At 65.9% G+C, this 57,671-nt stretch carries 46 protein-coding genes and 2 tRNA genes; 20 read left to right on the plus strand and 28 right to left on the minus strand.

The window, feature by feature from the left end:
• Window positions 1-6: 6 nt before the first annotated feature.
• Complete coding sequence (locus tag EDF56_RS18015; protein ID WP_132389984.1) at window positions 7-1,542, minus strand: tryptophan halogenase family protein; 1,536 nt, start codon at window positions 1,540-1,542, stop codon at window positions 7-9.
• 97 nt (window positions 1,543-1,639) lie between these two features.
• Window positions 1,640-4,765 carry a TonB-dependent receptor gene (locus tag EDF56_RS18020; protein WP_132389986.1) on the minus strand — a complete coding sequence of 1,042 codons (3,126 nt, stop codon included), beginning with the start codon at window positions 4,763-4,765 and terminating at the stop codon, window positions 1,640-1,642.
• 213 nt (window positions 4,766-4,978) lie between these two features.
• Between EDF56_RS18020 and EDF56_RS18025 the strand changes: the two genes are divergently transcribed.
• Both EDF56_RS18025 and EDF56_RS18030 read left to right on the plus strand, forming a co-directional pair.
• Entirely contained in the window at window positions 4,979-6,304 is a 1,326-nt protein-coding gene (locus tag EDF56_RS18025; protein ID WP_132389988.1) for an ROK family transcriptional regulator, read from the plus strand.
• Between the two features lie 138 nt (window positions 6,305-6,442).
• Window positions 6,443-7,366: an ROK family protein gene (locus tag EDF56_RS18030; RefSeq protein ID WP_132389990.1), complete on the plus strand. Its 924-nt coding sequence runs from the start codon at window positions 6,443-6,445 to the stop codon at window positions 7,364-7,366.
• A 202-nt stretch (window positions 7,367-7,568) separates the two neighbouring features.
• Here the strand turns inward: EDF56_RS18030 and EDF56_RS18035 are convergent, their stop codons facing one another.
• From EDF56_RS18035 to accD, 7 genes are all read right to left on the minus strand, one after another.
• Window positions 7,569-9,032 (minus strand): carboxylesterase family protein, encoded by a 1,464-nt coding sequence (locus tag EDF56_RS18035; RefSeq protein WP_243652673.1) that lies wholly within the window; start codon window positions 9,030-9,032, stop codon window positions 7,569-7,571.
• Entirely contained in the window at window positions 9,029-9,808 is a 780-nt protein-coding gene (locus EDF56_RS18040) for a GDSL-type esterase/lipase family protein (RefSeq protein WP_243652674.1), read from the minus strand. The genes EDF56_RS18035 and EDF56_RS18040 overlap by 4 nt, the downstream gene beginning before the upstream one ends.
• Window positions 9,809-9,810: 2 nt before the next feature.
• Window positions 9,811-13,215: a sugar-binding domain-containing protein gene (locus EDF56_RS18045; RefSeq protein ID WP_132389992.1), complete on the minus strand. Its 3,405-nt coding sequence runs from the start codon at window positions 13,213-13,215 to the stop codon at window positions 9,811-9,813.
• Between the two features lie 426 nt (window positions 13,216-13,641).
• Entirely contained in the window at window positions 13,642-14,589 is a 948-nt protein-coding gene (locus EDF56_RS18050) for an acetyl-CoA carboxylase carboxyltransferase subunit alpha (RefSeq protein ID WP_132389994.1), read from the minus strand.
• Between the two features lie 32 nt (window positions 14,590-14,621).
• Window positions 14,622-15,971 carry an acetyl-CoA carboxylase biotin carboxylase subunit gene (accC, locus tag EDF56_RS18055; protein ID WP_132389996.1) on the minus strand — a complete coding sequence of 450 codons (1,350 nt, stop codon included), beginning with the start codon at window positions 15,969-15,971 and terminating at the stop codon, window positions 14,622-14,624.
• A gap of 13 nt (window positions 15,972-15,984) precedes the next feature.
• Window positions 15,985-16,437, minus strand: a complete 453-nt coding sequence (accB, locus tag EDF56_RS18060; RefSeq protein ID WP_132389998.1) for an acetyl-CoA carboxylase biotin carboxyl carrier protein — start codon at window positions 16,435-16,437, stop codon at window positions 15,985-15,987.
• Window positions 16,434-17,282: an acetyl-CoA carboxylase, carboxyltransferase subunit beta gene (gene accD, locus EDF56_RS18065; protein ID WP_132390000.1), complete on the minus strand. Its 849-nt coding sequence runs from the start codon at window positions 17,280-17,282 to the stop codon at window positions 16,434-16,436. The genes accB and accD overlap by 4 nt, the downstream gene beginning before the upstream one ends.
• 478 nt (window positions 17,283-17,760) lie before the next feature.
• Between accD and EDF56_RS18070 the strand changes: the two genes are divergently transcribed.
• From EDF56_RS18070 to EDF56_RS18085, 4 genes are all read left to right on the plus strand, one after another.
• A complete protein-coding gene (locus tag EDF56_RS18070) occupies window positions 17,761-18,177 on the plus strand; it encodes a secondary thiamine-phosphate synthase enzyme YjbQ (RefSeq protein WP_132390002.1) in 417 nt (138 codons plus the stop codon).
• A 59-nt stretch (window positions 18,178-18,236) separates the two neighbouring features.
• Window positions 18,237-19,106 (plus strand): cytochrome b/b6 domain-containing protein, encoded by an 870-nt coding sequence (locus EDF56_RS18075; protein ID WP_132390004.1) that lies wholly within the window; start codon window positions 18,237-18,239, stop codon window positions 19,104-19,106.
• On the plus strand, window positions 19,103-19,867 hold the full coding sequence (locus EDF56_RS18080; RefSeq protein ID WP_132390006.1) for a molybdopterin-dependent oxidoreductase: 765 nt from the start codon (window positions 19,103-19,105) through the stop codon (window positions 19,865-19,867). Before EDF56_RS18075 ends, EDF56_RS18080 begins: the two co-directional genes overlap by 4 nt.
• 110 nt (window positions 19,868-19,977) lie before the next feature.
• Window positions 19,978-21,357 carry an L-serine ammonia-lyase gene (locus EDF56_RS18085; protein WP_132390008.1) on the plus strand — a complete coding sequence of 460 codons (1,380 nt, stop codon included), beginning with the start codon at window positions 19,978-19,980 and terminating at the stop codon, window positions 21,355-21,357.
• A 192-nt stretch (window positions 21,358-21,549) separates the two neighbouring features.
• On the opposite strand, the gene EDF56_RS18090 is transcribed toward EDF56_RS18085, so the two are convergent.
• Window positions 21,550-22,176, minus strand: coding sequence for an LON peptidase substrate-binding domain-containing protein (locus tag EDF56_RS18090; protein ID WP_132390588.1), 627 nt, complete (start codon window positions 22,174-22,176; stop codon window positions 21,550-21,552).
• Entirely contained in the window at window positions 22,176-23,078 is a 903-nt protein-coding gene (locus tag EDF56_RS18095; protein WP_132390590.1) for a tetratricopeptide repeat protein, read from the minus strand. The genes EDF56_RS18090 and EDF56_RS18095 overlap by 1 nt, the downstream gene beginning before the upstream one ends.
• Window positions 23,079-23,292: 214 nt before the next feature.
• On the opposite strand from EDF56_RS18095, the gene EDF56_RS18100 reads away from it, so the two are divergent.
• Window positions 23,293-23,367: transfer RNA gene (locus EDF56_RS18100), tRNA-Gly, on the plus strand.
• 48 nt (window positions 23,368-23,415) lie between these two features.
• Window positions 23,416-23,490, plus strand: a tRNA-Gly gene (locus tag EDF56_RS18105).
• A 165-nt stretch (window positions 23,491-23,655) separates the two neighbouring features.
• On the opposite strand, the gene EDF56_RS18110 is transcribed toward EDF56_RS18105, so the two are convergent.
• The 5 genes from EDF56_RS18110 to EDF56_RS18130 all read right to left on the minus strand — a co-directional run bounded on the left by EDF56_RS18110 (window position 23,656) and on the right by EDF56_RS18130 (window position 27,913).
• Window positions 23,656-24,312: a DUF1109 domain-containing protein gene (locus EDF56_RS18110; RefSeq protein WP_132390010.1), complete on the minus strand. Its 657-nt coding sequence runs from the start codon at window positions 24,310-24,312 to the stop codon at window positions 23,656-23,658.
• Complete coding sequence (locus EDF56_RS18115; RefSeq protein WP_132390012.1) at window positions 24,309-24,848, minus strand: sigma-70 family RNA polymerase sigma factor; 540 nt, start codon at window positions 24,846-24,848, stop codon at window positions 24,309-24,311. The genes EDF56_RS18110 and EDF56_RS18115 overlap by 4 nt, the downstream gene beginning before the upstream one ends.
• A 67-nt stretch (window positions 24,849-24,915) precedes the next feature.
• Entirely contained in the window at window positions 24,916-26,475 is a 1,560-nt protein-coding gene (locus EDF56_RS18120; protein WP_132390014.1) for a hypothetical protein, read from the minus strand.
• The gene (locus tag EDF56_RS18125) at window positions 26,472-26,855 is read right to left on the minus strand and encodes a GtrA family protein (protein WP_132390016.1); all 384 of its coding nucleotides are present in this window, start codon (window positions 26,853-26,855) and stop codon (window positions 26,472-26,474) included. The genes EDF56_RS18120 and EDF56_RS18125 overlap by 4 nt, the downstream gene beginning before the upstream one ends.
• A gap of 5 nt (window positions 26,856-26,860) precedes the next feature.
• Entirely contained in the window at window positions 26,861-27,913 is a 1,053-nt protein-coding gene (locus EDF56_RS18130) for a glycosyltransferase family 2 protein (RefSeq protein WP_132390018.1), read from the minus strand.
• A 185-nt stretch (window positions 27,914-28,098) separates the two neighbouring features.
• Here EDF56_RS18130 and EDF56_RS18135 point away from each other — a divergent pair, with 185 nt between their 5' ends.
• The 3 genes from EDF56_RS18135 to EDF56_RS26010 all read left to right on the plus strand — a co-directional run bounded on the left by EDF56_RS18135 (window position 28,099) and on the right by EDF56_RS26010 (window position 31,536).
• Window positions 28,099-30,336, plus strand: a complete 2,238-nt coding sequence (locus tag EDF56_RS18135; RefSeq protein WP_132390020.1) for a glycosyltransferase family 41 protein — start codon at window positions 28,099-28,101, stop codon at window positions 30,334-30,336.
• Window positions 30,337-30,423: 87 nt separating this feature from the next.
• Window positions 30,424-30,825, plus strand: a complete 402-nt coding sequence (locus tag EDF56_RS18140; protein ID WP_165912242.1) for a hypothetical protein — start codon at window positions 30,424-30,426, stop codon at window positions 30,823-30,825.
• Between the two features lie 207 nt (window positions 30,826-31,032).
• Complete coding sequence (locus EDF56_RS26010; RefSeq protein ID WP_165912243.1) at window positions 31,033-31,536, plus strand: hypothetical protein; 504 nt, start codon at window positions 31,033-31,035, stop codon at window positions 31,534-31,536.
• 53 nt (window positions 31,537-31,589) lie between these two features.
• Here EDF56_RS26010 and EDF56_RS18150 read toward each other — a convergent pair whose 3' ends face one another.
• From EDF56_RS18150 to lptB, 4 genes are all read right to left on the minus strand, one after another.
• On the minus strand, window positions 31,590-32,900 hold the full coding sequence (locus tag EDF56_RS18150) for a glycosyltransferase (RefSeq protein ID WP_132390026.1): 1,311 nt from the start codon (window positions 32,898-32,900) through the stop codon (window positions 31,590-31,592).
• Between the two features lie 282 nt (window positions 32,901-33,182).
• Entirely contained in the window at window positions 33,183-33,863 is a 681-nt protein-coding gene (locus tag EDF56_RS18155) for an energy transducer TonB (RefSeq protein ID WP_132390028.1), read from the minus strand.
• A 158-nt stretch (window positions 33,864-34,021) separates the two neighbouring features.
• Window positions 34,022-35,581, minus strand: coding sequence for an RNA polymerase factor sigma-54 (gene rpoN, locus EDF56_RS18160; protein ID WP_132390030.1), 1,560 nt, complete (start codon window positions 35,579-35,581; stop codon window positions 34,022-34,024).
• A gap of 62 nt (window positions 35,582-35,643) precedes the next feature.
• Window positions 35,644-36,405 (minus strand): LPS export ABC transporter ATP-binding protein, encoded by a 762-nt coding sequence (gene lptB / locus EDF56_RS18165; RefSeq protein ID WP_243652705.1) that lies wholly within the window; start codon window positions 36,403-36,405, stop codon window positions 35,644-35,646.
• 318 nt (window positions 36,406-36,723) lie between these two features.
• Between lptB and EDF56_RS18170 the strand changes: the two genes are divergently transcribed.
• Window positions 36,724-37,182 carry a hypothetical protein gene (locus tag EDF56_RS18170; protein ID WP_243652675.1) on the plus strand — a complete coding sequence of 153 codons (459 nt, stop codon included), beginning with the start codon at window positions 36,724-36,726 and terminating at the stop codon, window positions 37,180-37,182.
• A 2-nt stretch (window positions 37,183-37,184) separates the two neighbouring features.
• On the opposite strand, the gene EDF56_RS18175 is transcribed toward EDF56_RS18170, so the two are convergent.
• Entirely contained in the window at window positions 37,185-37,502 is a 318-nt protein-coding gene (locus EDF56_RS18175) for a hypothetical protein (protein ID WP_132390034.1), read from the minus strand.
• Between the two features lie 149 nt (window positions 37,503-37,651).
• On the opposite strand from EDF56_RS18175, the gene EDF56_RS18180 reads away from it, so the two are divergent.
• Window positions 37,652-38,998, plus strand: coding sequence for a TldD/PmbA family protein (locus EDF56_RS18180; RefSeq protein ID WP_132390040.1), 1,347 nt, complete (start codon window positions 37,652-37,654; stop codon window positions 38,996-38,998).
• Between the two features lie 5 nt (window positions 38,999-39,003).
• Here EDF56_RS18180 and EDF56_RS18185 read toward each other — a convergent pair whose 3' ends face one another.
• Together EDF56_RS18185 and EDF56_RS18190 are read right to left on the minus strand one after the other, a co-directional pair.
• Entirely contained in the window at window positions 39,004-41,556 is a 2,553-nt protein-coding gene (locus EDF56_RS18185; protein WP_132390042.1) for a DUF3772 domain-containing protein, read from the minus strand.
• Window positions 41,557-41,615: 59 nt separating this feature from the next.
• Window positions 41,616-42,101 carry an META domain-containing protein gene (locus EDF56_RS18190; RefSeq protein WP_165912244.1) on the minus strand — a complete coding sequence of 162 codons (486 nt, stop codon included), beginning with the start codon at window positions 42,099-42,101 and terminating at the stop codon, window positions 41,616-41,618.
• 221 nt (window positions 42,102-42,322) lie between these two features.
• Here EDF56_RS18190 and EDF56_RS18195 point away from each other — a divergent pair, with 221 nt between their 5' ends.
• Window positions 42,323-43,429 carry a TauD/TfdA family dioxygenase gene (locus EDF56_RS18195; protein WP_132390046.1) on the plus strand — a complete coding sequence of 369 codons (1,107 nt, stop codon included), beginning with the start codon at window positions 42,323-42,325 and terminating at the stop codon, window positions 43,427-43,429.
• A 317-nt stretch (window positions 43,430-43,746) separates the two neighbouring features.
• Here the strand turns inward: EDF56_RS18195 and EDF56_RS18200 are convergent, their stop codons facing one another.
• Together EDF56_RS18200 and EDF56_RS18205 are read right to left on the minus strand one after the other, a co-directional pair.
• A complete protein-coding gene (locus EDF56_RS18200) occupies window positions 43,747-44,466 on the minus strand; it encodes a cysteine hydrolase (RefSeq protein ID WP_243652676.1) in 720 nt (239 codons plus the stop codon).
• Complete coding sequence (locus EDF56_RS18205; RefSeq protein ID WP_132390048.1) at window positions 44,424-45,254, minus strand: oxidoreductase; 831 nt, start codon at window positions 45,252-45,254, stop codon at window positions 44,424-44,426. Before EDF56_RS18205 ends, EDF56_RS18200 begins: the two co-directional genes overlap by 43 nt.
• 219 nt (window positions 45,255-45,473) lie before the next feature.
• Between EDF56_RS18205 and EDF56_RS18210 the strand changes: the two genes are divergently transcribed.
• From EDF56_RS18210 to EDF56_RS18235, 6 genes are all read left to right on the plus strand, one after another.
• Complete coding sequence (locus EDF56_RS18210) at window positions 45,474-46,412, plus strand: ribokinase (RefSeq protein WP_132390050.1); 939 nt, start codon at window positions 45,474-45,476, stop codon at window positions 46,410-46,412.
• A gap of 40 nt (window positions 46,413-46,452) precedes the next feature.
• Complete coding sequence (locus tag EDF56_RS18215) at window positions 46,453-47,577, plus strand: LLM class flavin-dependent oxidoreductase (protein WP_132390053.1); 1,125 nt, start codon at window positions 46,453-46,455, stop codon at window positions 47,575-47,577.
• Window positions 47,578-47,581: 4 nt separating this feature from the next.
• Window positions 47,582-48,238: an isochorismatase family cysteine hydrolase gene (locus tag EDF56_RS18220; protein WP_132390055.1), complete on the plus strand. Its 657-nt coding sequence runs from the start codon at window positions 47,582-47,584 to the stop codon at window positions 48,236-48,238.
• Between the two features lie 2 nt (window positions 48,239-48,240).
• The gene (locus EDF56_RS18225; protein WP_243652677.1) at window positions 48,241-49,473 is read left to right on the plus strand and encodes an MFS transporter; all 1,233 of its coding nucleotides are present in this window, start codon (window positions 48,241-48,243) and stop codon (window positions 49,471-49,473) included.
• A gap of 28 nt (window positions 49,474-49,501) precedes the next feature.
• A complete protein-coding gene (locus EDF56_RS18230) occupies window positions 49,502-50,887 on the plus strand; it encodes a peptidase M20 (protein WP_132390598.1) in 1,386 nt (461 codons plus the stop codon).
• A 136-nt stretch (window positions 50,888-51,023) separates the two neighbouring features.
• Window positions 51,024-53,366: an acetamidase/formamidase family protein gene (locus EDF56_RS18235; protein ID WP_132390058.1), complete on the plus strand. Its 2,343-nt coding sequence runs from the start codon at window positions 51,024-51,026 to the stop codon at window positions 53,364-53,366.
• 314 nt (window positions 53,367-53,680) lie between these two features.
• On the opposite strand, the gene EDF56_RS18240 is transcribed toward EDF56_RS18235, so the two are convergent.
• The 3 genes from EDF56_RS18240 to EDF56_RS18250 all read right to left on the minus strand — a co-directional run bounded on the left by EDF56_RS18240 (window position 53,681) and on the right by EDF56_RS18250 (window position 57,639).
• Window positions 53,681-54,082 carry a metallopeptidase family protein gene (locus tag EDF56_RS18240; protein ID WP_132390061.1) on the minus strand — a complete coding sequence of 134 codons (402 nt, stop codon included), beginning with the start codon at window positions 54,080-54,082 and terminating at the stop codon, window positions 53,681-53,683.
• Window positions 54,083-54,086: 4 nt separating this feature from the next.
• Window positions 54,087-55,991, minus strand: coding sequence for a M1 family metallopeptidase (locus EDF56_RS18245; RefSeq protein WP_132390063.1), 1,905 nt, complete (start codon window positions 55,989-55,991; stop codon window positions 54,087-54,089).
• 145 nt (window positions 55,992-56,136) lie between these two features.
• Window positions 56,137-57,639 (minus strand): tetratricopeptide repeat protein, encoded by a 1,503-nt coding sequence (locus EDF56_RS18250; RefSeq protein WP_132390065.1) that lies wholly within the window; start codon window positions 57,637-57,639, stop codon window positions 56,137-56,139.
• Window positions 57,640-57,671 lie beyond the last annotated feature (32 nt).

Below are 57,671 nucleotides of genomic sequence, written 5' to 3' on the forward strand. Positions count from 1 at the left end.
CATGTTCTAGACGGGCACGGCCGCAGGCTGCGGCGAAGAGGGGGCGGCGCATGTGTCCGCAATGAAGTCTGCGTGAGGGCTGGCGAGCGCCACCGCACGGCCGATGGCTTCGCGTATTTGCCCGAAAGTCCCGGCCAGTTCCTCAGTGGAGAACTGGTCGGCCAGTGGATCGTGGCGCGGCGGCCAGATATCGAAACCGGCGAACATCGACAGCCAGCTTGGCGGCTGGAACGAATCCCATTCGAAGCGCGGCAGCTTGCCGGAGCCCTTGAAGGTGCGGATGCGCTGCGCCAGCGTTTCCGGCAGGTCGAGCGCGCGGCATTCCCGCCACATCGGCTCGTTCCGTTGCCCGCCCCAATAGTGCAGCAAAAGGAAGTCGCGGATGCGCGCGTATTCGAGCGCGGTGATACGGTTGAACTCGTCCGCCAGCGTGGGATCGAAATCGCGATCGGGGAAGTGGGCGAGCAGGCGCTCGATCCCGCTCTGGATCAGCACGATCGAGGTCGATTCCAGCGGTTCGAGGAAGCCCGCCGCAAGGCCGAGCGCGACGCAGTTCTTCTCCCATACACGCGTGCGGTGCCCGGTGCGGAAGCGCAGCATGTTGGGCTCGGCCAGTGCCTCGCCCTCAAGGTTGGTGATGAGCGTGGCGGTCGCCTCGTCGTCGGAGATGTGGCGGCTGGAATAGACGTAGCCATTGCCGACACGGTGCTGGAGCGGGATGCGCCACTGCCAGCCTGCGGGAAGCGCAGTGCTGCGGGTATAGGGCGTCAGTTCGTCGCCATGTGTGCAGGGCATGGCTACCGCGCGGTCGCACGGCAGCAGATGCGTCCAGTCCTCATAAGGGACTTCGAGCGTCTGGCCCAGCAGGAGGCTGCGGAAGCCCGAGCAGTCGATGAAAAGATCGGCGTCCAGCGTGCGTCCGTCGCTCAGCGAGACCGATGCAATGCGGCCGTTCTCGGTGTCCCGTTTGGCGCCGGAGATCGTGCCTTCGACATGCCGCACGCCCAGATCGTCCTGCGCGCGCTGCGACAGGAAGCGGGCGAAGAGGCCGGCGTCGAAATGGATCGCCCAGTCGAACACGCCAAGATCGTTGGCGGGCTGTTCGGGCGGCAGCAGCATCAGGTTGCGCATCGCCGCCTGCGTCGGCAGGCAATAGGCGGAAAGCGGCGTCTCGTCGCCCGCCATGCGGCGCTTGAGCCAGTACTGGTGGAACGGCACCGAGAAGGCGTCCACGCCGTAGCGGCCGAAGGGATGGAAGAAGCTGGTGCCCGGCGCGCGCCAGTCACGGAATTCGATGCCCAGCTTCACGGTGCCCTGCGACGCGCGCATGACTTCGGCCTCGGTCACGCCGATGGCCCTGAAGTAATCGCGGATCGCGGGAACGGTCGCCTCGCCCACGCCGACCGTGCGGATATCGGGGCTTTCGACCAGGGTGATTTCGATGGGAAGGCGGCGCAGGCGCGTCGCCAGCAGGTTGGCGGCCATCCATCCGGCGGTGCCGCCACCGACGATCAGGATGGAACGAATCGGTTCGTTTGCCATGGATTTGTCTCCCCGAGCGATTGCTAGCGCAAGCGCCCTGAAAAGGGGATCCCCCCGCCCGGAGGAGGAGTGGGCGGGGGGAAGGGGGAGGAGCGGGTTAGAACTTGACGCGAACGCCAGCCGTGTAACGACGCTCGAAGATGTTGTTGTAGGCCTTCTCGTCGGTCCAGGTCAGGTAGTACTTCTCGTACTCGCCGGTCAGGTTCGAACCCTGCGCATAGAGGGTCACGTTCGGCGTGACATCGTAGCTGACCGAAGCGTCGACGTAGTTGGTCGGCGCCTGGTAGAGTTCGAGGCCGGAGATACCGCCGAAGTCGGACTGCACCGCGCGCTTCGAGCGGTAGTTCCAGGCGACACGGGCCTGGAAGCGCGAGTCCTGGTAGAACACGGCGACGTTGGTCTGGATTTCCGAGTTGTCCTGGAACGGCACCTTGTTGCCGGCAAGATCCTTCTGGCCGGTGTCCGAAGGCGAATAGGTGAAGTTGGTGTCGACGCCGAAGTTCCGCAGGAAGTTGGGCATGAACCCAAGATCCAGGAACGAAAGCTTGGCGCCGGCTTCGATACCCTGAAGCGTGCCGCCCTCGCCCTGCACCGGAATGGTGATCGAGACCGTGCGGTTGCGCACCACGCCGTCGTTGTCGGGCAGGTCGTTGCGGACAGTGTTGCCGCTCTGGATGAAGCTCTCGACGTTGATGTGGAACGCGCCGAGGCTCAGCAGGCTGCCGCGCCCGATGTAGTATTCAAGCGAGGTTTCGACGTTGGTCGCGCGCCAGGGATCGAGCAGCGGGTTGCCGCTCTGGTTGCCGCCGGTCACGCGGAACACCGGAGTTCCGGGGATGCTGGTGTCGATCGCGTAGCCCGGCGTCAGACCGCCGCCCCACTGGTTGAGATCGAGCAGCGTCATCGTGCGCGAGAAGGCAAAGCGCAGCTTGAGGTTCTGCTGGAGATCGAAGGCGACGTTGAAGGCCGGCAGGATGTCGGTGAAGTCGCGCTTGGTCTCGATTGCGGCGCCCACTGCGTTGGCCATGCCATAAGGCTGCGGACCGGCGCTGCCGTACTGGGTGATGTCCAGCTTGGTGTTGATGACCTTGACGCCGCCGTTGCCGCTGAACGGCAGGCCGAACAGATCGCCGTGGAAGTCCATCTGGAAGTAGCCGGAGATCTGCTTGACGCCGACCGAGTACGACGCGCCGGGGTTCATGACCTCGACATTGCCCGGATAGAACCCGTTCTGGAAGGCCAGTGCGTTGTCCATCGTCTTGGGATCGAGAACGTACATGCTGGGCACGCCGGCGACACCGGGGTTGAACAGCTTGACGTTGCTGGCCAGCGTCGGGTCGCTGGCGGGGCGGGTGAGGCCGGCGGTGAAGTAACCGGAGGCATCGCCCGCGCTGCACGACTTGTCGCTCATCGGCACGTCGAACGCCTTCCACTTGACGAGGCAGCCGTTCGGATCGCTGGCGCCATTGCCGGCGTAGAGCGGTGCCGCGCGGTCGAATTCGTAGTCGGAAACCGAACGATCCGAATAGCGCGCGCCGAAGCTCAGCGTCAGGTCGGGCGAGGCTTCGTAGGAACCATCGGCGCGGATGACCTTGAGGTCGCCGTTGCGGCGGTAGTTACCCTCGGACGACATGGTCTTGAGCGCGTAGTCGTTGACGTCGCCCAGTTCGCTCACCAGCTGCGAAGGCAGGCTGATGCTCGGCTTGCTGCCGGTGAAGTCCACCGTGGCGGGCAGCGAGTTCAGGCCGGCGATCGTGTTGACCGTGAAGCCGTTCGGGTTGAACGCGCGGTCGCCGCCCAGCGAGGCCGGATAGTGGCCGATGCCGCCCGGCTGCCACTGCAGGCCGTTGGACATGCTGAACTGCAGGTAGCTCTGGTCGTAGTACTGGTGCGCCTTGCCATAGACGCCGCGCAGGGTGGCCTTGAACGGGCCGCCATTGTCGAACTTCAGCTCAAGGTTGTAGTTCTGCGACTGCGACTGATAGCGATCGTTCTGGGAGTAGGAATCGAAGTTACCCAGATCGTAGTTGTACACCTGCGTGGTGTTGATGTTGTAGGTCTTGTGGTCGTTCGGGTCGACATACGTCGCACCGGTATCGCGCGACTGGCCGGGGACGAACTCCGCCGCCTGCCAGTTGACGTTCTGCATCTGGAAGCCGGCGATGCGGTCGTGCTCGTCCTGCTTGGTGAAGAAGCCGTCGCCGGTCAGCGTCAGCGCGTCGTTGACCATCCACTGGAACGAACCGTTGATGCCCAGGCGCTGGCGCTCGTTGATCTTGTTCCAGCCGGTGAAGCCCTGCGGAACGATGAAGGCATCGGTGGCGGTGCCGTTGTCGTTGACGTCCACGCCGCCGGCCACGGGGGTACCGCGCGGGCGGAACGAGGGCGAGAAGCCGCCGTTGGAGGTGGCGTCGAGCGTGCCTTCGTTATGAAGCGCGGCGCCGTAGCCTTCCTGGATGCCGTTGTGCGAGTTGAACAGGCGCACGTCCGAATAGGCGGCCGACACCATCACGCCGAAGCGGTCGTTGTGCCAGGAGATCAGGCCGTTGAAGTTCGGGTCGAACTTGTGCTTGGTCTTGTCGCCGTAGGAACCTTCGGCGGCGGCTGCGAACGTGAAGCCTTCCTTGAGGTCGAACGGACGGCGCGTGCGCAGATTGACGGTGCCGGTGATGCCCGAGTTCAGCAGGCTCGCGGTGGTCGACTTGATGACGTCGGCGCCGGCGAAGAGCTGCGAGGGGATATCGTCGAAGTTCGGCTGCGTCGTGGTGATCGACTGCGCGCCGAGGTAAGTCTCGCCATTGAGCAGCGTGGTCACCTGCGGCAGGCCGCGGATGTTGATCGTCGAGCCTTCGCCGGCGCTGCGCAGGATCTGCACGCCGGGGATGCGCTGGAGCGAGTCCGAAATGGTGACGTCGGGCAGCTTGCCGATGTCCTGCGCGGAGATCGAATCGACCACCGAGGTAGCATCGCGCTTCAGGGCGACGGAACGCTCCTGCGAGCCGCGGATACCGGTGATGACGATTTCGTCACCGCCGCCGTTGGGCGTGCTGGACGGGGCGGTCTGAGGGGCGCCGGACGTGGTGTCGGCAACAGCAAGGCGGGTGGCGGCACCGGTGATGACGGGCGCTGCTTCCTGCGCGAATGCGGAATGTGCTGCACCCAGTGCAACGATCGACGTGGCTGTCAGCAGAACGCCACGATTCAGAAAACCAGGCTGAATCATACCCCCAAAACTCCTCTCCTCACACGCGCAGTTGGCGTGGTTCCCATTCTTCGGAAAAGGGCCGGTCGATTGTGTTCGTACCGCGTCCGCATTTCCCACGAGGGTTCTTGTGACTCGTGTTGATTTAAGCATCAGCCCAAACCCCCAAATGCGTCAACTTAAATTTTTTCTTTTTTGTTAGTTTGCGTGACAGAGTGGTTGTAATCACACACCATGAAAAAAGAGGATCGCACCCGAAAGACCGCGAAGCAGGCCGGAAAAAAGGCCGCTCCGGTTGCTGCTGAAACCACTGCGGAAGGCGGCATCGCCGACGCGGCGTCCGGAGAAGGTACCCGGCCCCAACCGGGGCGGCGGCTGGCCGTCTCGCTGTCCGGCACCAATCTGGCGCGGGCGAGCGACTACAACCAGCGCATCGTGCTCCAGGCGGTCCGCCTCGCGGGGGAGACGACACGCATTGCGCTCGCCAACCAGACCGGGCTGACCCCGCCGACCATCGCCAACATCACCACGCGACTGGAGGATATGGGCCTTGTCGCGCAAGTGGGGCGCAAGCACGGGGGGCGCGGTCAACCGGCGCTGCGGCTGGCGATCAATCCCGACGGCGCCTTCGCGATCGGCCTCAATGTCGACCGCGACCATATCACGCTGGTCACGCTCGATCTGGCGGGGGAAGTGCGCAGCCGGATCACGCGCGAGGTGCGCTTCGCGATGCCGGCCGACGTGGTGACGATCATCGCCGCCGACCTTGATAGGCTGCTGGCGGACGGCGGCGTGGACCGGGACCGCATTCTCGGCGTCGGCGTGGCACGTCCCGACGACCTTGGCGGCATTGCCCTGCCGCACAAACCAGCCGGCTACGAAAGCTGGAGCAAGGTCGATTTCTGCGATCTTTTGAAGGACGTGCTGCCCTGGCCGATCCACGTCGACAATGACGCGGCGGCGGCCGCTCTGGGCGAGGCGCAGGGCGTTGGCGGGCAGGACCGGCCAAGCTTCTTCTACCTGCTGATCAGCGCGGGTCTTGGCGGCGGCCCGGTGATCGACGGCAGCTATTACCGCGGCGCACGCCTGCGCAGCGGCGAGATCGGCCTTCTGCCCGATCCGGGCGGCGCGGAGCCGGGCGCGCTGGTGCAGGACACCGTCTCGCTTTCGGCCATCGAAGAGCGTCTGGAACTGGCCGGGCGCAAGCTGGAACGGCTGGAGGACCTGCTGGCGCTCGATCCGGTCATGGCGACCACGATCGACCAGTGGATCGCCGATGCCACCCGCGCGCTCACGGTGCCGCTGGTGGCGGTTTCGTGCCTGCTCGATCCCGATGCCATTCTGATCGGTGGGCGCCTGCCGCTGCCTCTGATCCAGCGCCTCTCCGCGCGGATCGAGGCGGCGCTGGGGCAAGTGCCGATGCCCAACCGGGTACCGGTCCAGCCCGCACAGATGGCGAGCGATGCCCCGGCCATCGGCGCGGCAATCCTGCCGCTCCTCGACCAGCTCCTGCCTTCCGATACGATCCTCATGCAGGCGGGGCGCACGCTCGAAATCTAAAAAAAAGAATTTGTCTTAATCAATCGACCTGCCATTATACGATCCTGGTAACATCAGGCGCCGCGCCCCTTGCGGGAAGCGCGGACGCGACTGGAGAGGGTCTATGCAACGCATGGCGCACATCGCGCGGGCAGCACTGTGACGCTGCGAATTGGCATCGATTTCGGCGGCACCAAGATCGAGGCGGCCGCTCTGGACGAGCAGGGGCAGGTGGTTCAACGCCTGCGCACCGAAACGCCCGCGCATTACGAACAGGCGCTGACCACGCTGCGCGACCTTGTCGCTTCGGTGGAAGGCCAACTCGGCCGCCGGGCCTGCGTCGGCATCGGCGCGCCGGGTTCGGAAGTGCAGGCGACCGGGCTGATGCGCAACGCCAACTCGGTCTACCTCAACGGCAGACCTTTCCGCGCGGACCTGAGGCAGGCGCTCGGCCGCGAAGTGCGGCTTGCCAATGACGCCAATTGCTTCGCTCTGTCCGAGGCGATCGACGGTGCCGCCGCCGGCAAGGCTTCGGTCTTCGGGCTGATTATCGGCACCGGGTGCGGCGGCGGACTGGTGATCGACCGCCGCGTCGTCAATGGCGCGCACGGGCTGGCGGGCGAAGTGGGCCACATGCCCTTGCCCAATCCGGAGCCGGACGAATTGCCCACGCCGCAATGCTGGTGCGGCCTGCGCGGATGCTTCGAATCGTGGGTTTCGGGCACCGGCTTCCGGCGCGCTTTCGTGGCGGAGACCGGGCGCGATCTCGATTCGCCGGCCATCGTGCAGGCGGCGCTGGCGGGTGACGAAGCGGCCGCGACTGCGCTCGAACGCTACCGCGACCGTCTGGCGCGCGGGCTGGCCGTGGTTGCGAACCTGTTCGATCCCGACGCCATCGTGCTGGGCGGAGGCATGTCGAACGTCGCGCCGATCTATGACGGGCTGGGCGAGGCCATCCGCGCGCTCAGCTTCTCGGGTGCATGGTCCGGAGACGTGGTGCAGGCCCGCTGGGGTGACAGCTCCGGCGTGCGCGGCGCGGCGTTGCTCTGGGATGTCGAGGAAGCGGCTGCGGCCGAAGTTTGAATATTTTCGCGCAAAGGCGCGAAGGCGCAAAGAGGTTGTGAGGCGCCGCAGGCATCTCTTTTCCGTCTGACGTGGCGATTTCGGCCGAGGTCAGACGGAAAAATGCGGCTTCGCCGCTAAAGCGACCTCTTCGCGCCTTTGCGCCTTTGCGCGAATCCTACTGATTGAGAAACGCCCTTAGCTCGGCAGCGCAACGAGACTGTCAGGGCACAGCGCGCAAGGCGCAGGTCCGGGCGGCCAGCCCCTCCACCTGTCGAGCCCCACTGGCGGCCAGTTCAAGACTGGTCCCGCGCGGCCCGAAACGCGGCCATTCGGGCAGCCCGGCACCGTTCGGATCGCCGGTCTGCGCGAAGTTCACCCAATAGGCTGCAAGCGGTGCGGCGGCGTCCGATGCGGCGCCGTCCTCGCCCAGCACGAAGCGGATTTCCGAGCCGTGAGTCACCGGCTTGTCGCCGGGTCCATCGATATCGAACTGATAGTGCCATGTCGCCGCGCCTGCCCGCGTGCGCTCGGCCGCGACATGGAGCGCGGGGCAGCGGAAGGTCAGGTCGTTGGCAAGTTGCAGGGCAAGGTCGGCAGGCGGCGTGCCGCCCGGCGCAAGGCCGTAAGCCGTCAGTGCGGCCTTGGCATTGCTGCCGAAGCCCTGCGCGATGGCGCGTTCGGGCGCGCCGTAGAGGCCCAGTTCGTGGAAGTTGTTGCCCAGGATCAGCGGCACGTCCTTGCCGACGCCGCGCGCCAGCGAGGTGGCCGGGGTTTCGGTCAGCACCACTCCGTCGACCACGGCCTGAAGCCAGATGAAGCTGTCATCGTCGAGGTTCGGGACATCGGCGTGCTCGCTCGCCTCGATCAGCGCCTTGCCCGGCAGCGCGCGCAGCTGCGCGGCGCTGGCATGGGGCGGGGCACCGGCGGCCGTGGCGATGATCTCGCCCAGCGCCTCGTTGTCCGCCAACGAGCGCGGGGGAAGGCCGAAGCCGGGCGTGCCGCTCTCCTCGATCGCCTTGCGGAACAGGCCCTTGCCGCCCGGAGACAGCAATTGCAGGCCCACGTCCTGCGCGCCGGCGGATTCGCCGAAGATCGTGACATTGGCAGGATCGCCGCCGAAGCGCGCCACATTGGCCTGGACCCAGCGCAGCGCCGCCTGCTGGTCCATCAGCCCGTAATTGCCCGAATGCGCGCCGAGCGCCGGATGCGACAGGAAGCCCAGTGCCGAAAGGCGGTATTGCGCACTCACCAACACCACGCCGCGCGCGACGACCGGCGAATCTCCGGGGCCGGGGCCCCCTCCGGCGCGGTTGCCGCCGCCGTGGATCCACACCATCACCGGCAGCGGCTTGGCCGGATGCAGCGCGGGCGTGGCGACATCGAGATAGAGGCAGTCTTCCGACTGGTTTGCCGCTGCCTCGCGGTTCCAGCCGTAGTCGATCTGGAGGCAGGCGGGCGCGGACCTGACGGTCTCGCGGATGCCCTGCCAGTGCTTCACCGGCTGCGGCGCGCGCCAGCGCAAGTCGCCCACCGGCGCCGCCGCGAAAGGAATGCCCCGGAACACCGCGCGGCCGTCCGCGCCGGTCTCGCCCCGGATCGTCCCGGTATCGACAGTGACGACCGGAGGCGCACCGGCTGCGGGCGCCGAAGACGCCAGCAGCAGTGCCGCGAGGGCAGCGCTCACGGGATCAGCGCGGCGGGAATCGGCCGGGCGGCAGGCTTGGCCAGCGCCGCCTTGAACGCCGCTTCGGCTACCTTGTTCATCACTTCGTAGCCGGCGACGGTGGGGTGCACATGGTCGGACGTCAGCCCATCGCGCGCGCCGAGGCCGGAGCCCTTCATCGCCGTCCAGTAGTCGGCATAGACCGACCCGGTCTTCGCCGCATAGCTCTTGAGCCAGGTGTTGAGCCGGACGATGCGCATGCCGGTTTCGAGACCCGGGCGCCACGGGAACTGGTCCGCCGGCGGGATCGAGGCGAGGATCACACGGATGCCGTGCGCCTGCGCGAGTTCCACCATCGAGCGGTAATTGCCCTGGATCTGGTCGTCGGTCATCGGGCCGGTGTTGCTGGCGATGTCGTTGGTGCCCGCCATGATCTGGACGACATCGGGCTTGAGGTCGATCACGTCCTGCCGGAAGCGCAGCAGCATCTGCGAGGTCGTCTGCCCGCCGATGCCGCGCCCGATCCGGCCCGGCGTGAAGAAGGCGCGGTCAAGATCGTACCAGCCCTGCGTGATCGAATCGCCCATCAGCACGATGCGCGGACGCGGCGCCTTGGCGGCGTCCACGGCATTGGCGTCGCGGTAGCGCGCAGTCCACGCCCAGTCGGTATGGAGCCGGTCCTCCGCCGCCTGCGCGCCGGGATTGACGGCGGCAGGGGCCGTGGCGGCCGGCTGCGCCATGGCCGAAGCCGGCAGCAGGATCGCGGAAAGGGCAACGCAGGCAAGATTACGCTTCAAGATCAATTCCTCACGGCAATGGTCTGGGCCGCGACGTTCCAGCCGCGCAGCTTGACCGACGGTGAACCGCCCGCGAGCGCGCTCGGCGCGGTGACCGTCACGGTGCGGGTCTCACCCGGCAGCAGCGAGACATAGTTGTCCGAGTAGTAGGCGGGAAGCACTTGCTTGCCCTTGGCATCGAACAGCGTGAGCTTGGTCTGGATCGCGGCGGTCTTGCCGGGATTGGTGAGGGTGACATCGATCCTGGTATCGCTGCCTTCGGTGCTGACCTTGGCCGCGCCGGTCAGCGGCACTTGCGCCATGGCGCTCAGCCCCTGAAGTGCCTCGTCGCTGGCGGCCTGCCAGTAGAAGTTGTCCGAAAGGCGCGCGCCCGCGCTGTCCTGCGCTTCCAGGCGGACCAGCACCGGACCCGAGGCCATCAGCGGCGCAAGGTCGAGCGTGAAGGCATCGTTCACCTTGCCCGCCACTGCGTCCACCTTGGCATCGCGGGTGGCAAGCGTCCGCCCGTCGAGCGCCTGCACGGTCGCCCGCACCGTCACGCCGGGCAGCGCCGCCGTGCGGTTGTTGACGAGGATCACCTTGTGATCGGGCAGGTTCATCTGCACGTGGACCGGCTCGGAAGCCTTCTTCATGCCGTAGAACGCACCGTGGGTGTCATAGTCGGACGAGAACACCTGCCATGCCGAGCTGGGCCATGCCGGCTGCGTCATCCACAGCATGCGGCCCGAATTCTCGGTCCAGAGCCCCGCATTCATGCCTTCGAAGATCGCGCGGTAGCTTTCGTATTCCAGCATCTGCGCCTTGCGCTCGAAGTCGGGCAGGCTGGTGGGCTTGCCGAATTCGCGGTCCATGGCATCGGTGAAGCTCTTCACCGCGCCGTTCCCGCTCTGATGCCAGTCGTGATAGGCCCAGGTGTCGCTGACCGGCCAGCGCTCGCTGGCCGGGATCACGCGCTCCCACGATTCCAGCGTCGGGAACGAGGGCGTACCGACTTCCACCGCGAAGCCCTTCGAATATTCGGTGAAGTACTTCTCCGGCTCACGCCAGTTGTAGGGCCCGGAATCGTGCAGGTTGATGCGGTTGGAAGAGGGCATGTAGAGCCGCGTGCCGTCCTGCGTGCGCAGCAGGTTTTCCAGCCCTTCGTTGAGGATCGGCTGCGGCACGCCCTCGTTGCGGCCGAACCACACCACGATCGAGGGATGGTTGCGGAAGCGGGCAACCACGTCCTTCGCATTGTCGAGGAACAGCGTCGGGTCCTGCGACTCGATGTTGTAGTCCTGCGTCGATTCCCAGAAATCGCTCATGACCATCAGGCCATATTCGTCGGCAAGGTCGAAGAAGCTCGCCTGCGTGTTCTGGCCCATCCAGTTGCGGATGATATTGACGTGGGCGTCCTGGTGCAGCTTGAAGAACGGCTCCAGATGCGCGCGATCGACGCGCTTCATGAAGTCGTCCATGCCCACCGAGCCACCGCGCGCGGCGATGCGCACGCCGTTGACGCGGATCACGAGGAAGGGCGAAAGCCCCTGATCCCCGGCAATCGGGGTGACGGCGGGCGACTTTTCGGCACCCGGCGCGAAGGAATAGGCCCAGCCGCCCGGCACTTGCCGGATCGCGTCATGACGCTGGTCGACGATCCGCTGGCCAAGGCTGCGCGCCTTTTCCATGTCCAGTGCAACGCGGTCGAGATGGCCGCTCTGGTCCACCAGCGAAATCTCGTAGGTCACCTGACGCATGCCGAAGCGCACGTCCTTGCTGTCCGACTGCTGGCCGTCGATCGCGGTCGAGATGTGGGCGGTGTGCAGGGCCGGATCGCCATAGCCGTTGGGCCACCACAGCTTCGGATTGTTCACGGCCAGCGCGGCATCGGTCTCGGGCGAGAAGCGCACGTCCACCGACTGGCGCGCGGGCACGGTCACGCTGCGCTCCACGGCCACGTCGTCGAACGCGGCGCGCACGGTGGCGGTGACGGCGCGGTCCGAAAGGTTGGCGACCGGCACGGTGATCTCGATATTGGCCACGCTGTTGTCCGCCTTGGGCAGCGTGGTGACGACTTGCGGGTCGCCGATGCGCGCGTCTCCGGTGGCGAGGAGCTGGACGTCCTGCCAGAGCCCGGTCTGGCGATCGCGGATGGTCGGGATCCAGTCCCAGCCTTCCGCCGCGCCGAAGGTGGGCCCGTCGAGCATCATCATGCCGCCATTTTCGCCGACGCCGGACGTCAGCGATTCCTCATGGGCAATGCCGGGGCGAGGTGGGGGCGAGACGCGCACGGCAATGGCATTGCGGCCGGGTTTCAGCAGCGGCGAAACGTCGAACTTGCCGCGCACGAAGGCGCCCTTGGTCGTGCCGACTTCGGTGCCGTTGACCCAGATCTGCGAGGCGTAGTTGACGCCGTTCAGCAGGAGTTCGAGGTGGCGGCCGGAGGCGCCGGCGGGCAGGTCGAACTCGGTGCGGTACCAGTAGTCCTGATGCGCCAGCTTCTCAGGGATGGCGAGGTTGTTGAGGCCGTGCGCCGGGTCGGGATAGACGCCGCGATCGACCAAGGTGGTCAGCACGGTGCCGGGGACGGTGGCCGCATACCACCGGGCATCGCCGAAGCCTGGGCGCGAGATCGTGGCGGCATCGCCGTTCACGTCGGGCGCGGCGGCGAGCGTCCACTTCTGGAGCGTCCACTTGCCCGCACCGTTTTCGGCGAGCGGGGTGACTTGCGGCACCGGCTTGGCGACCGGCTTGTCCGGCGCGGCGCCGCGCGGCAGTGTCGAGACCGGCTGCGGGGTGACCTGCCCCTGCATCTGGCGCACTTGCAGCGGCCAGCGCGGGCTGGTTTCGGCGAACTGCATCAGCGCGGGATTGGGCGGCGTTGCGGCGGCATGGCGCAAGTCGCCGGGCGAGGTCGCGCCCAGATCGAGGCGCAGACCGGCGAGGTGAGCGGCCGGGGCCGGTGCGACGCCGACCAGTAGGCGCGCGGGCTGGGTGGTGAGGGACTGCGCGAGCGTGGCGCCGGGCTTGCCGTCGACCAGGAGCGTCAGGCCCTTGGCCGTGTTGACCAGCGCGAAGTGGTGCCACTGGCCGCCGCGCAGGGCTGCGCCGCTTGCGGTCTGGCCGTTCGCGTTCAGTACCGGCGTGCTGCCGGTCACCGCGATCGAGGCCAGCGTGGTATTGCTATCCTTGCCGGCAAGGGTCGCCAGCGTGCCACCCTCATTGCTGTCCAGCGAGGCCCAGAAAGAGAGGGTCCAGTCGCCGGCGGGCATGGTGATGTCTTGCGACCAGACCGGGGAGGCGGGGATCACGGCGAGATCGAAAGGTCCGGCGACTTGTGCAGTTGCCGCCTGCGATGTCGCGATGACCGCCATTGCGCAGGCGCTCATCCATGCCGTGCGCGCGCGCAGTTTCGCCCCGTTGCTCATCCTCATCCCTTTCACGTGTCGCTTGCCCGGTCTTCGGGCTTCGGCCGCACCAAACACGTAGCCGAGGCAAAAGCCAAATGTTTTTATATAATCGGCTGCGGAGAATGGGGGGTTGGTTGGTTCTGGAGGGTGTTTGCCGAGCCTTGGGGCGAGCCTTGGGCCAGACCACTAGCTACCCGGCGACCCTAGCCCCTCCTCCGCTCGTCCTGAGCTTGTCGAAGGACGCTGGCGCTGCGCTGTGGTCCTTCGACAAGCTCAGGACGAGCGGAGATGGGGAGGTCGGGGAGGTTGGGGAGGTTGGGGAGGTTGGGTCGGGGAGAGGTCGGGAAAGGTTGGGCGAAATAAATCCGCAGACCCAAACGCAAACGGCGCGGAAAGAGCCTTGCCCTTTCCGCGCCGTGCGAAGTCTTGGATCGTAGCCCTACGTCAGGCGCGGCCGATCGCCAGGAAGCGTTCCTCGCGGCGGGCCAGCAGTTCGCTGGTCGGCAGGGCGCGGAGTGCGTCCAGTTCCTGCTCGATGGCGCCAAGCAGCGCCTGCGCGGCCTTGCCGGCATCGCGGTGCGCGCCGCCGGTCGGCTCGGGCACCACGCGCTCGATCACGCCGAGCGCAAGCAGATCCTGCGCCGTCACCTTCATCGCCTCGGCCGCGTCGGAGGCCTTGTCCGGCGTGCGCCAGAGGATCGACGAAGCGCCCTCGGGCGAGATCACCGAGTAGATCGAGTGTTCGAGCATCAGCACGCGGTCGGCCGCAGCCAGCGCCACCGCGCCGCCCGAGCCGCCCTCGCCGACGATGGCCGAAACCATCGGCACCGGCACGCCAAGGCAGGCCTCGATCGAACGGGCAATCGCTTCCGCCTGACCGCGTTCCTCGGCCTCGACGCCGGGGAAGGCACCGGCGGTATCGACCAGCGTGATCACCGGAAGGCCGAACTTGCCGGCCATTTCCATCAGGCGGATCGCCTTGCGATAGCCTTCGGGCTTGGCCATGCCGAAGTTGTGGCGGATGCGCGAAGTGGTGTCGGAACCCTTCTCGTGGCCGATCAGCATGACCTTGCGGCCGTTGAGCTTGGCCAGACCGCCGATGATCGCCTGATCTTCGCCATAGAGACGGTCACCGCCCAACGGCACGAACTCGGTAAAGCCGAGCGCGAGGTAGTCCACGAAGTGGGGACGCTGCGGATGGCGCGCCACTTGCGTCTTCTGCCAGGGCGAGAGCTTGGCGTAAGTACCGCTCAGCAGCGCCGCGCTCTTCTTTTCCAGACGGCCGATCTCGGACGCGATGTCGAGATCGCTGCCGCTGGCAGTCGCGCGCAGTTCGGCAATGCGCGCTTCCAGTTCGGCGATCGGCTTTTCGAATTCAAGAAACGAGATCATGCTCTATCCGTTCAGGTCTGTTGCAGCGCGCCTCAACCGGCGCGCTTCGCCAGCCACTCTTCCAGCCACTTGATGGTATAGTCGCCGCTCTGGAACTCGGGATCGTCCAGCAGCGCCTGATGCAGCGGGATCGAGGTCTTCACACCGTCGATCACCATTTCATCCAGCGCACGCTTCAGGCGCATGATCGCGCCCTTGCGGGTACGGCCCGAGACGATGAGCTTGCCGATCATCGAATCGTAGTAGGGCGGGATGCGGTAACCCGCATAGAGCCCCGAATCGACGCGCACGTTCATGCCGCCCGCCGCGTGGTAGGCGGTGACCTGACCCGGTGAAGGCGTGAAGTTCCACGGGTCTTCCGCGTTGATGCGGCACTCGATGGCGTGGCCCTTGAACTCGATCTCTTCCTGACGGAACGAAAGCGGGTTGCCCTCGGCCACGCGGATCTGTTCGCGCACGAGGTCGACGCCGGTGATGGCTTCGGTCACCGGATGCTCCACCTGCAGGCGGGTGTTCATCTCGATGAAGTAGAACTCACCGTTTTCCCACAGGAACTCGATGGTGCCGGCGCCGCGATAGGCCATGTCGGCCATGGCCTTGGCGACGATGCCGCCCATGCGGTCGCGCTCTTCGGGGGTGATGACCGGCGAAGGCGCTTCTTCCAGCACCTTCTGGTGGCGGCGCTGCAGCGAGCAGTCGCGCTCACCCAGATGCACCGCCTCGCCCTTGCCGTCCCCGAAGATCTGGAATTCGATGTGGCGCGGGTTGCCGAGGTACTTTTCCATGTAGACGGTGGCATCGCCGAAGGCGGCCTTCGCCTCCGAACGGGCCTGGCCCATCTGGCTTTCGAGTTCCTCGGCCGAGTTCACGACCTTCATGCCGCGGCCACCGCCGCCCGAAGCGGCCTTGATGATGACCGGGTAACCGATCGTCTCGGCCAGATCGCGCGCGACGGCGAAATCCTCGATCGCGCCGTCCGAACCCGGAACCAGCGGCAGGCCGAGGGCGCCAGCGGTGCGCTTGGCCTGCACCTTGTCGCCCATCGTGCGGATGTGCTCGGGCTTGGGGCCGACCCAGATCAGGCCATGCGCCTCGACGATCTCGGCGAACTGGGCGTTCTCCGAAAGGAAGCCGTAGCCGGGGTGGATCGCGTCGGCATGGGTGATCTCGGCCGCAGCGATGATCGCCGCGACATTGAGGTACGAATCCTTCGCCGCCGGCGGGCCGATGCAGACCGCATGGTCGGCAAGGCGCACGTGCATGGCTTCGGCATCGGCGGTCGAGTGGACCGCGACGGTTTCGATGCCCATCTCGCGCGCGGCGCGGTGGATGCGCAGCGCGATCTCGCCGCGGTTGGCAATCAGGAGGCGCTTGATGGCCATCAGATTATTGTCCTCAGGCGATCACGACGAGCGGCTGGTCGAATTCGACCGGCTGCTGGTTCTCGATGAGGATCGCCGTGATCGTGCCGCCCTTGGGCGCGACGATCTGGTTCATCACCTTCATGGCTTCGACGATCAGGAGGATGTCGCCGGCCTTGACCTGCTGACCCACGCTGATGAAGTTCGGGGCGCTGGGCTCCGGTGCGAGGTAGGCGGTGCCGACCATCGGCGACTTCACCGCATCGACCGGAGCGGCCGGAGCCACTTCGGCAACCGGAGCGGCGGCAGCCGGCGCAGCGGCGGGGGCGGCGTAAGGCATGGCCGGGGCGGCAGCAGCGAAGACCTGCTGCGCAACCTGGCGCGTGACCTTGATCTTGCGTTCGCCGTCCTCGACCTGGATTTCGGTCAGGCCGGTTTCAGCCAGGAGCTCGGCGAGCTCGCGTACCAGCGCGCTGTCGATGTTCACGCAACTTCCTTTCGTTCAAGATAACCGAGCAGCGAGGCCAGCGTGCCTTTGAGGTCCTTGCGGTGGACCACCATGTCCACCATGCCGTGGGCATGGAGGTACTCGGCGCGCTGGAAGCCGTCGGGGAGTTTCTCGCGGATCGTGTCCTGGATCACGCGCTGGCCGGCGAAGCCGATAAGGGCGCCGGGCTCTGCAATGTGGATATCGCCCAGCATCGCGTAGCTGGCGGTGACGCCGCCGGTGGTGGGATCCGTCAGGACGACGATATAGGGCAGACCCGCGCGCGCAAGGCGGCGGATCGCGACGGTCGCCTTGGGCATCTGCATGAGCGAGAGGATACCCTCCTGCATGCGTGCGCCGCCCGCGGCGGTGAAAATGACATAGCCGCAATTCTCGGCAATGGCGCGCTCGGCAGCTTCGACGAAGGCTTCGCCCACGGCCATGCCCATCGACCCGCCCATGAACGCGAAGTCCTGCACGCCGAGGACGACCTTGCGGCCCTCGATCGCGCCCAGCGCATTGGTCAGCGCATCGGGGAACACATTGGCGGCGCGAGCGGCCTTGAGGCGATCCGAATACTTCTTGGAATCGCGGAAATTGAGCGGGTTCTCCGGCACGCGCGGGGCGGCGAGAACGCCGTAACCGGCATCGAGCAACTGGTCGAAGCGCTGCTGCGCACCGATGCGGCCATGATATTGGCAGCGCGGACAGACCGAGAGGTTGTCCTCGAACTCCTTGGTGAAGAGCATCTCGCCGCAACCGGGACACTTGGTCCACAGGTTGTCGGGCGTGTCCCGCTTCTTCAGGTTCCCTAGGGAATTGCGTACTTTGCTAAGCCAACTCATGACCAACCCTTGCGTGAGACCCGAGCGGCCCGGTGATTTTCCGGGCTCATCTCGCGGCCGTCCGGAAGCCGTATGGAAACGCCGAATTCCGGCAGATCCTGCGACCGAACGATCCTTGCGGACGACAGACACCGTGCCGGTCTGCCGGCCCGTCGCCGAGCGCGGCAATACGCGGCAGATATGGGTAGATCAATCGCCTGCGCGAGGATGCTGGGACAAAAAGTGCCAGATCGGGGCACCGGGGTCCATGAAGCATAAGGGCTAAGGCCGCAGGAATCCTCGATTTCCATGGTCCTGACGCTGCCTCTGTAAAGTTACATGGAAGCCCTCAAACTTCGCTGTCTTCCATCACCTTCCCAATACGTCAAGCAAGAAATTTTCGGTCTTTCTACACCCCTCCTGTTGCTGAAATGAGACATATTCACCCTTCATGCCACGGCTTGATCGGGGGAAGTCCTGCGATCAGGATGGCCGCACCATGAGACAGGCGACCACGATCCTCACTTTCGACACCCCCGGCCGGGGCCTTACCGATATCACGCGGGCGATTGCGGTGTGGCAGCGGGAGATCGGCATTGGCGAAGGCCTGCTGACGCTTTTGTGTCGCCACACCTCCGCCTCGCTGCTGATTCAGGAGAATGCCGCGCGCGAGGTGCGCAGCGATCTGGTCGCCTGGCTGGACCGCGTCGCCCCGGAAGGCGCCTATTACGATCACGACGATGAAGGGCCGGACGATATGCCCGCGCACCTCAAGGCCACGCTGACCGGCGTGAACCTGTCGATTCCGGTGATCGGCGGGCAAATGTCGCTGGGGACGTGGCAGGGCATCTATCTGGCCGAGCACCGCCGCATGCCGCATCAAAGGGAGGTGGCGCTCCACCTGTTCGGCGCGTAGATTCAATCTGTAACCGGCGGCATCTGTAACCGCCTGAGGGCGCGAGGCGAACTGGGATCATGAGCGACATCGCCCCGCCTGCCGAATCGCCTCTCGTCCCGCTGGCTCCTCCGCATGGCGGTGATCTGGTGAAGCGGCACCGGCTTTCGACGCGGCTCTGGCATTGGACGAACGCGGTCACGCTGCTGATTATGCTGATGAGCGGGCTGATGATCTTCAACGCCCATGCCCGGCTCTACTGGGGCGAATATGGTGCAAACTTCGATAGTCCGTGGCTGAAGATCGGGTCCGCCCGGATCGGCACGCATGAATATGGCTATCTGCAAGTGGCCGGCCACCGGGTCGAGACGACCGGGCTGCTCGGTTACTGGAAAGACCCCGACGGGACCCCGCACCGCCGCGCGTTTCCTTATTGGGCGACGATTCCTTCGGCCTACAGTCTGGCCGATGCACGGACATGGCATCTGGCTTTCGCCTGGGTGCTCTCGCTCGGACTGGCGACTTATCTGATCTGGTCGCTCATCAACCGGCATATCCAGCGTGACATCCACATAACGCGGCGCGAATGGCGGCTGCGGCATGTGTGGCAGGAAGTGAAGGACCACGCCCGGCTGCGGTTGCCCACCGGCGCGGCGGCGCTGCGTTACAATACGCTTCAGAAGATCGCCTATGCCATGGTGCTGTTCGGCCTGCTGCCGCTGATGATCCTGACCGGCCTTGCCCTCTCGCCCGGCACCGATGCCTGGCTACCGGTGACGGAGATATTCGGCGGGCGGCAGACCGCGCGCTCGATCCACTTCCTCTGCGCCTTTGCACTGGTGGGCTTCTTTGTCGTTCATATCGCCATGGTCGTGCTGGCGGGGCCGTTCAACGAACTGCGCTCGATGGTGACAGGCTGGTATCGCTTGCCGAAGGAGCGCGACCGTTGAGCAAGCTGATCCTCTCGCGGCGGCGGCTGATTCAGGCGGGAGTAGTAGGCGCGGGCGGGCTGCTGCTCTCCGGCTGCGACCGGCTGACGCGCGATCCCAAAGTACTCGATTTTCTGGGGGAGGCGGAGAATCTCCACCGCGTGACCCAGCGCGGACTGGCGGGCGATGCCTTGGCGCGCGAGTTCGCCGAATCGCAGATGTCTCCCACTTTCCGCGCCAACGGCAGCCTTGCCGTGGCCGATCCGGTCTATCGCGCCCACTTCGCGCAGGGCTTTTCGCAATGGGCGCTGCGGCTGGACGGTATGGTGGAGCGGCCGCTCATGCTGCCGCTCACCGCGCTCAAGCAGTTCCCCCAGCGCACCCAGATCACCCGCCACGATTGCGTCGAGGGCTGGAGCGCGATCGGCAAGTGGACCGGCCCGCGTGTGGCCACCCTGCTCGATCTCGCGCGGCTGCAGCCGGAGGCGCGCTATCTCGTGTTCCATTGCGCCGATCTCTACGGCGGGCGGCCCTATTACGAATCGATCGACCTTGTGGACGCGCTCCACCCGCAGACGATTCTCGCCTGGGCCATGAACGGTCGTCCGCTGGAAGAGCAGCACGGCGCGCCGCTGCGCCTGCGGGTGGAGCGGCAACTCGGCTACAAGCACGCCAAGTTCGTCACCCGGATCGAGGCGGTGGCCGCGCTGGACGGGATCTATGGCGGCAAGGGCGGGTATTGGGAGGATAACGGCCGCTACGCATGGTATGCCGGGATTTAGTCGACTGGCCCATTGCTTCCCGCCGCATCTGGCCTATCCACGCGGTTTCGAAAAAATATCGTGAGAGCGTGCCCCCCCGTGACTTTCCATGATTTCCGCGAGTTTCAGCCGTGATTTCCGCGCTCGACCTGTTCCGTATCGGCCTTGGCCCGTCCAGTTCGCACACCGTCGGCCCGATGCGCATCGCCATGCGCTTCCTTCAGGGCATCGAAGCTGCCGGGCAGTTTGAAGCGATCGCCCGCGTGCGCGTGGACCTGCAAGGATCGCTGGCCCTGACCGGCGAAGGCCACGGTACCCCCGATGCCTGCCTGATGGGCCTGATCGGCTTCGAACCCGAAACCGCCGAGCCTGCCGAAGCCCACGCCGCCGCCGCCGAAGTGCGGGCCAGCGGCCGGATCGCGCTGCTGGGCCAGCACGAGATCGCCTTCGACTGCAAGAGCGACCTGATCCTCGATTTCGATCATATCCCCGACCTCCACCCCAACGGCATGGTGCTGACGGCATGGGACGCCGCGGGAGAGGAACTGGCGCGCGGCGAGTATTTCTCGACCGGCGGCGGCTTCTATTCCAGCCGCCATCAACTCGAACAGCCCGCGCCCGACGATCAGGTGGTCAACGGCCCCCCGGTGGCCCACCCCTTCACGTCCGGCGCAGAATTGCTGGCCATCTGCGCCGAGAGCGGTCTCGACATCGCCGAAGTCATGCTGGCCAACGAGGCTGCGCGTCGCCCTCAGGAAGAGACGTTCGCCGGGCTGGACGTGATCGCCGATGCCATGAATCTGTGCATCGATCAGGGGCTGACCAAGGAAGGGCACTTGCCCGGCCCGCTCAAGGTCCGCCGCCGCGCCCGCGCCATCCACCAGAAGCTGATCGCCCGCCCGCAGGACAATCAGGCCGAAACGCTGATGGACTGGCTCAACCTCTACGCCATGGCGGTGAACGAGGAAAATGCCAGCGGCGGCCGCGTCGTCACTGCGCCCACCAATGGCGCGGCGGGCATCGTCCCTTCGCTGCTGCGCCAGTATTGCAGCGACGGGAATGTCGCGATTCCCGTGAAGGCGCGCCGCTACCTGCTCACTGCCGCCGGGATCGGCCTGCTCTACAAGCAGCGTGCCTCGATCTCGGGCGCGGAAATGGGCTGTCAGGGCGAAGTGGGCGTGGCATGCTCGATGGCCGCTGCAGGGCTCGCGGCGGTCTGGGGCGGCACCCCGGTCCAGGTCTGCGCGGCGGCCGAGATCGGCATGGAGCACAACCTTGGCCTCACGTGCGATCCGGTCGGCGGGCTGGTGCAGATCCCCTGTATCGAACGCAACGCCATCGCGGCGGTGAAAGCGGTGAACGCGGCGAAGCTGGCCTTGCATGCCGGCGAGACGCCGCGCGTCTCGCTCGATCAGGTGATCGAGACGATGCGCCAGACCGGGCTCGATATGTCGAGCAAGTACAAGGAAACGAGTCAGGGCGGGCTGGCGATCAACGTCGTGGCGTGCTGAGCGCTTTCGAATAAGCACGCACCGACTTACCCCAAAAACCTCCCGTCATCCCCGCGCAGGCGGGGATCCCGCTTGTTCTTGAGCCGTGGTGCAAAGAAAGCGGGGCCCCCGCCTTCGCAGGGGCGACGAGGTACGGTTTGGCTGGCAGTTCATTTGGCAACGGATTGAAGATCCGACTGCCGAGACGCGCTTCTACTGCAACGTCGCTGCACCGTCGTCGTCATCATCTGCACGGCGGCCGAAGAACTGCATGAGCTGCACCAGCAACTCGCACCGCTCCGGCAGGCTCGACGCTTCCAGCAAGGCCTGCTTGGCCGCCGCATCGAACGGCGCGATCTGCGAGACGCCGTTGATCAGCGAACGGTCATCCAGCCGCGCCACCTGATCCCAGTCCACCGCATAGCCCTGCGCATCGGCGAAACGCCGTGCCTCGCGCTCGAAACTCGCGCGTTCCACTGCGGCCAGTGTCTCGTCGTCGCTATCGACCAGCAATTCCGCCTCGATCTGGCGGAACGGCGTGGAGACATTGAGTTCGCGCAAGGTGCGGAAGCGCGCTTCGCCTTCGAGCAGGATGTTGAACCGCCCATCCTCCAGCGCCTCGACATCGCCGATGCGGCCAAGGCAGCCCACCGCGAAGAGCGGCGCGCCTTCCACCGGGCGCTGCGGCTGGATCATGCCGATTCGCCGGTCACGCGCGAGGGCGTCGCTCACCATCGCGCGGTAACGCGGCTCGAAGATGTGGAGCGGCAATTGCAGCCCCGGATAGAGGACGGCGCCGGGCAGGGGGAAGATGGTGATCCGCACGGCGCCGAGCCCCATCAACCGAACAGAACGGTGGAGAGCTTGCGGCGCGTGGCCGAGACCCACGGATCTTCCAGTCCGACGGCCTCGAAGATCTGGAGCAGCTTGGCGCGTGCGGCGCCTTCGTTCCACTCGCGGTCGGCAGCGACCATGCGCAGCAGCGTGGCGGCAGCCTCGTCGCGCTCACCCGCCGCGAAGGCGGCATTGGCGAAGGCGAGCTGGGCGTCCATGTCGGCCGGACGTTCGGCAGCGGCGGCGCGCAGGGCGGCGAGTTCGCTGTCGTCGGGCTTGTCCTTGGCTAGCGTGAGCGCGGCGCGCGCGCGTTCGAGATGCGGGTCGGCGGCCAGCTCCGGCTCGATGCTGCCCAACAGCCCTTCGGCCTCATCGACGCGGCCGGCGGCAACCAGTCCGCGCACCAGGCCCGAGAGCACTTGTGCATTGTCCGGCGCGATATCGAGGATCTGCATGAAGATCGATGCGGCGCGTTCGCCGTCGCCTTCGGCCAGCGCTTCCTCGCCCATCGCGATCAGCGGGGCGACATCCTGCTGCGGCGCGGCGCCGCCCGGCTGGATCGGCAGCTTTTCGAGCAGCTGGTCCAGCATCTGCTTCAGCTGCGATTCGGTGCGCGCGCTGGTCAGGTCGGCGACAGGCTGGCCCTGGAAGATCGCATAGACCGTGGGGATCGAGCGGACCTGGAACTGCCCGGCGATGAACTGTTCCTCATCGACGTTGAGCTTGGCGAGCACCACGCCCTTGTCGGCATATTCGGCGGCGACTTTCTCCAGAACCGGCGTCAGCGCCTTGCAGGGACCGCACCATTCCGCCCAGAAATCGAGGATCACCAACTGCGTCATGGACGGTTCGGCAACCGTCTGGCGGAAGCGGTCGACCGCCTTCTGTTCGTCGAGGTTGAGACCCATGCTGGCCAAGATTCTTGCTCCCGTGAATGCGTGCGCGAATGCGCTTGAAGGCCCTAGATCGGCCTTCGCGACCGATTTGTGAAGGGTTTATGGGCTTGTTGCAGGGCTTCGTACGATTCTTTCAATTTAGCTCTTGCCGACCCCAAAAAGCACTGCTAGTGGGCCGCCTCCACCCCGGACCTGCCGGTTAATCCAGCAGGTCTTGAACGTCAGAGCGGGCGTAGCTCAGGGGTAGAGCACAACCTTGCCAAGGTTGGGGTCGAGGGTTCGAATCCCTTCGCCCGCTCCAGTTCATATACGGGAATTCCGGTTCCGCCGGAATATCTCGAACGCCAGAGCGGGCGTAGCTCAGGGGTAGAGCACAACCTTGCCAAGGTTGGGGTCGAGGGTTCGAATCCCTTCGCCCGCTCCAGTTCGACTATCAGCGAAAACGAACCCTCTCTTTTCGAGCGCTACGCGGCAAGCCGCTTCGCTTGTGGTTCGAATCCCTTCGCCCGCTCCGACATTCCAATCCAACATCGATGAAAAAACGGCGGCGCAAGCGATTGCGCCTTGATGTCTGGCCTTGCTCGAGGCGCTACCAGCGCAGCACCCGCGGGCCCAGCAGCGCGCCCAGACCGGCGACGAGCACGATTCCCAGCGAATACCAGGTCAGCACGAAAAGCGCCGAAGTCTCGGAGCAGTGCAGGCAATAGAGACAGGCCGCCCATGCTCCGGCGGCAAGGCCCGCCGTCGCACCAGCAAGGCGCAGGCGCGTCGGGGCGAGGCGGCGCAGCGCCCAGAGCAGCCCGGCAAGAATCGGCAGGGCAAGCAGGAAGACATTGGCCGCGCAGACCTTCCAGCTATGGCCCAGCCACATCGTGAGCCACTGCGAACCCGGCGTCCGCGCCAGTTCGAGCAGCGCGGCCAGCGCGAGCAGGGCAATCGGCACCGCCATGGCCCAAAGGCCGCGCATCCGCCCGCAGTCGGGCCGCGCCAGCCGCAGCGTTGCCGCACAGGCGAACATGGCGAGCGTGGCGGCATAAAGCGCCTTCATCCAGAACCCGCTGCTCTGCATCGCATCGGCCAGATCCCGGCGGATGCCGAGCCCCAGCGCCAGCGCGGCCAGCGTCACCGCCCCGCCGATCACCAGCCCGATCACCAGCCGCCGTGCCGGACCGTGGCGCGGCACCGCGCAGAGATTGGCGCTGAGCGCGGCGACGAGGTGATCGCAGGAAACCTTGTCGCGGCTCACTTCATCGCCTCCCGCACGCGCGCGGCCAGCGCCTTGAGGCCCCGATGGGTGGAAACTTTCACGTCCGATTCGCCCATGCCCTCGCGCCGGGCGGCCTCGGCAGTGGAGAGCCCGTCTATCCGGGTGGCGCGGATGGCGCGGGCCTGCTTGTCGGGGATCGTCGCCAGCAAGGCATCGGTGTCGAGCCCGGCGCCGACTTCGTCCTCGAAACTGTCGATGGAAAAGCTGTCTTCCAGCCCTTCGATCGGCACGGTGCGGCCCCGGCGGCGGAAGTGGTCGATCATCTTGTAGCGGGCGATCGCGTAGAGCCAGCCGGTGAAGCTGCGCGTCGGATCATAAGTCATCCGGCGGGTGTGCAAGGCGATCAGCGTTTCCTGCAAGAGATCCTCGATATCGTCGTCCTGCCCGGCCATGCGGCGGCGGAAAAAGGCGCGCAGACGCGGCACGAGCGCCTCCAGCAACCGGGCATAGGCCTTCGCATCGCCGTTCAGGGCGAGGATCATCCAGTCCCTGAGTTCGGACTCGCCGGTGCGCATCAGCATATCCAGAGAAGTTCGCGGGAATGCGCCGTGACGTTACACCGCCCGTGCCGATGCGCGAGGATTATTCGGCAGCGCGCCTATAGAGGATCGAGTGACCATGCTCGCCCGAGCGCGCAACCGGCACCCAGCCGGGCACGGGCAAGGGCTGCGTGCTTTGCCAGACGATCCACAAATTGGGTATCGCGGCGGCCACTTTTGCCGCGCTGGTCAGAACCGGAACTTCCCCCTGACATGTCTCGCCGATTTCGATTGCGGAAGGATCGCGGTCGAACGGCGCGGCAGCCGGATTGTCGATCGAGAGCAGTTGCCCGCCCGACATCGCGAACTGATCGTTGGCGAAAGCATGGCGGCGCAGCAGCGCGTAGCTGGCGATGTGCATGTTGCGCTCATGCCCTTGCAGCACGAACGTACGGCAGGGGAGCGCCGTGAAAGTAACGAGTTGGCTGCCGCGTGGGAGGGCGTTCAGCACTTCGGTCTCCTGCCGGATCTGGCGATCCCACAAGGCCATGCTCGTGGTCGTGCCGATGAGGCGCAGGCCGAAGAAGGCAAGCCCGGCAAGCGTCAGCCATGCAAAGTCGCGGGAAGGCTGTGCCGGACGCGCAGCGATCAATGCCAGTGCGAAGATCGTCGGCACCATGCGCATATCGGCATAGTACGATCCGTAGACCCGGCCGGGCATCAGGCAGAATATCGCCGTCAGCATAAGTGCTGCAAGGGCCAGTCCCCGGTGCAGCGCAAAGGGGCGGGCGATTGCCATCAGCACTGCAACGATCAGCAGGCCGAGCGCGCAAAACGTATCGAACTGGTTCCACCGATCGGCCAGCACGCTCGCCATGAAGTAGAGCTTGTTTGTCCAGTTGAAGAGATCGTTGGACGGCAGATGCGCGGGGGTATGTGGCCAGAGCAGGCTCAGCGCCTGCGGTGTCAGCAAGCAGGTGCACGCGAGAAATCCGGTAAGCAGCGCGTGCCAGAATCGCTCTGTGCGTTGCCACCGTGCCGTAAGCTCGCAGCATCCCACCATCACGCAAAGCATGGCCCAGGCCGCGAGGTGGCTTATCCAGATCACGCTGGCAATCGCCGCGAAGACCAGCCAGCGCCGCCTCGGTTGTGCCTGGGCCCATGGGCTGATCCAGAGCGCCAGCGCCAGCGTTGAAAGCGCGGTGGCGAATGTGAAGTTGAGGAACCCGTATTCGAACGGGTTGCCGTAGGCGAGTGGCAGCGCGAAGAGCGCGGTGGCCACTACCCGTCCATGCGCCGCACGCGAGAGCAGCAGGTATCCGGCCGTCTGCAATGCGACGATCAGCACCGCGATCGCTTTCATCGTCAGCGTCAGGCCGATCAGCGGTTCGAGTGCGAAGGCGACAAGATCGGTGCCGAGATTGGGAATGAGGTTCCATTCGAAATGGAACCAGCGTGCGATGTCGGCGGAGCGGCCTGCGTCCTGCTGCACCATGAACCGCGACATATGCGCGGGCAGGTCGGTCAGTGGCGGCACGTGCGGCACGATAAGCGGCAGGCAGGCAAGCAACACCAGGACGGCGAACCAGACCCGCGGAACGTTGCCTTCGCGCCAGTCGAGCGCGGTGACGGGCTCTCGCTCCTGCGGTGTCAGCCCTCTCACCGGCTCGCTCCGGCGGAGAAGACGAAACGGCGCGACAGCAGGAAGAATATGGCCGAATAGGCGACCATCGCGGTGCCCTGTCCGATCAGGTTCTCGGCGAAACCCAGACTCCGCATTGTGCCGAGTACCGCGACGTTAACCGCATAAGACAGTGCGAAGACCGTCAGGAAGCGCGTGACTTCCTGCGTGGCGACGGCACCGCGCACGCCGAAAGTCCAGCGCCGGTTAAGGGTGAAGGAAACGCAAAGCCCCACGGCATAGCTGGCTGCATTGGCCAGCCAGTCACCCGCGCCGAGATGGAGCAACAGGGCGATCATGGCGAAGCCGACAAGCGTGTTGACCACGCCGACAAGCCCGAAACGCAGGGCGGAGCGCAGCATGGCAATCAGTCGCGCTGGCCTGCGGGGATCCACGTGGGCACGACGGCAAGCGGCTCGAACGGCTCCGGCGCGACGGCGCGTGCGGCCGGCGGGCGCTGGGAGCGGATCTCGCGCACGATGAACAGCGGGCGGCGCTTGTTTTCAAGGTAGAGGCGGCCGAGATAATCGCCGAAAACGCCGAGGATCAGCAGTTGCACGCTGCCCATGATCAGCACCACGGCGATCAGGCTGGTCCAGCCGATGATGGTGCCGTCCGCCATCCAGCGCACGAGCGCCCAGCCCAGCATGAGGAAGCCGATCAGGCCCATCATCACCCCCAGATGCGAGGCGATCCGCAGCGGCAGCGTGGAAAAGCTGGTGATCGCATCGAGTGCCAGGCGGATCATCTTGTGGAGCGGATAGTGGCTCTCCCCCGCCGCGCGCGGATCGCGGTCGTATTCGACGGGAACCTGCTCGAAACCGATCCAGCTCACCATGCCGCGAATGAAGCGGAAGCGTTCGGGCATGGCATTGAGCTGGTCCACCACGCGGCGCGTCATCAGGCGGAAATCGCCGGTATCGAGCGGGATTTCGTGATCGGCCATGCGGTTGAGCAGCTTGTAGAACATCGCCGCGGTGGCGCGCTTGAAGCGGCTTTCGCCAAGGCGCTCGCGGCGCTTGCCATAGACCACGTCGTAGCCCTCATCGATCTTCGCAAGCATGTCGCCCAGCAGTTCGGGCGGATCCTGAAGATCGGCATCGATAATCATCACCAGATCGCCGCGACAGACCTGAAGACCGGCGGTCACCGCAAGCTGGTGGCCATGGTTGCGCGAGAGGTCGACGCCGAGCACGTGGGGATTGCGGGCGGCGAGCGCGGAGATTTTCGCCCAGGTGGCGTCCTTCGAGCCGTCGTTGACCAGCACGATCTCGAAATCGTCGCCCATTTGCGCGGCGCAGGCGGCGGAGAGGCGCGCTTCGAGCATGTCGAGCACGGCCTCCTCGTTATAGCACGGCACCACGACGGAGAGCCGCGGCGGGGCGGTCGCAAGTTGCGAAGCGATCGGCTCCATCTTCATGATCTTGCAATTCCCCCGCGCTGCCTTGTGGCGTCTTTCGCTCTATCCGGCAGGAATGGTTAACCCTGCGTAAAACGCCGGAGCGGCCGGATTTCTGCGGGAGTTCACGGAGAGCGGGGCTCATTGCTCGTGAACCCTGTTCGCCTATCGCAAAAGCCGAGCATTCGTGCGGACGGGAGGCGGCGGTGGGCGGACTGGAAGGGCTGATGATCAAGGCCAACGGCGCCGTCCGGCGGGGTGAGACCGAGGCCGCGCGGGCGCTTTATCGGCAGGTTCTGGACCGATTCCCGCGCAATCCGCGGGCCCGGGCGGCGTTGGCTGCGCTGGAGGCCGCCAATGCCGATCCGCCGCCAGACCGGCTCGAATCGATGATCGCCGCCTACCGCTCCGGCGCAATGGACGAGGCCGTGCGGCAAGGCGCGACGCTGGCAGAGGATTTTCCGCAGAGTTTCGCCGTTCACAACCTGCAAGGCGCGGCATTGCTGGCGCTGGGGGTGCTGCCCGCTGCCGAAGCGGCCTTCCGCCGCGCCATTGCCGCCGATCCCGATGCGGCCGCCTGTTACAACAACCTGGCCATTACCTTGCGGCGACAGAACCGCACATGGGAAGCCGAAGCGGTCTACCGCGAGGTGATCGCACGCCACCCGCGCTATGCCGATGCGCGCTACAACCTTGGCAACCTGCTCGACCATGCAGACCGGGCCGAGGAGGCCGAGGCCGAGTTCGCGGCGACCATCGAAATCGATCCCGCTTATGTCGAGGCGCATTACAACCTTGGCAACTTGCGAGCCAAGCGCGGCGCCCGCGCGGCGGCGGTGGCGTGTTATCGCAAGGCCGTGGCGCTCAAGCCCGGGCATAGCAATGCGCACAACAACATGGGCGGCGAACTCCTGCTGCTCGACCGGATCGACGAGGCGCTGGAGGCCTATGCCCGCGCGCTGGAGGCCGATCCCGGCAATACCCAGGCCATCGTCAACCGCGGCAAGGCGCTGGTGCTGAAAGGGGCGCTTCCCGAGGCGATTGCCGCCTTCCGCAAGGCTTTCGAGATCGACCCGGCCGACCGCTCGGCCCTGCTTCAGGCGCTGTTCGAGGAAGCGCACATCTGCGACTGGAGCCACCGCGCCGAATATGCGCTGACCGAGGGCCCTTCGGCCGCCGCCGTCCAGCCATTCGCGACGCTGCCGTTCGTTGACGATCCCGAACACCAATACCGCCGCTCTCTGGCCTGCGCGGCGGTGAAGTTCGGCCTTGCCCCGGCAAGCTTGCCCGACCCTGATCCCGCTTCCCGGCTCCCTGGCGACGACCGCATCCGCATCGGCTATTTCTCGGCCGACTTCCACGACCATGCCACGATGTACCTGATGAGCGGCCTGTTCCGCGAGCATGACCGCACCCGCTTCGATGTGCGCCTCTACAGCTATGGCCCGCCTTGCGAAAGCGATGCCTCGCGCGTCGAACTGCGCCGCCACGTCGATGGCTTTACCGAGATCGGACACCTCACCGACGCACAGGCCGCGCACCGCGCCCGTGCGGACGGGCTCGATCTTGCCATCGATCTCAAGGGCTATACGCGCGGCACGCGCAGCGCCATGTTCGGGCTGCGCCTTGCACCCGTGCAAGTGAGCTACATGGGCTATCCGGGCACGCTGGGCCATCCGGCGATGGATTACTTCATCGCCGACGCCGTGGCGCTGCCGCCCGGTGACGAGCGCTGGTTCACCGAAAAGATCGTCCGCCTGGCCGGTTGCTATCAGGCCAACGACGATCGCCGCGCGATCATTCCCGACACCCGCGGCCGGGCCGATTGGGGGCTGCCGGAGCAGGGCTTCGTGTTCTGCTGCTTCAACCACACCTACAAGATCGGCCCCGACGCATTCGCCGTCTGGATGCGGCTGCTGGAGGCGGTGGAGGGCAGCGTGCTCTGGCTGCTCCGCTCCAACCCGTGGGCGGAGGCCAACTTGCGCCGAGAGGCCGCCGCGCGCGGGATCGACCCGGCACGGCTGGTGTTCAGCAAGGGCGTCCCGCATGGTGAACATCTCGGCCGCCTCGCGCATGCCGACCTGTTCCTCGATACTTTCAACGTCAATGCGCACACCACGGCGTCCGATGCGCTGTGGGCGGGCCTGCCGGTGCTGACGCTGACCGGAAAGCAATTCGCCGCGCGCGTGGCGACGAGTCTCGTGCATGCAGTGGGCCTGCCGGAAATGGCGGTGACGGATGTCGAGACATATGAAGCGACCGCGCTTGCGCTGGCGCGCGATCCCCGGCGGCTGGCGGCGCTGCGGACAAGGCTTGCGAAGAACCGCCTGACCGCTCCGCTTTTCCGCACGGCGGACTATACCCGGCGCCTGGAAAGCGCTTTCGTAGAGATGCACCGGCGCAGGCAGGCCGGGCTGAATCCGGAGCACTTCGACGTGGATTAGCTCGCGGATTTTGGGTGCCGGCTGCAAGCAGCCGTTCTGGAAGCGCCGCCATTGCGGTCGTTCGGTAGCGCCGCGTAATGCCGCTAAATGCAGATGAAAGCTCGATTCGCCTTAATATGGTTGGTTGCATGCACCGGTTGTGGTGGAGAATTGGCCGACAAGCCTGCTTGGGCCGACTTACAAAAGGTTGAGTTCAGCGATCGATCGAACTCGTCAAATGGAACGGCCGTGCAACGGCTGCCCGATGGCTTCGAGGTCTTAGCAGTGCATGGGCGAGGCGCACTCATTGGCGGGCCAGTTTCCGGCATACAACAGCCACGACGTTCATGGATCATGCTGAATGAGCATGCCACTGACAAACGCGTCAAACAGATCGCGCAGTTCGCTGCGTACGACTTGCGATGCGCCGAAGTGGATGGTCTTGAAAAGAGAGTGACGGACATCGACTCTTACGTGATCCGCTACCTTCGATCCATTTGCGCCCAATAGCTATGTTCGCCGTTGACTCTATGATGATCGACCAAGAGCCAATGTTCAGAAAATAAACATATTAGCCCGATCAGCCATTCGATAGAGCTGTCCACACTCGTAAGGCCCGATCTGCGTGTGGACTGTAAGCGTGGAGCCATCATCGAAGTTTAGCGAAAAAGCCAATTCCTTGCGTTCGACAGACACCACAACTTTTTGCAATAGTCGATGCAGCATTATCGCAGGTCTGTTCTGTTCCTGACAATTGTATATGTATCGCGTGCCATCCGGCTCGACATGCTCAATTTTGAATTCGACCGTCATACCCCAACGATCAAACCGAAACTGCAAGCTAAATGGATCGAGGCATATTTGCCCGACCTCCTCGCCAATCAGCGGTTGCAACTCGGCGATGGGTGGCATCGGACGCATACCACACCGTATCAGCGCACAGCCGTTCCGCCAGTTCTAAAGCAGACGAGCCGCTTCCCCGGCCATCCGAGCCTGCGAACCTATTCGCCAAAAGCTGACTGGCGCTCTCCACTCGTTTCAACCGTCGTTTCAATCCCGCTCAGGCTGAGCTTGTCGAAGCCCCCGGCGGGTGTGGCGCTGTGGGTCACATCCTTCGACAGGCTCAGGATGAGCGGTGGGGGGAAGGGGGGCGGAAGGCGGTTAGCTGCTCTCCCGGTTGGGCCGTTTCGCTCCAAGACTGCGATCCGCATCGCTGAATGAACAGGCGAGGATGCGGCGCGGCGCGATATCTCTGCGTCTCTGCGCGAATCTCTCTATGCCGCTTGCGCCATGGCCGGCTTGCTCAGCAGCGCCAGCAGCGAGATGCCGTTGAAGAACCACATCCGTTGCAGTTCCAGGCCGCTGTATTTCCGCAGCGTGTTGGCGAAGGTGTAGGGCGTATACCAGACGTTGTGGTCCGGGTGGACGCCTTCGAGGAAGGTTCCGGTCTCGGCCTGATAGTCGAAGTGGCGGGCGCGGCACTGGAAGGCGTCTGGCACGGTGATGAGGAACAGTGCGGCATCCACTGCCTCGATCTGCGCGAGGAAACCGGCGACATCGGGCACGTGCTCCATCACTTCGGGCACCAGCACCACATCGTAGCGGCCGGTCGCCTGGGCCAGATCGGTGAACAGGTTGCCGGTCACGTAAGGGCGCAGTTGTTCGAGCGCCTCGCCATGCGGATCGACGCCGTCGAGGTGGGCGCAGTGCGCCTCCAGCCGGACGTGGAGCGAGGTGCGCGGATCGGTGATCGGCCAGTCCGCGCAGCCGACGTGGAGCACGCGCTGCCCCGCCAGCAGGCTGGCGAAGACCTCCATCCGGCCGAGCGCGGCGAGTTCGGAACTGATCGGCACGCGCTGGAGGAAATAGGGGGCGTGGATCTTTTCCAGCGGCGAGGTGTCGGCGGGCTCGGGCTCGGGGGGCAGCGCAGCCGGCGCCGTCATTGCCCCGACATCCGCCTTGTGGATCCGGTCGTAGGACTGGCTGGTCGAGCCCCAGAGCTGGTGGGCGTAGACCGGGTCGCTGCCCTCGTACGTTACCCCGGTGAAGTGGCGCGGGATGAAGTAGTAGCTGGGGTAGATGCGCAAGGGGGTATAGGCGAACTTGCGGTAGCACTCGGTCAGGCGCTGGGGGCCCACCGTCTTCCACGCCATTTCGCCCACCACCGAGGGAGAGGCGACGATGTCCTCGACGATCTGCCTTACGAACGGATTTTCCGCCTTGCAGCCGAAATAGCCCGCCGCGATCAGGCCGGGGCGGACGATCTCGTTCTCCCAGCAGGCAAAGGCCTCGCAGTCGAGCAGCGCGGGGTCGAGCGGGCGGGCGCAGACCGAATCGGCGTCGAAGACGATGCCGCCATGCGCGAGCAGGATTTCCCAGCGCATCATGTCGGCCACGCCGTTCCATTCCTGCTGCCGCATCTCGGCCATGTGGCGCGCGTTGATCCAGTCGTGCCCGTCCAGTTCGGCATTGCCCCAGAGGCGGAAGGTCCAGTCCGGATGGGCGGCGCGCCAGGTCTCTATGCAGTTGTCGGGGCGGCGGCTTTCGTCGCCGACCCAGATGAAGTGGAATGTTCTGGGAATCATCGCCGGTCCGCCCCGCCGCCTGTGCTTATGCGAGACCTAGGGCGGCAGGGTTGGCAAAGGCCGAACGGGGGTATCCGGGACTATGCGTGCACCAAAAGATCGGGGGCCATCGGGTCGGGAGGCCCGCCCCCGCGGTGAGGGGTAAACACCGCGAGGGCGGAACCATGGGCCGGGTACGGGGAAGCGCCCGGCCCTAGGGGACAGGACCCAAAACGTGCCGGAGCGGCACACGTAGTGCGGATACGTGCCGCTCCGGGCGGGCTGGCCCAAGGGGTATGCGGGTCAGTCCCGCGGGATGATCCAGCGGATCGTCCCCATGTACGTACCGGCGACCGCATCGCCGTCGGCATTGGTGGCGGCCTCGAAACGGGCGCGCCGGCTCACGAACTTGCAGGTGGCCTCGTCAAGGCCGGAATAGCCGCTGGAACTCACGATGCTGCACTGGCTGACGCGCCCGCGGGCATCGACGTCGAGCTGGAAGCGCACCGTGCCCTGATGCTCGGCGCGCAAGTCGGCGGTGGGGTAGTCCAGCGTGGTGACCCAGCTTGACGTATCGTTGCGCGGCAGCGCGCCGCGCGGCTGGAAACGCGGGGAGGGCGTGGCCGTGGGCGCCGGGTCGATGCGGATGCCGTCGGGCGTGCCGCTGGAGAGCGGCAGCGTTTCGGTCTGGGTGGGGACCGGGAAATCCTTTGCCGTCGGTACGGCAATCTGCGGGATCGGGGCGGTAATGACCGGATCGGAGAGCCGGGGCGTATCGTGCTTGGGGCTGGGCGTCTCGGTGGGCTTCGGCAGCGGTTCGAGCTGGATCTGCTGGCCCTGGAGATGCGGCGGCGGGTCGGTTCTGAATATGGTGACGGCAAAGCCGTTGATCAGGGCCAGCGCAACGCCGCCCTGGATCAGTGCGACGATCCCGCCGGTCAGGATCTTCTGGTTGGGATTGGAATTCCGGTCGGCATAGGACATCGGCATTCTCTCCATGCGTGCCCGTATTCTTGCAGCCCGCCGCAAGCCCGGTGCACTTCATGGCTGGAAGCTACCACGAATCCTATCTATTCAAATAAAATAATACTAAGCAAAACAAGCATTTAACTGTACTTGCTGACTATCTGCCTGCTTATCACTTACCGCGCCGCAGCAATCGCTTTTTGTCGGCGCCGCTGTACTGAACTGCCCAGGCCGATGGCTTCGCGATACTTGGCCACGGTGCGCCGCGCGAGTTCGAAGCCCTTGTCCTTCAGCAGGTCCACCAGCGTGTCGTCGGACAGGATCGCCTTGGCATCCTCGGCATCGATGAGCTGGCGGATCGCGGCTTTCACCGCCTCTGCCGAAGCGCCGCCTTCGCCGCCCGTCGCCGCCACGCCCGAGGTGAAGAAATACTTCAGTTCGAACGTCCCGCGCGGGCAATTGACGTACTTGTTGGAGGTGACGCGGCTGACCGTCGATTCGTGCATGCCGATGGCCTCTGCCACCGTGCGCAGCGTCAGCGGCTTGAGGTGCGAGACGCCGTGGCGGAAAAAGCCGTCCTGCTGGCGCACCAGTTCGGCGGCGACCTTGAGAATGGTCTTCTGCCGCTGGTCCAGCGCCTTGATCAGCCAGTTGGCATCGGTGAGCTTCTCCGACAGCCAGTTGCGCGAGGCCTTGTCGGTGCAGCCGCGCCGCAGTTCCACGAAATAGCCGCGATTGACGATCAGGCGCGGCAGCGTCGCTTCGTTCAGCGCGATGTCCCAGCCCGGCTGCTCGTTCTTGACCGGCTTGGCCGGGGTCACGAGGATATCGGGCACCACCGCAGCGCCGGGTTCGCCGCCGAAGCGCAGACCCGGCTTGGGGTCATAGCCGCGCAGCTCGCCGAGCATGTCGGCCATGTCCTCGTCGTCGGCGGCGCAGATCCGCTTGAGGCGCGGCAGGTCCCCGCGCGCGACAAGGTCCAGATTGTCGATCAGCTTCGCCATGCAGGGGTCGTAGCGGTCCGCTTCCTTCGCCTGCAGCGCGATGCATTCGGCCAGCGTGCGCGCGCCGACGCCGGTGGGATCGAGCGACTGGAGCAGGGCGAGCGCGGCCTCTGCCGCCGCGATGTCGATGCCAAGGTCCTGCGCGACTTCGGGGAGCGGCACCGGCAGGTAGCCCGCCTCGTCCAGCAGGCCGATCAGGTAGCGCGCCACGGCGGTCAGCACCGGGTCGGCGGAGGCGGGGCCGAGCTGCGCGCTCAGGTGTTCGACAAGCGAGGCCGCGCCGTTGCCGTGGTCGTCGATGCCGGGGCCGTCTTCGCCGCCGCCGAGGCGCTGTTCGCTGCTCCAGTCGCTGTCGCCGCGTTCACGCGGGGCGCTTTCGACCGCGCCGCGCTCGCTGCCGTCACCGGTGTCGCGCTCGCGCTCGCCGGCCGGGATGTCGATGTCGAGCGGGCGGTCGTCCTGCGCGCGGCCTTCGCCGATCAGGCGGTCTACCGGCGAATCTTCCAGCGTGGTCCGGCGGGTGTCGGAGGAGGGATCGGCTTGTTCGCCCCACGGCGCGTCGCTTTCGCCGGTGCTGCCGATGTCGAGCAGCGGATTGGCTTCCAGCGCATCGCCGATGAAGCTTTCGATTTCGAGATTGGACAGGGCCAGCAGCTTGATCGCCTGCTGGAGCTGCGGCGTCATGACCAGCGACTGGCTTTGCCGAAGATCCAGCCTCGGCCCCAGCGCCATGGCTCAGGCTCCCGAGGGGGGCTGCCTCATTCCTGCCACCCCCTTCACGCCGTGAGCCCCCCTCACAGCGTGAAGCCTTCACCCAGGTAGAGGCGGCGCACGTTCTCGTCGGCGACAAGCGCCTCGGGACTGCCCGCGAACAGCACCTGGCCGCCGTAGATGATGCAGGCGCGGTCAACGATGTCGAGCGTCTCGCGCACGTTGTGGTCGGTAATCAGCACGCCGATGCCGCGATTCTTGAGATCGCGCACGAGTTCGCGGATGTCGGCGATGGACAGTGGGTCGATACCGGCGAACGGTTCGTCCAGCAGCATGATAGAGGGCTTGGCCGCCAGCGCGCGGGCGATCTCGCAGCGGCGGCGTTCACCGCCCGAAAGCGCCATGGCCGCGCTAGACCGCAGGCGGGCGAGGCCGAATTCATCGAGCAGGCGCTCCAGCTCGGACGCGCGCACATCGCGGTCGGGCTCGTTGAGTTCGAGCACCGCGCTGATGTTCTGCTCCACCGTCATGCCGCGGAAGATCGAAGTCTCCTGCGGCAGGTAACCCAAGCCGAGGATCGCGCGGCGATACATCGGCAGGCGCGTGACATCGACGCCGTCCATCAGGATACGGCCCGAGTCGGGGCGCACCAGGCCCATGATCGAATAGAAACAGGTGGTCTTGCCGGCGCCGTTGGGGCCCAGCAGGCCGAGCACTTCGCCCTTGGCGACGGACAGCGAGATATCGCTCAGAACCGCGCGCTTGTCATAGCTCTTGGCGATCGAGATGACCTCGAGCCCACCATTCTGCGCCACGCTTACCGCGGGGGCCGAGGTTTCCTGCATGCGTTCGCTCGTTTCGGTCATCTTCACCGCCGTTTACGCAGCCCATCCGCGCACCGCAAGCGGCCATTTCTCGCCGGGGGGATCTTCGCATGCCGGGGCGGGCGAAGGTTGGGACGAAGGCTACCTATTAACCCTCAGGACAAATCCGTAGCCGCCAACGCGGGGCGTCGAACGATTGGTGCATTCGGCCCTCCTTAACGCTGGGAAAGAATATTTCGCCTTCGGGGGCATGCGCTTGCCAATCCGGTCCCGGCGTGATCTAGTGATCGTGGGAGAGACATATAAAGGTCGCACTCGAAACAGAAAGGTTGGGCTTTGATGGCCAAGACCGGCAGACAGGACATATCCGACAGATTCGGCCGCGATGCCGAACTCGGAAAGCCGGACGTCCACCTCACGCCGCCCGATATCCGGCCTGACATCGGCCATGCGAGCTTGAAAAAGCAGCTCGATTGGCGGCGCAAGATGAGCGATCACATCGCCTATGCCCTGCTGGTCTATACCGCGCTCCAGATTTTCGTGACCATCGGCGCGCTGAAAGCGGGCGGCGAATCGCTGCTGCCCTATCTGGCGCTGGTCATCCTTGTCATCGCGATCATTCCCGCCTGCCGCCGTTTCGAGGCCCGCTGGAACCGGTTGACCGACGAACAGGCCCGCGATCCGGGGCTTCAGCCGTGGTATCGGCGCGATCTCATCCGGCTCTGGGCGCTGGCAATCGGCCTGCCTTTCGCGCTGACCGCGGTGTTCAAGGGACTGGCGCTGGTTCTGGCGCGCTAGATTCAACGCCGTGCAGGCCTTCGGATAATCGCCCAAGCCACCAGCAGGCAGACGATCCAGCTTGGCGCGGCGGCCATGAGGTACCAGAAGCCGAGCGAGATCGTATCGTCCACGGGCCCCTGTCCGGAGGCTGACAAGTCACCCAGTCCATAGGCAAACATGGCGAGCGGCAGGACCGATCCAATCGCCGCAATGGACAGGGTTTGCTTCGCCATGACCGGGGAAGACAATCGTGCGATGCCGGCGCCGATTGCGGTAAGAATTGCCGCAGGCACTGCCACCATGGCGATCAACACGCTGATGAAGAAGACCTTTTCCATGCGCCGATCCCACCACGGCGGCGACCGTCCGGCAAGGGCCGTTGCCGGACTTTTCAGACCGGCGTTTGCCCTTCGTCACAGGTGCGACTAGGTCGGCATTGAATGCCGCGCGCTCGTTCTGCGCGCCGGGCCCATGGAGATCGAAGCGGATGCTCACCCCCGATGAAGCGCTCGACCGCGCGCAGGCGCTTGTCGAGCGCGCACGCCGTGCCGGTGCCGATGCCGCCGATGCGGCCTATGGCGCCAGTTCGTCGGAGGGGATTCAGGTTCGCCTCGGCAAGCTGGAAGATGTCGAGCGGTCGGAGAGCGAGCATATCTCGCTGCGGCTCTTCGTCGGCCGCCGCTCGGCCAGCATCGGATCGAGCGATCTTTCGCCGCAAGCGCTGGACGAACTGGCGACGCGCGCGCTGGCAATGGCGCGCAGCGCCCCCGAGGATGCCTATGCCGGGCTGGCGCCGTCGGACCGGCTGTCGTCCGCGCCCTGGCCGGACCTTGACCTTGTCGACACGCACGAACCCGGCCCGCAGGACTTGCGCGCCATGGCAGAGGAGGCCGAGGAGGCCGCCCGCGCCGTGACCGGGGTCACCAATTCGGACGGCGCCACCGCCAGCTCGGGCGGCGGCGTGATCGCGCTGGCCACCAGCCATGGTTTCGGCGGGGCCTATGCCTCGACCAGCCATTCGGTCAGCGTCTCGGTCGTCGCCGGTGAGGGCGCGGGCAAGCAGCGCGACAGCGACTGGCGCGCGGCGCATCACTTGTCCGACCTGCCGGGACCGGCTTCGATCGGCACCGTTGCCGGCGAACGCGCGGTGGCGCGGCTTGCTCCGGGGAAGCTGCACAGCGGGCCGATGCCGGTGGTGCTGGACCCGCGCGTCGGCGGCACGCTGGTCGGCCATCTGATCGGCGCGATGTCCGGCAGTGCGATTGCCCGCCGCTCCAGCTTCCTGCTCGACCGGCTGGGAGAGGCGATCTTCGCCTCCGGCGTGACCATTGCCGAGGATCCGCTGCGGCGGCGCGGTCTGCGTTCGCGGCCCTTCGACGGCGAGGGCCTTGCCACTTGTGCGCGCAATCTTGTCGAGGATGGGCGGCTGACCGGCTGGCTGCTGGAAAGCGCCTCTGCCCGCCAGCTTGGCCTTGAGCCCACCGGCCACGCGGCGCGGGGCGGCAACGGCGCGCCGGGCGTTTCGGTCGGCAATCTCGACATGCTGCCGGGCACGCTCTCGCCCGCCGAACTCATGGCCGACATTCGCGACGGGGTCTATGTGACCGAGCTGATCGGGCAGGGCGTCAATGGCGTGACCGGCGATTACAGCCGGGGTGCTTCGGGCTTCCGGATCGTCAATGGCGAGATCGCGGGCCCGGTTGCCGAATTCACCGTGGCGGGCAACCTGCTCGCCATGTTCGCGGCGCTCATTCCCGCCAACGATCTTGTGCAGGATCGCGCGATCAACGTGCCGACGCTGCGGATCGACGGGATGATCGTGGCGGGCGACTGATTTCGTCAGTCGTCGGTTTTGGGAGCTTCGTCCGGAGTGGGTTCGGCCGGGCGAAGCTCGCCATGGACGTGCACATCCATCTGCGGGAACGGGATCTCGATCCCCTCTTCCGCGAACCGGCGGGCGATGTCGAAGCGGATCGTCGATGCCGTGCCCGAACCGTCGGTGGCGTCGCGCACGAAGACCAGCAGGCGCATCTGCATCGCGTTTTCGGCAAAGGCGTCGAGCGTGACGCTCGGCTCGGGATAGATCAGCACGCCCTCTTGCGCCTTGGCGATCTCGATCAGCACGCGGCGCACCTTTTCCAGATCCGACCCGTAAGCCACATTGATCGGCACCACCACGCGCGCCAGCCGCTCGCCAAGGCTGAGGTTCTTCACGCTGCCGGTGATGAGCTGGGAGTTCGGGATGATGATCTGGTGCCGGTCGAAGCTTTCAAGATGCGTCGAGCGGACGGAGACCTTGCGCACGATGCCTGAGTACGTCCCCACCTCGATCCAGTCGCCCTCGCGGATCGGGCGCTCGACCAGCAGGATCACGCCGCTGGTGAAGTTCTCGACCGTCGATTGCAGGCCGAAGCCGAGGCCGACCGAAAGCGCGGTGGCAATGAAGGCCAGGCTGGTGAGGTCCAGCCCGGTGCTGGCCACGGCGATGGCTGCCGCCGCGACCACGCCGACATAGCCGATGATCGTCACGATCGAGGCCTGTGAGCCGCGATCGATCTCGAACTGCGGCAGGATCGTGAGGTTGACGATGCGCTGGATCCAGCGCGTGGCGATGTAGCCGCCGAAGAAGACGGCGGCGAACGTCAGGATGTCTCCGGCCGAGACATTGACGTTGCCGAAGGTCACGCCGGTACGCAGCGTGACGAGGGCGTCGCCGATCTCGCGGCTGTTGTAGCCCCAGGTGATCGCCAGCAGCGGCAGGACCGAAATGGTCAGCGCGATGCCGGCCAGCATCGGCACGAAGTGGATGCTGGCGCGGTAGTGCCTGAGCCCGCCTTCCGCGAGCAGGCCGACGATCAGCGAGACCAGCCGGTGGAGGAAGATGGCAATGGCGATGATCGCCACCGAGACCACAAGGTCGGAGAAGATCTCACGCGCCAGCACGATGTAGCCGATGACCGCCGCCAGCGCGCAACCGGCCGCCAGCAGCATCAGGATCTTGCCGAGCGGCGCGGTGAAGTCGAGCGGGTCGCCCATCGGGCGGCGGGGGCCGGTGTGATGGACCCGCGCCTCGTGGCCCTGGCCTTCGTCGTCAGGCTCCCGGTCCCGTCCCTTGTCGATCAGGAGCGCGAACCGCCAGACCAGCGCGCCGCCGCAGATCAGCAGGAGCGCGGAGAGAAATTCGATCACCGTGATCGCGAAGAAGCCGTGGTCCTCGATCCCCTCGATTATCACTTCAAGGGCAAGGACAATGCCGAGCAGCCGGACCGTGCCCACCGCCCGGTCCACCAGTTCGGGGCGCAGGCGGACCAGTCGCAACTCTTGGAACGGCGATTGCAGCGTGCTTTTCGCCAGCCACTGCGCAATCGCCACTACCAGCGCGGCCAGCAGCAACAGCACGCTGAGCGCGGCCAGCGTCTCGTCATCCACGAACGGGCGCATGAGCACGGCAAAGGCCACGACCGAGCAGCCGATGGCGAAGAACAGGACGATGGCGGCGATCACGTCCTCGAACACGATCAGGATCAGCCGCCGCGTTGCCTGCTGCGTGGCGTGCTGCCTTTGCGCGAAGCGGAGGCGGAAGATGCGCAGCAGCCGGATCGAGGCAAACGGCCCCAGCAGCACCAGCCCCGCCACTGCCAGCAGCCGCATCGCGAAGTGACCCGGCGTATCCTGGGCGATCCCTTTCGCGCCCTCACGCGCGGCGATGTCGATCCCCTTGCGCACGTCGCCGGCAACATCGACCCACAAGCGCGGATCGAGGATCGATTGGGTGCGTTCGCGCCGCCGGTCCCGCTCCATCGTGGCGATCCGCTCATCGAGTTCGGAGACCAGCGTCGCGGCGCGTGCCTGCGCCTCACGGGCATCGAGCACCGGGGCAAGCTTGACCGAGAGCTGGCCGTCCAGCTCCTTGCGGCGTGCGGTGATGGCGGTCGGTTCGGTCTTGCCCTCGGCCGGGGCGGGGCCGAGCGCGGTAATCTGGGCCTGGATGATGCGCGCGTCGAGATTGCTGGCGTCGGCGATCTGGCGGGCCCGGTCCCGGTCGGCCGCGAGGCGGTCGCGCAGTTTGCCGAGCCGGTGAACCTCCTCGTAATCGTAGTGTCCCAGCGGCTTGCCCAGCGCGACTTCCGCCTCGGCGGCGGCGGCGTTGAAGTTGGCCAGCGTTTCGGGATCGACGAGCGGCGGGTGGTCGGCCGGGAGCGCCGCCGGAGCGGGGGTGGGAGAGGCGGCAGGCTCAGGTGACGCGGTGGGAGAGGGGCTGGCGGCCTGAAAGGGAAGCGCCAGCGGGCGCATCGCCGCCCGCGCGGGGCCTCCCGAAACGCCGGCAGTCAGCACCGCGATCAGCGCGAGCAATGCCAGCGCGGCATATCGCCAAGGGCCGCGATGCGCCATCACCGGTCTGCCCTCGTCGGCGTGTTCAGGTTCAAGTCGTTCCCCCGGAATGCTCCGCCTCAGGGTTGGAGCGGGGCGAATTCGAAGATGCCGCTATCCATCTTGAGCGCAAGGAAAAGATGCCCATTCCGCAGCGTATAACTGGCGACTTCGGACAGGCGCGCGGACATCATCTGCCCGATATCGGGCTGCTCGCACATGGCGCGGGTGGTGGCGATCGGGCCGATCACCAGCGTTCCGCCCTCCGGCCCGCTGTCGCGGGTGGTCCAGCTGGTGCGGCCGCGATTGCAGTCAAGCTGCATGGCGAGCGCGCCGTCGGCGCCGAATTCGAGTGTGTAGACGCGCCCTTCGCCCGGCTTCGTGGTGCCCTGCGCATCATCCATCGACTGGAAGCCGACGAGTTGCCACTTGGTCGAAGCCAGCCCTGCGGTCGTCGCGGCGGCGGGCGGGGAAGCCGTCGTGTCGGAGGAGGAAGAAGTCTGGCAACCGCCAAGAACCAGAACCGTCGCCAGCGCAGCACAGGAAAGAAGGGGTATCCGCTTCATGGGCATGCTCCTCTATCGGAGCGGCAGTCTACGGCGGGGAGGCCGGGGCGGGCAAGTGCGCTTGTTCCTTGGAAACACTGAACCGAAAGAAAATTTCGGTGCGGCCGGTCGCCCCGGTTCGCGGACCGAAAAGCTTTCGGACATGGCGCGACAAGTCGCGGGCGGCTTGAGGACCTAGAACGGGCCTGTACCCGATGCCGTTCAACGAAGGACCTGAAAGCATGGCCAGCTCCGCCACCACCTCTGCTCCCAACGCGGGCGAGGTTGTCCCGCCCGTCACCACCGCCGCCGCCTGGCGCGGGGATCGGCTCGCCGGGAGCGACGAGTGGATCTACATGCTGTCCGACGCGCAAGTTGCCGAACTGGAAGTGCTCGGCACGCGCTTTCTGGCCGAAAACCCGGATCTGCGTACGGTCACGGCCGAGGAATATCCGCTGGTCGCCTGCGCCGATGCGGTGAAATCGTGGGGCGAGGATGTCGATTACGGGCGCGGTTTCGTGCTGGTGCGCGGCCTGCGCACGCAGCTCTATTCGGATGCGCTGTCGAACGCGATCTACTACGTGCTCGGCCTGCACATGGGCGATCCGATCCGCCAGAACGAGATGGGCGACCTGATCGACCACGTCTATGCCACCAGCGACAAGACCATGGACGATCCCACCGCGCTATCCTCCAAGGTGCGTGACAAGCTGGTCTATCACTCGGACAGTTCGGACATCGTGGCGCTGATGTGCCTGCGTCCGGCCAAGGAGGGCGGGCTTTCTTGCCTCGTCTCGGGCGCGGAGATCTACAACGAGATCCTGCGTCGCCGTCCGGATCTGGCGCCGCTGCTGCTGGAGCCGTTCCACTGGGACTGGCGCCGGCAGGATCATAATGCGCCGGCGGATACTTATACCTCGCCCATCGTCAGCCTCGTTGACGGGGTGTTCTCGATGTACGCGGGTTCGCTCTACATTTTGACTGCGCAAGAATACGAAGGCGTGCCGAAGCTGAGCCCCGAGCAGATCGAGGTGCTCGAACTCTTCGATACGATCACTTACGAAGAGGGCATGGCGATCGAGATGGATTTCCGCCCCGGCGACATCCAATGGCTTTCCAACTACGCCGCGCTTCATGCCCGCACCACGTTCTGGGACTGGCCCGAGCCGCAGCGCAAGCGGCACTTGCTGCGGTTGTGGTTGAGCCGTGATGCCGGGCGTCCGGTGGTGGACGGGTTCGGCAAGAACGGCGTGGTGCAAGTGCGTCAGGCTCCGCGCGACGGGCAGGCCGAGCATCCGGATGCGCATTTCGATGTGTTCTCGGTTTCGGTGCCGCGTTTGATGAGTTGAGGGTTGGGGCTGGGCTCAAAGCCACACGCCCTAACCCAACCTTCGTCATTGCGAGCGCAGCGAAGCAATCCAGGGGCGGTTTACGCTGCTCTGGATTGCTTCGCTGCGCTCGCCATGACGAGAGGGTGGCGATGGCGGCGCGCATGACAGCCCTCTGCTTGGTCCGATTCAACACGCCCCCATGAAACAAACCCCCGTCGTCCCCGCGAAGGCGGGGACCCCGCTTTTCTTGGCGTATGACGCAAGGCAGCGGGGCCCCCGCCTTCGCCGGGGCGACGGGGTGTTTTGGTGAGGGGATTGGGTCGAAGCGAGCCGGCCTAAGCCGGGGCTTCCGCTGAAAGCATCTCCAGCACCTCATCCGAACCGCGCACATCGGCGAAGTTCAGCCGCAGGTTCATCAGCGCGGCATTGTGTTCCTCGTCGGTCACCGCCGCGCAGGCGTCGCTGACGACGATCACTTTCCAGCCGCGCATGTTCGCTTCGCGCGCGGTAGATTCGACGCAGACATTGGTGAGTGTGCCGGTCAGCACCAGCGTTTCGATCCGCAACTCCCGCAGGGCCTTTTCCAGAGCCCGTTCCGGACAGGAAAAGGCACTGTAGCGGTACTTGTCGAGCACCAGATCGCCAGCCTCGCGCGCCATTGCCGGGTCAAGATCGTGCGAAGCTGCCTCGGGTCGCAGCGCCGCAATCGCACGCGCCACGAAGGGATCGGAACGGTCGTACTGCCACTGCGGCATGGCTAGCGGCGGCACGTCGCTGGTGGTCTGGCGCATCCAGATCACCGTGCCGCCCGCCTGTCGCATCGCCGTGGCAAGGGCGTTGCACGGCGCGATGGCGTCGCGGGCATGGGCATTGCCGAAGACTTCGCCCTCGCCCACGAAGGCCGCCTGCATGTCGATCACCACCAGCGCGGTGCTGAGGGGATCGAGCGAGGGGAAGGCGTTGTAACCCTGCCCCCGCGCCACCGCCCAGTCGGGCAGCACGGTCTTGTGCATCAGGCCGGTTCGAAGGCGGTGGAGAGCGACAGGGCTTCCCACGCACGCATCTGCTTGCCCACGAATTCGAGTTGATCGCCCGCATAATGCAGCGCGTCTTCGCCGAGGAACAGGTGCAGCGGCGGCTCGGCGGCGTCGAGCGCGGTCAGGATCGCGGCAGCCCCGCGCGCCGGATCGCCCTTTTCCTTGCCCGCCCCTTCGGTAAGGCTGCGGCGCGCGAAGTGGGCGACGTCCTCGTAGTCGGCGATATCGGCCTCCGCGATCTTCAGGCCCGCCGCCGCAAAACCGGTGCGGAAGCCGCCGGGGGCGACATTGGTGACGCGGATGTTCATCGGCGCCACTTCCTGCGCCAGAGTCTGGCCCACGCACTCCATCGCATACTTGCTGGCGCCGTAAAGCGCCGTGCCCGCCCAGGGCGCATGGCCGCTGACCGAAGTGATGTTGACGACATGCCCCGCCCGCCGCGCGCGCATATAGGGCAGCACCGCGCGCAGCATGCGCAGCGGGGCGAAGAGGTTCACGTCGAACAGCGCCTTGGCCTCTTCGATGGAGACTTCCTCGATCGCGCCGATCAGCCCGTAACCGGCATTGTTGACCAGCCGGTCGATGCCGCCGGTGATCTCTTCCGCCTTGGCGACAGCGGCCTTGACCGAGGCTTCGTCGGTCAGATCGACCGAGAGCGCATGGGCGCGGCCGGGGGCGATCGCCTCGAACTCAGGGTCGCTATCCTTGCGGGTAGTGCCGACGACGGTGTCCCCGCGTGCGAGCGCGGCTTCGGCAAGAGCGCGGCCAAGGCCTCCGCCGATGCCGGTGATGAGCCAGGTGGTCATAATTCGCGTGTCTCCCGAAAGGCCAAGGCATAGAGTGTGCGCCAAAGGTAGATCGCACGCGCGCGAAGGCTCTTGGCGCTGGAACCCGCAATTATTGTGCGGGGACGCACAGCGCTTGCGCACGCTTGACCCCGCCCGACGCGCCATGCTGCACCCGATGTTGCACTTGCAAAACGCAGCCCTTTTCGGGGGCGGTTCGGCCTCAGCGGAGCGACAGTCTTGGCAGTTCACATCGTCGGTTCGATCAATCTTGATATCATCACCTCGCTCGATCACCTGCCTGTGCCCGGCGAGACGGTCATGGCCAAGGCGACGGCCCGATTGCCCGGCGGAAAGGGTGCCAATCAGGCGGTCGCCGCCGCGCGCATGGGCGCGAAAACGCGCATGGTCGGCGCGGTGGGAGAAGACGATGCCGGGCGCTGGATGCGCGACCGGCTGGCGCGCGACGGGATCGCGGTGTCCGGCGTGATCGCCTTGCCCGGCGTGGAGACCGGCACCGCCTATATCGCCGTCGATGCCGAGGGGGAGAACCAGATCGTCGTCGTCAGCGGGGCGAATGCGCGGCTCACGTCTCCCGCTCCGGTAAACGAGGGCGTGCTGCTGGCTCAACTGGAAGTGCCGGTTGGCGCGCTGCTGCCGGTGTTCCGCAATTCGACGTGCATCCGCATCCTCAATGCGGCGCCGGCGGTGCAGGCGGCGGATGTGCTGCTCGACCATGTCGATGTGCTGGTGGTCAACCAGACCGAGCTCGCTGCTTTCGCCTGCTGCGGGCCGGTCGACGCGCTGCCCGCCGTGGTGCGGGAGGCGCGCAGTCTGATCCGGCACGCCGATCAGGCGGTGGTCGTCACGCTGGGCGCGCGCGGATCGGTGGCGGTGAAGAAGGACTGGGACATCCACGTCCCTGCCGTGCCGGTAATTCCGGTCGATACCGTGGGCGCGGGAGACAGTTTCTGTGGTGCGCTGGCGGCGCTGCTGGACGAAGGGCGCAGCCTTGCCGAAGCGCTGCCCTGGGCCAGCGCGGCGGCGGCGCTTTGCACCCTGGGGCAGGGCGCGGCCCCATCCATGCCGATGCGCGCGGCGGTGGCCGATCTGCTGTCGGGGGCGGCAACAGAACATGCGCCGCCGATCAAGAACCGGGCGGGCGTTGCCTTAGGCTGATCTCAGGACAGCACCGAACAAGAATTTGCAGAGGACTGAGATGAACCCGCATCCGCTGACACCCTTTGGCCTTCCCTCCGACAACGGCGGCAAGGACCTTGGTCTGTTCCTGCCGGTCGCCAACGGCGGCTGGATCCTGTCGAAGAACAAGCCGGAGCTGGACGGCTCTTACGCCTACAACCGCCAGTGCGCGCTGCTGGCCGAACAGGCGGGCATGGACTTCATCATGTCCATGTCGAAGTTCCGGGGCTACGGCGGCGAGACGAAGCACTGGGATTCCTCGCTCGATCCGATCGTGCTGATGGCGGCGCTGTCCGAAGTGACGAAGAAGACGCGCATCGTCACCACCCTGCACACGCTGCTGCAGAACCCGGCGGTGGCGGCCAAGATGATGGCGACGCTGCAGCAGGTGAGCGGTGGCCGTGCGGGCCTGAACGTCGTGACCGGTTCCTACAAGGGCGAGTTCGCGCAGATGGGCGCCTGGCCCGAGCATGTGAATCACGATCAGCGCTATGACCTTGCCTACGAATGGGTCCGCGCGGTGAAGGCGCTGTGGAGCGACGAATCCGTCACCATGCACGGCGATTACGTGACCTTGGACGATTGCGAATCCTGGCCCAAGCCGGAACAGCGCCCGTTCCTCGTCTGCGCCGGATCGTCCGAGATCGGCATGCGCCTGACCTCCGAGGAAATGGACGCGATCTTCCTTTCGGGCGGCACCGGGGCGGAGCTTTCCAAGAACAGCGACCGCGCCAAGACCATCGCCGCCGAATATGGCCGCAATATCCGTACTTATTCGATGATGACGCTGGTGATCGGCGACAGCGACGATGCGGCGAAGGCCACCGCGCAGCACTATGCCGCCGGGCTGGACGAAGAGGCGCTGGCGGGCATGATGCGCGCTTACGGTTTTCTGGACGCGGAAATCGGCAAGGAGAACGACTTCACCCGCAAGGCGCGCAGTTCGTTCATGTCGGCCCAGATCGTCGGCAGCGCGAAGAGCGTGACCGATCAGGTGGGTGACTTGCTCGAAGCCTCCGGCACCGACGGGCTGATGCTGATCTTCGACGATTACATCAAGAGCCTGCCGATCTTCGGCGCGGAGATCCTGCCCGCCCTGCGCGAGCGCTTCCCCGACAAGGTTGCCGCCGCGGTGGAGGGCTGATCCGATGCCGCTGCGCGCCGAAGATCTGCCTCATGTGGATGCCGCCGCCCTTGCGGGCATGATCGATCCCAAGACGACCGCGTTGGTGGTCGTCGACATTCAGGTCGATTTCGCCGCGCCGCAGGGTCTGTTGGGCCGCTATGGGGTCGATCTCTCGCCCGCCGAGGCGGCGATCGACAATTGCGAGAAGCTGGTGGCGGCGGCGCGCGGCGTCGGGGCCACAGTGGCGCTGATGCGCGTCGTCACCAGCCCCGAAACCGACTCGCGCGCGCTGAAGACCCTGATGGTCCGGCGCGGGCAGCCGGGGGGCGAGGCGATCTGCCGCGTCGCGGATGGCGGCGCGGATTACTACCGCATCTTTCCCGAGGCGGGCGATATTGAGATCGCCAAGCTGCTTTACGACAGCTTCCACGGCACCGATTTCGACGCGCAGTTGCGCGCGCGCGGGATCCAGACTCTGGTGATCTGCGGCCTCTCCACCGATTGCTGCGTGGACCAGACGGCGCGCTCTGCCTTCCATCACGATTACGACGTGTTCCTCGTTTCCGACGCCAGCGCCGCTTACGAGCCGGGGCTGCACGAAAGCTCGCTTTCGGCGATGGAGAAGAACTGCGTCCTGCTGACCACGACCGATGCGGCGCTGAAGGCCTGGAGCGCTTGAGCTTGGCCGGTGCTTTGAAAGGCTCGAAAGGGGGCGTGCTGTTCGCCTGCACGCTGGGCAATTCGGTGAGCGTGACGCCCGCCGTCCATGCCGTTTTCGGGCTGTTTCTGGTATTGCTGACCGAGGCTTTCGGCTGGAGCCGCGCCAGCGTTTCGGGCGTGCTGGGCATTCTGGCGCTGGTGGGCGCGATCACATACCCGCTGATCGGCCGCTACGTGGACAAGGCAGGGGCGCGCAAGACGTTGCTGATCGGTGTGTTCGGCCTCTCGCTCTCGATCGCGGCGCTGGCGCTCAACAGCGGCAGCCTCGTGCAGTTCTATGCGACTTTCACCGTGCTCGCGGTGTTCGGGGCGATGGCGGGCACGCCGATCTTCCAGAAAGTGATCGCCGACTGGTTCGACGAGAATCGCGGCACGGCGCTGGGGATCAGCGCGGGCGGCGGTTGTGGCATCGGCTCGGTCGTGCTGCCGGTGCTGGCCGCGGTGCTGGTGCAGACCTGGGGCTGGCGCGCGGGCTATCTGGGTATCAGCGCCTTCATGCTGGTGATCGCGCTGCCGCTGCTGGTCCTCTTGCTGCGCGACCGTGCCGCCGTGGCCGGTGCCGAGGCGGCCGTCGAGCGCGACGGCATGACCTTGGGCGAAGCGGCGCAGACGCCGATGTTCTGGCTGATCCTGATCGCGCTGGCGGCGGGCGCGGGCGGCACTACGGCGGTGTTCAGCCATGTCGTGCCGATTCTGTCCGACCGGGGCTTTTCGGTAACGACCGGCACGGCCGTGGTCAGCGTCTTCGCGCTCGTCACCTCCGGCTGGCAGATCGCCACGGGCCGCATCATGGACAAGATCCAGACCCCGCGCGTGGCAGTGCCGATGTACCTGATGGCAGTGGTCGGCCTCGTGCTGCTGGAAACCGCGCAGGGCATGCCGCTGCTGATCGTTGGCGGGGCGCTGCTGGGCATCGGCCTCGGCGGCCAGTTCGGCGCGCTGCCCTATTTCATCGCCCGCTACTTCGGCACGCGGCATTTCGGATCGGTGATCGGCGCCATGTATTCGGCGGTGATCGCCGCGCAGGGGACGACACCGATCCTGCTCGACCTCGTATTCGATGCGCGCCACTCCTATCGCCCGGCGCTGGTCGGCGTCGGCGCGGCGCTGCTGGCAGGCGCGCTGCTGCTCATGCTGCTGCCGCGTTATGGCCGCGAGGCGGAGGGTGAAGCACTCTTCGCTGCCGGTCACTGATTTCAAACGGAGCCTGACTTTGGCCGATATGCCCGATCCCGTCCCCGCTTTCGCCGATCCCGCCAAGGCACCTTATGCCGTGTCGGAGGACGAGCGCGCCGCCATCGCCGCCGCCATCGATACCGACGAACTGGTCGAACTGGCGCTGACGCTGGGCAACATCCCCAGCCGCTCGCGCGAGGAACTGGCGGCGGCCGAATTCGTCCACGACTGGATGGCCAAGGAAGGCTTCAAGCCGCGCAAGGTCGGTGCCACGCCGGAACGGCCCAATGTGATCGGCGAATACGGCGGAACCGGACGCGGCGCGAACCTGCTGTTCACCGCGCATCTCGACACCGAAAGCCCCAGCGGCATGCGCGAGCATGACAAGTTCCGCTATCGCGATTCCACGCTGGCCGATCCCGAATGGACCCAGTGCTGGCTGGACGAGGAAGGCCGCCTGCGCGGCTACCCGGTCAGCAACGATCGGGGGCCGATGTCATGCTTCCTGATCGCCGCCAAGGCGTTGCGCAAGGCGGGCATCGGCCTGTCCGGCAAGACCTGGCTCACCGCCTGCCCGGGCGAGATCGGCCCCGAACCGATCGAGGAATTCTCCGGCATCGGCTGGAATGGCAAGGATATCGGCGCGCATTACCTGTTCCACCACGGCGGCGTCGCGCCAGATTACGCGATCGCGGCCGAGGGCACCGACTTCGGCCTGACATGGCAGGGCTGCGGCTATGCGCTCTACCGCGTGCGGATCTTCGGGCAGGGCGTGTTCTCGCCGATCCTCGAGGCGCCCACCGATCCGCGACGCCACCCGAACCCGATCTACCGCCTTGGCCCGGTTATCGATGCGCTCCACGCCTGGGGCCTGAAGTTCGAGCGCGATTCGATCATGGAAACTGCCAGCGGCGCGATCCATCCCAAAGTCCAGATCGCCTCGGTACGCGGCGGCATGCCGATCGATTTCGGCGCGGGGACGGAGGTCTGCGCGCTCTATATCGACGTCTCGCTGAACCCGCGCCAGAAGGCCGCCGATGCCTATCACGGCATCATGGAGGCCATGCGCGGCGTGGATGTGGAGGCTTTCGACGTCGAGCCGGTGGTCGTGCGCCACGGTTTCGAGGCGCGTCCATCCGAAGTGGCGCCGCTGGTCGGCGCGGTCGATGCCGCCACCCGGCTGGCGCGCGGCGCGGGGGTGGAGCCGGCGCACCCGGTCTATTCCAGCATGTGGCGCGATCATAACGTGTTCAACATGCACCGCGTGCCCGCCGTCACCACCGGCATGCCGCGCTGGCGACCGACCGGCGCAGACATGGCCTCCAGCGCGCTGGTCTACGCCCTGACGATGCTTGCCGTCTGCGGCCGGGGCGAGGCGCCGGTCGAGCAGGTGGGAACCAGTGTGTACGGCAACGAGACGCCTTTCGACTAAGGTATACGCCGCTCTTGCCGAGTTGACGGAGGCTCGATAGACCTTCGTCATAAGGTCGCCAAAGTACGAAATTGCCAAAGTACTAAAGGACGCCCGTTCGGGAAGGGTGCCACCGGTCTATCAGGGTGGTTCTCGCTTGCGCATCACGACGAATGTCTACCCCAAGGAACAACGCCGTGACGCCTGGCGGTTCGCGCTCAAACGCCTGTCGCTGACGCTCGACGAGGCGGATGAGGCGACGCTCTATGGCGAGCTGATCCATTTCCGATCCAGCACCCATATCGACTTCATCCGCGTCACCGGCACCGCCCAATCGTGGACCATCGACTTCCGTGACCAGCCCGCCACCTACTGGCTGGCGATGATCCTCGACGGCAGCGCCACCATGCGCGATGCCGGGCAGGAACTGCGCCTTGCCGATGGGGATATCATCTGCGGGCGCGGCGATTCTCCGGTGAACCTCGCCTTCGCGGGCGATAATCGCAGCCTGATCGTGCAAGTGCCGCACAGCGAACTCAGCCAGCGCCTGAAGACCCCGATCAGCGGCCCGCCGCGCAAGATCGGCACGGACGGCGGATCGGCGCGCATTTTCGCGGGCATGCTGCGTTCGCTGGCCGATACGCTGACCGATATCACCACCGATCAGGCGCGGCCGGTCGAGCTGGCTTTCCCGGAATTCCTCGTCACCGCCTTGCTCGACAATGCCCCGGCCAAGGCGCTGGGCGGCGCGGCGGGCATGCGCGCGGCGCTGCTGGAACGCATCTTCCAGACCATCGAGATTCGCCTTTCCGATCCGGACCTCAATTACCAGCAAGTCGCTGCCGAGCACGGCATCTCGCCCCGCTATCTCCAGAAGCTGTTCGAATCGATCGACGACAGCTTCGGCCACTATGTGAAAGTGCGCCGCCTCGAACGCTGTAGGCTCGATCTTCGCAGTCCGCTTCACGTGCAGAAGTCGATTTCGGACATCCTGTTCGAATGGGGCTTCAACGACAGCGCCTCGTTCAGCCGCGCCTTTCGCGAGCAGTACGGCATCAGCCCCCGCGAATACCGCAAGGCGCCGCCGCAGGAGCAGGCGGCGGTGGAATTGCTGCGTCGCGGTCGTCCGGCCCGCAAGGAGCGTATTGCCAAAGTCGAAGAGGCGGTCGAGGTCGAGGAAGTTCTCGACGAGCAGTTGGAAGAACCGGCCGACGAGGCCCCGCAAGTGCCCGCCTACATGGGCGACACCGGCACCTCGCGCCATCATCACCTGCCCGCCACGCCCGAGACGATCCACTGGGGCTATCTCAGCAAGGACCTGAAACCGGCGCTGCGCGTGCGGTCGGGCGACTTCGTGACGATCGAGGCGCTGACTCATCACGCCAACGACGATCCGGAGCGCATGGTCGAAGGCGATGCCGGGGTGGAGAGCGTGTACCACTGGGACCACTGCGGCAAGACGGTCGAGCGGCGCGGCGCGGGGCCGATGGACGCCAGCGCTTTCGGGCGCGGGCCGGGTGAGGGCTTTGGTGTGCATATCTGCACCGGGCCGATCCACATCGAAGGCGCCATGCCGGGCGACCTGATCGAAGTGCGCATCCTCGATCTGAAACCGCGCCCGAGCGGCAATTCGCGCTTTGCCGGCAAGAGCTTCGGCTCCAACGCCGCGACGTATTGGGGCTTCCATTACAACGATCTGCTGACCGAGCCGAAGAACCGCGAGGTCGTGACGATCTACGAAGTGGAAGCGGCGGGCGGGCGGCTGCCCACAGCGCACGCGGTCTATTCCTACCGCTGGACGCCGCAGGTCGATCCCTCGGGGGTGACTCATTCGCGTTACGACTATCCGGGGGTGCCAGTCGATCCGGAGACCATCGAGCGCAATTACGACATCCTGCAAAACGTCGAGATCCCGATCCGCCCGCATTTCGGCGTGATCGCGGTGGCGCCGAACCATAACGGGCTGGTCGATTCCGTGCCGCCTGCCAGCTTCGGCGGCAATCTCGACAACTGGCGCACCGGCCCCGGCGCGCGGGTGTTCCTGCCGGTGCAGGTGCCCGGCGCGCTGCTTTCGCTGGGCGATCCCCATGCCTCGCAGGGGGACAGCGAGCTTTGCGGCACCGCCATCGAATGTTCGATGACCGGGCTGATCCAGATCGTCCACCACAAGGGCGCGGGCGTGATGGAGCAGTTGAAAGACGTCGATTACCCGCTGATCGAGACCGAGACCGAGTGGGTCATCATGGGCTTCTCGCACCCCGATTACCTCAAGGAACTGGGGCCGGATGCGCAGAGCGAGGTCTACAAGCAAAGCTCGATCGATGCCGCCATGCGCGATGCCTTCCGCAAGGCGCGGCGGTTCCTGATGACGGCCAAGCAATTGACCGAGGATGAGGCGATCTCGCTGCTTTCGGTGGGCGTGGACTTCGGCGTGTCGCAGATCGTCAACGGGAATTACGGGGTGCACGCGGTGATCCGCAAGGCGCTGTTCACGAGTTGATTTAAACCCGAGCGTTTGTACCCCACACTCCCGTCATCCCCGCGAAGGCGGGGATCCCGCTTCTTCTGGCGGCGTGGCAGAAAGGAAGCGGGGCCCCCGCCTTCGCGGGGGCGACGGGGTTTGGTTGTGAGGGGCTGGTCTTTGATAGGCGGATCCTCCCCTGCAAGGGGAGGGGGACCGCCCCCCGCTCATCCTGAGCTTGTCGAAGGAAGGGTGGTGGAGGGGTGTCAGCCTCTCGGTCGCGCGTGACTGGGCCGGTTACACCCCTCCGTCAGCGCTTCGCGCTGCCACCTCCCCTTGCAGGGGAGGACTTCTTAATCCGCGTCGTCTTCCAGTGCGTGCATGTCGTCGTCCGACAGGCCGAAGTGGTGCCCCACCTCATGCACCACCACATGCGTCACAAGGTCTTCCAGCGACACATCGGTCTCGCACCACTCCGCCAGCAGCGGCTGGCGGTAGAGCGTGATGCGCGGGCGGAACTCGCCCGAAACCCACACCGATTCCTCGTCCAGCGGGCGGCCGTGGTAAAGGCCGGACAGTTCCCAGGGATCCTCGATCCCCAGTGCCCGCAGCGTCTCCTCGTCCGCGAACTCCTCGATGTGGACGGTGATCCCGTCGAGGTGCTGCGCGAACGGCTCGGGAATGCGTGCGAAGGCGGCGTGGGCGAGAGCCTCGAATTCGGCGGGGCCGGGGGCGTTTCCGAAGCGCTGACTCATGCGGTTACTCCTGTCCGGCGACGATACGCTCGATCCCGGCGGCGGTGGAGGGGTGGTAGGTGGGCTTGGCCTCGGCGAAGAAGTCCCGCGCCTTGGGCTGGCCCCAGTCGCCCTGCTTCATCAGCCCCTTGTAGAGCGGATAGACCAGCAGCCCGCGCCCGATCCGCGAGAGATAGCTACGCAGATAGGGCACTGCCGGATCGTAGCGGTTGGCGATGGCCAGTTCGAACCATGCCGACTGGATATAGGCATTGCTCGATGCGGAAAGGCCCAGCGTCTCGTCCAGTTCCTTAAGGCGCGCGGGCGTCTGCTGGCGGTCAATGCCGTTGAGGAAGCGCAGCCATTCCTGCGTGGTCCAGCCCGTGGGCTGCACCGCGCTGGCAGGCCCACCGGCGTTGAAGGCGGCCAGCTTGGTATCGATCTTGGCCAGCGTCGCGCTGTGCACGCGCACGGCATTGTCGGGCAGGCCCGCGCCATAAGACCAGCGGTCGAGCTGGAGCTTCAGTTCCAGTTCCGGCTGGTCCTTCAGCAGGCGTTCGCGCAGGTCCGCAAGGAACCCGGCGGTGGTCTGCGGCTGGAAGGCGTGACGGTCGAAGTAGGAGGTGAGATAGGCGTCCCACTTCTCGCGGCCGACCGTATATTCGATCATGCGCAGGAAGTTGGAGCCCTTGGTGTAATCCACCTCGCCCGCGCCCGGATCGCCGTGCAGGCGCGTGACGGCGCCGGTCTGGCCGCCGCCGTCGGCGATCTCGCGCTGCATCACGTCCCAGTCGAGATCGGCATAAGTCGCGGCCTGCTCCTTGCCGTAGAGCGCCTCCATGATGCGGTTCTCGAAGTAGGTGGTGAAGCCCTCGTTCAGCCACGAATCCGACCATGTGGCATTGGTGACGAGATTGCCCGACCACGAATGCGCCAGTTCATGCGCGACGACATCGGTGTTCGAGCGGTCGCCCGTGACGATGGTCGGCGTCAGGAAGGTCAGCATCGGGTTTTCCATGCCGCCGTAGGGGAAGGCGGGCGGCAGCACGAGCATGTCGTAGCGGCCCCAGCGATAGGGTCCGTAGAGCTTGCTGGCGGCGTCGATCATCTTCTCGACATCGACGAATTCCTTCGCCGCCTTGTCCAGCATCGGCGCCTCGGCCCAGACGCCCGAGCGGGGGCCGAGCGAGCGGAACTTCAGGTCGCCCACCGCAAAGGCGATCAGGTAGGGCGGCACCGGCTTGTCCATGCGGAAGCGGAACTGGCGGCGGCCGTCGGGCAGCGCCTCGCCCTTGTCTCCCGAGAGCTTTTCCGCGCTCATCACCGCGACCAGATTGCCCGGCACGCGAAAGGTGGCGTCCCAGGTCTGGCGGATGCCGGGGCTGTCCTGCGTCGGGATCCACGAGCGGTTGAGGATCGATTCGCCCTGGCTGAACAGGAACGGCTGCTTCTTGCCGAACGTCATTTCCGGCGGCAGCCATTGCAGCGCGGACGCGCCGGGCTTGGTGCGGTAGGTGATCCTGACCTGCTTGGCGCCCGCCAGTTCGACCGTCAGCGCGGAGCCAATGTCCGCATTCTTCGCGTCCTTGGGGCCGACCGTCCACTTGAGCGGGTTGCCTGTCGCCATGTCGGTGACGGCGGAAATGGCGATGTCGTTGACGTCGAGCACGACTTGCGTGGCGCCGGGCGCGGCAAGAATGTCGAGCACGGCGCTGCCGGACAGCGTCTTCGTGGCGAAATCGACATCGAGGTCGAGCGCGACATGGGTGACGCGCGCCACTTGCGGCTCGGCGTGAGTCCAGACGTCTTTCGCCTCGGGCGTGGTCAGGATCGGGGCGGGACCGGAATTCGAGGTATTTTGGGCCATTGCGGGCGAGATGGCGACGGAAGCGGAGCCGGCAAGCAGCGCGGCAGCAAGAAGGATACGCATGGGCGCGGATTATGGCCGCGCCCATGCGTAGGCGCAAGCGCAGCTAGGGCGTGATCCGATCATGCTGAATCGGATCACGCCCTAGCCATTCTTTGTGTGCCGCATTTTCCGGGTCGTCAGGTGATCCCACCTGACTTGAAAATGCTTAGAGCGACGACGGATAGATGTCGAAATGCCGCGTGCCGCCGGCGCGCGCGATAGCCGCTTGCACATCGGCGCGGCCGCGCAGCACTTGCATTCCGGCATCGAACGGCCCCGGTGGGACTCCGGCGGGAAGCGCACGATAGTCGCTGAGCTGGGCAAGAGCATCGATGCGGAGCGTGGGATCGTTCAGCCGGGCAATCATCGCCGCCGCTGCCGTGTCGATCCGTCCCAGGCAGAGTTGCAGGTCGGTGAAGGCTTCGGGATGATCTTTCGCATGGGCCACGGCGTAGGCGAGGTCGGCATTCGCGGCGTCGGTCTGCCCCAGTGCCTGCGCGGCGCAGCCATGGGCGAGGTGGAATTCCATCATGCCGTAAGGGCTGGCTATGGCGACGGGCTGATCGGCAAACGGCGCAAGCACCGTCATCGCGTCCTGCTGATGGCCGAACCGAATGTGGAGATAGGCAAGGTTGATCGTCTGGCTGAAATTGGGCTTACCGTATTCGCCCAGTGCGATGGCGGCTTGATAGGCCTCCACCGCCTTGTCGTAGCGACCGAGCTGTTCGTAAGTCCGCGCCATGCCGTCCCACCACCAGTTGATCCGGTCCTTGCGGTCCGAGAACTGCTTGGCCAGCGCGCCATCCGGTCGCGCGGCTTCGAGCGTGGCCAGCGCCTTGTCGCCCTGCCCCAGCGCGCGCTGGGTCGCGGCAAGATCGATCGGCAGGGCCAGGAGGCCGGGCCGCTCGAGGCTCATCTTCTCCAGCACCGAAACTTCGTGCCGATAGGCATCGCTCAGCTTGAAGTCGGCCGGTAGCAGGCCGCGCAGCACCGGATCGAGGCTGGCATCGCGCATGGCGGAGCCGAGGCGCAATTTGCCCAGCATCGCCTTGGCCTGGTCCGGCTTGCCGTCCTTCGCGAGCTGGCGGGCGTGGGCCAGACGCATTCCGTCGAAGCCGAATTCATACTGTGCCGGTGCGAAATCGTCGGCGCTCACCAATGCGGTCAGGCGGCCATAGGCCGGATCGTCGGGCGTCGCGGCGAGCTTGCGGGCCAGCGCGAAAATCCATTCGTTCTCGAACGTCGCCGCCGCTGAAGGCTTTTTCATCACCGCTTCCAGCGTGGTCACGGCATCCTCGTTGCGGCCGGTGTCGATCTCGACGCCGTAGCGGATGCGCCAGGCGACATCGGGCGCGCCGGGCAGGGCGGTGAGCATCCGGGCATGGACCAGCGCCGGCTCCAGCTTGTTGGTGTCGCCCTCGCACAGCGTTGCCGCCAGCAGGACCGGCGCCTGCTGCTTGGGTTCGAGCGTGGTGAAGTCCTTGCGGGCGAGGATCGGCGAAACCAGCTTGAGCGCGCCGTTGCAGTCATTGCCGTTCATCGTCGATTGCAGGCGCGGCAGTGTCTTCGCCACGGTTTCGCCGATGTCGCGTGCCTGCGCGCCTGCGGCAAGCAGCGCGGTTCCGCCCAGAAGCGCCAGAACGAATGCGCTTCGACCCAGTTTCGTCATGATTTCCCCCGTTTCAGGGGAGCGATGCTAGG

Source organism: Novosphingobium sp. PhB165, assembly GCF_004341845.1.
In the GTDB taxonomy this organism is placed as follows: Bacteria; Pseudomonadota; Alphaproteobacteria; order Sphingomonadales; family Sphingomonadaceae; genus Novosphingobium.

What these genes read in the sequence shown, in the direction of transcription:
- EDF56_RS18015 (WP_132389984.1), bottom strand. Translation starts at nt 1,542, where the DNA reads ATGGCAAACGAACCGATTCGTTCCATCCTGATCGTCGGTGGCGGCACC.
- EDF56_RS18020 (WP_132389986.1), bottom strand. Translation starts at nt 4,765, where the DNA reads ATGATTCAGCCTGGTTTTCTGAATCGTGGCGTTCTGCTGACAGCCACG.
- EDF56_RS18025 (WP_132389988.1), top strand. Translation starts at nt 4,979, where the DNA reads ATGAAAAAAGAGGATCGCACCCGAAAGACCGCGAAGCAGGCCGGAAAA.
- EDF56_RS18045 (WP_132389992.1), bottom strand. Translation starts at nt 13,215, where the DNA reads ATGAGCAACGGGGCGAAACTGCGCGCGCGCACGGCATGGATGAGCGCC.
- EDF56_RS18050 (WP_132389994.1), bottom strand. Translation starts at nt 14,589, where the DNA reads ATGATCTCGTTTCTTGAATTCGAAAAGCCGATCGCCGAACTGGAAGCG.
- accC (WP_132389996.1), bottom strand. Translation starts at nt 15,971, where the DNA reads ATGGCCATCAAGCGCCTCCTGATTGCCAACCGCGGCGAGATCGCGCTG.
- accD (WP_132390000.1), bottom strand. Translation starts at nt 17,282, where the DNA reads ATGAGTTGGCTTAGCAAAGTACGCAATTCCCTAGGGAACCTGAAGAAG.
- EDF56_RS18070 (WP_132390002.1), top strand. Translation starts at nt 17,761, where the DNA reads ATGAGACAGGCGACCACGATCCTCACTTTCGACACCCCCGGCCGGGGC.
- EDF56_RS18075 (WP_132390004.1), top strand. Translation starts at nt 18,237, where the DNA reads ATGAGCGACATCGCCCCGCCTGCCGAATCGCCTCTCGTCCCGCTGGCT.
- EDF56_RS18090 (WP_132390588.1), bottom strand. Translation starts at nt 22,176, where the DNA reads ATGGGGCTCGGCGCCGTGCGGATCACCATCTTCCCCCTGCCCGGCGCC.
- EDF56_RS18095 (WP_132390590.1), bottom strand. Translation starts at nt 23,078, where the DNA reads ATGGGTCTCAACCTCGACGAACAGAAGGCGGTCGACCGCTTCCGCCAG.
- EDF56_RS18115 (WP_132390012.1), bottom strand. Translation starts at nt 24,848, where the DNA reads ATGCGCACCGGCGAGTCCGAACTCAGGGACTGGATGATCCTCGCCCTG.
- EDF56_RS18125 (WP_132390016.1), bottom strand. Translation starts at nt 26,855, where the DNA reads ATGCTGCGCTCCGCCCTGCGTTTCGGGCTTGTCGGCGTGGTCAACACG.
- EDF56_RS18130 (WP_132390018.1), bottom strand. Translation starts at nt 27,913, where the DNA reads ATGAAGATGGAGCCGATCGCTTCGCAACTTGCGACCGCCCCGCCGCGG.
- EDF56_RS18140 (WP_165912242.1), top strand. Translation starts at nt 30,424, where the DNA reads ATGCAGATGAAAGCTCGATTCGCCTTAATATGGTTGGTTGCATGCACC.
- EDF56_RS26010 (WP_165912243.1), top strand. Translation starts at nt 31,033, where the DNA reads ATGCAGCATTATCGCAGGTCTGTTCTGTTCCTGACAATTGTATATGTA.
- EDF56_RS18150 (WP_132390026.1), bottom strand. Translation starts at nt 32,900, where the DNA reads ATGATTCCCAGAACATTCCACTTCATCTGGGTCGGCGACGAAAGCCGC.
- EDF56_RS18155 (WP_132390028.1), bottom strand. Translation starts at nt 33,863, where the DNA reads ATGTCCTATGCCGACCGGAATTCCAATCCCAACCAGAAGATCCTGACC.
- rpoN (WP_132390030.1), bottom strand. Translation starts at nt 35,581, where the DNA reads ATGGCGCTGGGGCCGAGGCTGGATCTTCGGCAAAGCCAGTCGCTGGTC.
- lptB (WP_243652705.1), bottom strand. Translation starts at nt 36,405, where the DNA reads ATGCAGGAAACCTCGGCCCCCGCGGTAAGCGTGGCGCAGAATGGTGGG.
- EDF56_RS18170 (WP_243652675.1), top strand. Translation starts at nt 36,724, where the DNA reads ATGGCCAAGACCGGCAGACAGGACATATCCGACAGATTCGGCCGCGAT.
- EDF56_RS18175 (WP_132390034.1), bottom strand. Translation starts at nt 37,502, where the DNA reads ATGGAAAAGGTCTTCTTCATCAGCGTGTTGATCGCCATGGTGGCAGTG.
- EDF56_RS18180 (WP_132390040.1), top strand. Translation starts at nt 37,652, where the DNA reads ATGCTCACCCCCGATGAAGCGCTCGACCGCGCGCAGGCGCTTGTCGAG.
- EDF56_RS18185 (WP_132390042.1), bottom strand. Translation starts at nt 41,556, where the DNA reads ATGGCGCATCGCGGCCCTTGGCGATATGCCGCGCTGGCATTGCTCGCG.
- EDF56_RS18190 (WP_165912244.1), bottom strand. Translation starts at nt 42,101, where the DNA reads ATGAAGCGGATACCCCTTCTTTCCTGTGCTGCGCTGGCGACGGTTCTG.
- EDF56_RS18195 (WP_132390046.1), top strand. Translation starts at nt 42,323, where the DNA reads ATGGCCAGCTCCGCCACCACCTCTGCTCCCAACGCGGGCGAGGTTGTC.
- EDF56_RS18205 (WP_132390048.1), bottom strand. Translation starts at nt 45,254, where the DNA reads ATGACCACCTGGCTCATCACCGGCATCGGCGGAGGCCTTGGCCGCGCT.
- EDF56_RS18215 (WP_132390053.1), top strand. Translation starts at nt 46,453, where the DNA reads ATGAACCCGCATCCGCTGACACCCTTTGGCCTTCCCTCCGACAACGGC.
- EDF56_RS18220 (WP_132390055.1), top strand. Translation starts at nt 47,582, where the DNA reads ATGCCGCTGCGCGCCGAAGATCTGCCTCATGTGGATGCCGCCGCCCTT.
- EDF56_RS18230 (WP_132390598.1), top strand. Translation starts at nt 49,502, where the DNA reads ATGCCCGATCCCGTCCCCGCTTTCGCCGATCCCGCCAAGGCACCTTAT.
- EDF56_RS18240 (WP_132390061.1), bottom strand. Translation starts at nt 54,082, where the DNA reads ATGAGTCAGCGCTTCGGAAACGCCCCCGGCCCCGCCGAATTCGAGGCT.
- EDF56_RS18245 (WP_132390063.1), bottom strand. Translation starts at nt 55,991, where the DNA reads ATGCGTATCCTTCTTGCTGCCGCGCTGCTTGCCGGCTCCGCTTCCGTC.
- EDF56_RS18250 (WP_132390065.1), bottom strand. Translation starts at nt 57,639, where the DNA reads ATGACGAAACTGGGTCGAAGCGCATTCGTTCTGGCGCTTCTGGGCGGA.